Raw genomic sequence first — 57,105 nt, 5'->3', positions numbered from 1 at the left:
GCCGTGCCGAACAAGCCCGCCTGGACCTCGCCGACCTCGACACCGAAGTGCCGGCGGCGGTGCCGGGTGCATTGCACAACCCGAGCCTGGGCGAAGCAATGGGCTGGATCTTCGTCTCCGAAGGCTCCAAACTGGGCGCTGCGTTTCTGATCAAGCGTGCCGTGGCCCTGGAACTGTCCGACAGCTTTGGCGCTCGCCACCTGGGCGAACCGACCGGTGGTCGTGCCGAAGGCTGGAAGCAGTTCACCCGCATCCTCGATGGCCTCGAGCTGTCGGCCGAAGAGGAAGCCGCTGCCGAACGCGGCGCAGTTGCCGCCTTCGAGCGCTTCACCGAACTGCTCAAGCATGCCTATGCTGCGGATGCCGCGCTGGTTTGACACGCCGTACCCGGCCACCCTACCGGTGGCCGAACCGTTTTTTGCAGTGAGACCATGACCCGACCCGCCCGCTCGAAACTCGCCCGCCTTTTGTATGCGATCCTGGCTTACGTGAGCTTGGGCGTGGGGCTGATCGCGATCGTCATTCCCGGCCTGCCGACCACCGAATTCATCCTGCTGGCCGCCTGGGCCGCCACCCGCAGTTCACCGCGCCTGTCCGCCTGGCTGGAAAACCACCAGCTGTTCGGGCCGATCCTGTACAACTGGCGCAATGGCAAGGTGATCCAGCGCCGCGCCAAGGTAAGCGCGACCATCAGCATGCTGCTGTGCGCGGGCCTGATGCTGACGTTCCTGGAACACCACTGGCCGGTGTTTTTGGCGATCGCCGGCATGACCCTGGGCAACCTGTGGATCTGGTCACGCCCAGAGCATGCCTGCCCTGCCCCGTCACAAACTCAACAGCCCTGAATACAGGGCGTAGGCCGCCAGCGCAGCGCCTGCCAGTACAGCGGCGAAAATCAACTTTTCCCAGGTGGTGAACAAAGCCTGCCCTTGCTCGCGCTTGGCCCTGGCGAACAGGATGACTCCCGGCGCATACAGCAGCGCCGACAGCAACAGGTACTTGAGCCCACCGGCATACAGCAGCCATACCGCATACAGCAAGGCAACCAGCGCCACCAGCAGGTCCTTGCGGCGCAGGGCCGGCTGCCCGGCATAGGTTTCCGCGCGCACTGCCAGCAGCACGGCATAAGCCGCTGACCACAGGTAGGGCACCAGAATCATCGAAGAGGCCAGGTAGATCAGGCTGGTATAGGTACCGGCCGAAAACAGCGTGATCAGCAGGAAACCCTGGATCATGCAGTTGGTCAGCCACAGGGCGTTGGCCGGTACATGGTTGGCGTTTTCCTTGGCCAGGAAGCGCGGCATGGTCTTGTCCCGCGCCGTGGCGTAGAGGATCTCGGCACACAGCAGCGCCCACGAGAGCAAGGCGCCGAGCAATGAAACCGCCAGGCCGATACTGATCAGCAAGGCGCCCCAAGGCCCGACGATATGTTCCAGCACCGAGGCCAGTGATGGGTTCTGCAGCCCAGCCAGCTCGGGCTGGGTCATTACCCCCAGCGACAGCACGTTGACCAGCACCAGCAGCGCCAGTACCCCGAGAAAACCGATCACCGTGGCCTTGCCCACGTCCGAGCGGCGCTGGGCGCGCCCGGAATACACGCTGGCGCCCTCGATGCCGATGAACACGAACACAGTCACCAGCATCATGTTGCGCACCTGTTCCAGCACGCTGCCGAACTGCGGGTTGCTCAGGCCCCAGATGTCACGGGTGAAAATATCGGCGCGGAAGGCAAACGCCGCGATCACCACGAAAATCAGCAACGGCACCAGCTTGGCCACGGTGGTCACCTGGTTGATGAACGCCGCCTCCTTGATGCCGCGCAACACCAGGAAGTGCACCGCCCACAGCAGCAGCGAGGCACAGCCGATGGCAATCGGCGTGTTGCCTTCGCCGAACACCGGGAAATAGAACCCCAGCGTACTGAACAGCAGCACGAAGTAGCCGACGTTGCCCAGCCAGGCGCTGATCCAGTAGCCCCAGGCCGACGAAAACCCCATGTACTCGCCGAAACCCGCCTTGGCATAGGCGTACACCCCCGAGTCCAGCTCCGGCTTGCGGTTGGCCAGGGTCTGGAACACGAACGCCAGGGCCAGCATGCCGACCGCGGTGATGGCCCAGCCGATCAGCACGGCCCCCACATCGGCACGCGCCGCCATGTTCTGCGGCAGCGAGAAGATCCCGCCACCAATCATCGAGCCGACCACCAGCGCGATCAGCGCGCCCAAGCGCAGCTTCTGTCCCGGTTCGCTCATGAGCCTCCTTTTTTCATGCACTGTCACGCGTTTGAAACAGCCATTCAGGCCATATAAATGCTGTTACTTATAATGGACCAATCCACTGAAGGCATAGCACTCATAACTGCTTTGTCTATGCGCCCTCTCTGTCAAAACTAGCAGCTGCCCGGCAACTAGAAAAGAAACTGATAAAACTCGAAATTCTTGTGGAAAATTTGCGAAAGTGGCAAAAGCGGCTAGCTTCAAGCATCGCAGGCTGATCAGAGCGTTTGCTCTATCTAGACGGACATGGAGGTGCCAGCGCGCAAGGCCTGCAGCAGAAGCTGTCGGCACTCTCCAGGAGCCCCGTGAAGGAATTTTCCTACTTCACGTCGCTATGAACTGACCCAAGTCAGCGAATGGCAGAGGCGTCGGATTTATTCTGTCGTCAACTTTCTCCTGGCAGGAGTTGTTAAATGTCTGATTCTTCCGGAAAACTAAAACTCGGCGCGTTAGTTGCACTTGTCGTCGGCTCGATGATTGGCGGCGGGATCTTCTCGCTGCCGCAAAACATGGCCGCCAGCGCGGGGGTTGGCGCTGTGCTGATCGGCTGGGCCATCACCGCGGTCGGCATGCTGACCCTGGCGTTCGTGTTCCAGACCCTGGCCAACCGCAAACCTGACCTGGACGGCGGGGTGTATGCCTACGCCAAGGCGGGTTTCGGCGACTACATGGGCTTCTCGTCGGCCTGGGGCTACTGGATCAGCGCTTGGCTGGGCAACGTCGGCTACTTCGTGCTGCTGTTCAGCACATTGGGCTACTTTTTCCCGATCTTCGGCGAAGGCAACACGCTAGCCGCAATCATTGGTGCATCGGTACTGCTGTGGGCGGTGCACTTCCTGGTGCTGCGCGGCATCAAGGAAGCGGCGTTCATCAACCAGGTGACCACCGTGGCCAAGGTAGTGCCGCTGCTGCTGTTCGCCCTGATCTGCCTGTTCGCCTTCAAGCTCGACATCTTCACCGCCGACATCTGGGCCATGGGCACACCGGAGCTTGGCAGTGTGATGAACCAGGTGCGCAATATGATGCTGGTCACCGTGTGGGTGTTCATCGGCATCGAGGGCGCGAGCATCTTCTCGGCGCGGGCGGAAAAACGCTCCGACGTGGGCAAGGCCACGGTCATCGGTTTCGTCATCGTGCTGCTGTTCCTGGTACTGGTCAACGTGCTGTCGCTGGGCATCATGACCCAACCGGAACTGGCCAAGCTGCAGAACCCGTCGATGGCCGCCGTGCTTGAGCATGTGGTCGGCCACTGGGGTGCGGTGCTGATCAGCGTCGGCCTGATCATCTCGCTGCTGGGGGCCCTGCTGTCGTGGGTGCTGCTGTGCGCCGAAATCATGTTCGCCGCCGCCAAGGACCACACCATGCCGGAGTTCCTGCGCCGCGAAAACGCCAACCAGGTACCGGCCAACGCCCTGTGGCTGACCAACGTCATGGTGCAGATCTTCCTGGTGATCACGCTGTTCTCCAGCAGTACCTACCTGTCGCTGATCTACCTGGCCACCTCGATGATCCTGGTGCCTTACCTGTGGTCGGCGGCGTATGCCTTCCTGCTGGCACTGCGCAGCGAAACCTACGAGCAAGCCTTGGCCGAACGCAAGAAGGACCTGTTCATCGGGGCCATTGCCTTGCTGTACGCCATCTGGCTGCTGTACGCCGGCGGCGTGAAGTACCTGTTGCTCTCGGCCCTGCTGTATGCGCCTGGGGCCATCCTGTTCGCCAAGGCCAAGCGCGAGGTTGGCCAACCCATCTTCACCAACGTGGAAAAGCTGATCTTCGCAGCCGTGGTCATCGGTGCCCTGGTGGCAGCCTTTGGCCTGTACGACGGCTTCCTGACCCTTTGACCCACGTCTTCGTTCAATTGGAGGAATGAAACCATGTCCGCTGAAAAACAGAAGTACGGTGTCCACTCCGAAGCCGGCAAACTGCGCAAAGTGATGGTTTGCTCGCCGGGCCTGGCGCACAAGCGCCTGACGCCGAGCAACTGTGACGAGCTGCTGTTCGACGACGTGATCTGGGTCGACCAGGCCAAGCGTGACCATTTCGACTTCGTCACCAAGATGCGTGAGCGTGGCGTGGATGTGCTGGAGATGCACAACCTGCTGACCGACATCGTCCAGCAGCCCGAAGCGCTGAAGTGGATCCTGGACCGCAAGATCACCGCCGACACCGTCGGTGTGGGCCTGACCAACGAAGTGCGCAGCTGGCTCGAAGGACTCGAACCGCGCCACCTGGCTGAATTCCTGATCGGCGGCGTAGCAGGCCAGGACCTGCCGCAAAGTGAAGGCGCCGACGTGGTCAAGATGTACAACGACTACCTGGGTCACTCCAGCTTCATCCTGCCACCGCTGCCCAACACCCAGTTCACCCGTGACACTACCTGCTGGATCTACGGCGGCGTCACGCTCAACCCTATGTACTGGCCGGCGCGACGCCAGGAAACCCTGCTGACCACCGCCATCTACAAGTTCCACAAGGAATTCACCGGCGCCGACTTCCAGGTGTGGTACGGCGACCCGGACAAGGACCATGGCAACGCCACCCTCGAAGGCGGTGATGTAATGCCGATCGGCAAGGGCATCGTGCTGATCGGCATGGGCGAGCGTACCTCGCGCCAGGCCATCGGCCAGCTGGCGCAGAACCTGTTCGCCAAGGGCGCCGTCAAGGAAGTGATAGTCGCTGGCCTGCCGAAGTCTCGCGCCGCCATGCACCTGGACACCGTGTTCAGCTTCTGCGACCGCGACCTGGTCACGGTCTTCCCGGAAGTGGTGAAAGAGATCGTGCCATTCATCATCCGCCCGGACGAAAGCAAGCCCTACGGCATGGACGTGCGCCGCATCAACAAGTCGTTCATCGAGGTGGTGGGCGAGCAGCTTGGGGTCACCTTGCGCGTGGTCGAGACCGGCGGCAACAGCTTTGCCGCCGAGCGCGAACAGTGGGATGACGGCAACAACGTGGTGGCTATCGAGCCGGGCGTGGTCATCGGCTATGACCGCAACACCTACACCAATACCCTGCTGCGCAAGGCCGGGGTGGAGGTCATCACCATCAGCGCAGGCGAACTGGGCCGAGGCCGTGGCGGCGGCCATTGCATGACCTGCCCGATCGTGCGCGACCCGATCGACTACTAACGACCATTGCACCCGGCCGCGCCCACAAGGTGCCGGCCGGGCCCTACCGAACTCAAGGAGAAACTGTCATGGCGTTCAACATCCACAACCGCAACCTGCTCAGCCTGGAGCACCACACCACCCGCGAGCTGCGCTACCTGCTGGACCTGTCCCGCGACCTCAAGCGCGCCAAGTACACCGGCACCGAGCAGCAGCACCTGAAGGGCAACAACATCGCCCTGATCTTCGAGAAAACCTCCACCCGTACCCGCTGCGCCTTCGAAGTGGCCGCCTATGACCAGGGCGCCAACGTCACCTACATCGACCCCAACTCCTCGCAAATCGGCCACAAAGAGAGCATGAAGGACACCGCCCGCGTGCTCGGGCGCATGTACGACGCCATCGAGTACCGTGGCTTCAAGCAGGAAATCGTCGAAGAACTGGCCAAGTTCGCAGGCGTGCCGGTGTTCAACGGCCTGACCGACGAGTATCACCCGACCCAGATGATCGCCGACGTGCTGACCATGCGCGAACACAGCGACAAGCCGCTGCACGACATCAGCTACGCCTACCTGGGCGACGCGCGCAACAACATGGGCAACTCGCTGCTGCTGATCGGCGCCAAGCTCGGCATGGACGTGCGCATCGCCGCACCCAAGGCGCTGTGGCCGCATGACGACCTGGTCGAGCGCTGCAAGAAATACGCAGAGGAAAGCGGCGCCCGCATCACCCTCACCGAAGACCCGGTTGCCGCGGTCAAGGGTGTGGACTTCGTGCATACCGATGTGTGGGTATCGATGGGCGAGCCGATCGAAGCCTGGGGTGAGCGCATCAAGCAGCTCAAGCCGTATCAGGTGAATGCGCAACTGATGAAGGCCACCGGCAACCCGCGGACCAAGTTCATGCACTGCCTGCCGGCGTTCCACAACTCCGAAACCAAGGTAGGCAAGCAGATCGCCGAACAGTACCCAGACCTGGCCAATGGCATCGAAGTAACCGACGACGTGTTCGAGTCGCCGGCCTGCATCGCCTTCGAGCAGGCGGAAAACCGCATGCACACGATCAAGGCGATCCTGGTTTCGACCCTGGCTGATCTCTGACAACCACCTCGATCCTGTGGGAGCTGGCTTGCCGGCGATGCAGGCGACACGATGCATGGCACCGGCTTCGCCGGTGATCGCCGGCAAGCCAGCTCCCACAGAAGGATCGAGGCGTTCACCCTCTATCCGCAAAGGACATTCCCCATGCGTATCGTTGTTGCATTGGGCGGCAACGCCCTGCTGCGTCGCGGCGAGCCCATGACCGCTGACAACCAGCGCGCCAATATTCGCACCGCTACCGAACAGATCGCCAAGATCCACCCTGGCAACGAGCTGGTCATCGCCCACGGCAACGGCCCGCAAGTCGGCCTGCTGTCGCTTCAGGGCCTGTCCTACAAGCCCGACGAGGCCTATCCGCTGGACGTGCTGGGCGCCGAAACCGAGGGCATGATCGGCTACATGATCGAACAGGAGCTGGGCAACCTGCTGGCCTTCGAAGTGCCGTTCGCCACCCTGCTGACCCAGGTGGAAGTGGACGCCAACGACCCCGCCTTCAAGGACCCGAGCAAGTTCATCGGCCCGGTCTACAGCAAGGAAGAGGCCGAGCGCCTGGCCAAGGAAAAGGGCTGGGTGGTCAAGGCCGACGGTGACAAGTACCGCCGCGTGGTGGCCAGCCCGAAACCCAAGCGCATCTTCGAGATCCGCCCGATCAAATGGCTGCTGGAAAAGAGCAGCATCGTGATTTGCGCCGGCGGTGGCGGCATCCCCACCATGTACGATGAAAACCGCAAGCTCAAAGGCATCGAGGCGGTCATCGACAAGGACCTGTGCTCGGCCTTGCTGGCAGAGCAGTTGGACGCCGACCTTCTGGTAATCGCCACCGACGTCGATGCGGCGTACATTGATTTTGGCAAGCCGACGCAGAAGGCCATCGCCCAGGCCCACCCCGACGAGTTGGAAAAACTCGGCTTCGCCGCCGGCTCCATGGGGCCGAAGGTACAAGCCGCCTGCGACTTTGCCCGTAATACCGGCAAGGTGGCGGTGATCAGCTCGCTGGAAAACATCGAGGACATCGTCAAAGGCACTGCCGGCACCCGGGTTTCCACCGCGAAACCGGGGATCAGCTACCGTTGAATGCAGTGGGCGGGCGCCTGGCGCCCGCCGTTTTCGACCTTCCAAAGGAGCTTGCCATGGCCCAGTACAACCCCGGTCATGTACACATCGAGCGCACCGCGCTGAACAATAACGACCACAGCTATGACCTGAACATCGAATACGAGGCAACGTCGGATCCCAAGGAAGGTAGAGGCATTCAGTTCCGCATGCATGGCAGCATCGAAGGCAAGACAGTGGAAGAAAAGTTCTTCCTGGCCAAGGACCAGGTGTTGCCCAGCTTCCTCATGCTACTGACCCGCAAGGCCCAGTCGTACCTGGCGCCGCCGAAGAAATTCGAAAGCCTGGGTTCGCCGCACAAGCTTTATGACTATATGTTCGCGGACATTCGCGAAAAGCTAGATGTGAAATCGGGCGACCCGATCAAGCCTGAACATCTCGAGTGATGCCGGAATTTTGGGGCTGCTTTGCAGCCCATCGCGACGCAAGGCCGCTCCTACAGGGGGTATACGTTCCCTTGTAGGAGCGGCCTTGCGTCGCGATGGGCCGCAAAGCGGCCCCGACGATGTTAAGGCATACTACCGCCCTCCCCAGCCACCACTTCACCCTCCCCATGCGCATCCACGTCAGCTTCATCGACCGCGTCGGCATCACCCAGGAAGTCCTCGCCCTGCTCGGTGCCCGCAACCTTAACCTGGACGCCGTGGAGATGGTCCCGCCGAACGTCTACATCGACGCCCCCACCCTCAGCCCCGCCGTGCTCGAAGAACTGCACGACGCGCTGTTCGAAGTACATGGCGTGCAATCGGTGGACGTGGTCGACATCCTCCCTGGCCAGCGCCGTCACCTGCAACTGGACGCCCTGCTGGCGGCCATGAGCGACCCGGTGCTGGCGGTGGACAGCGCCGGCAAGGTGCTGCTGGCCAACCCGGCGCTGATCGCCCTGTGCGGCCGCGAATCCGCCGGCCGCTCGGTGGGTGAGCTGTTCGGCGACCCGGCGCTGCTGCAAGCGCTGCTGGACAACAACTTCCACCTGCCCATGCGCGAAATGCAGCTCAACGGCCAGAGCCTGCTGCTGGACGCCATGCCCATTACCAACGCTGGCGGCCTGCTGACGCTGTACCCGCCGACCCGTATGGGCGAACGCCTGTCCGCCCTGCACCACGACCACGCCGAAGGCTTCGATGCCTTGCTCGGCGAGTCACCGGCCATCCGCACCCTCAAGGCCCGCGCCCTGCGCGTTGCAACGCTCGATGCACCGCTGCTGGTGCATGGCGAAACCGGCACAGGCAAAGAACTGGTGGCCCGCGCCTGCCATGCCATCAGCAGCCGCCACGCCGCACCGTTCCTGGCACTCAACTGCGCCGCGCTGCCGGAAAGCCTGGCCGAAAGCGAACTGTTCGGTTACGCCCCCGGCGCCTTCACTGGCGCGCAACGGGGTGGTAAACCCGGGCTGATGGAGCTGGCCAACCAGGGCACGGTGTTCCTCGATGAAATCGGCGAAATGTCGCCGTACCTGCAGGCCAAGCTGCTGCGGTTTCTCAGCGATGGCAGCTTCCGCCGGGTCGGCGGCGACCGCGAAGTGAAGGTGGATGTACGCATCATCAGCGCCACCCACCGCGACCTGGAGCGCATGGTCGCCGAAGGCAGCTTCCGCGAAGACCTGTTCTACCGCCTGAATGTGCTGAACCTGCAGGTACCGCCACTGCGCGACCGCGGCCAGGACATCCTGATGCTGGCGCACTTCTTCATGCAGCAGGCCTGCACGCAGATCCAGCGTCCACCCTGCCGGCTGGCCCCGGCCACCCACTCGGCACTGCTGGCCAACCCTTGGCCAGGTAACGTACGCCAGCTGCAGAACGTGATTTTCCGCGCGGCGGCTATCTGCGAGGGCAACCTGGTGGATATCGGTGACCTGGACATCGCCGGCACCTCGGTGGCCCGCGGTCAGGACGGCGAAGTGGCCAGCCTGGAACAGGCTGTAGGCGACTTCGAGCGTGAGTTGTTGCAACGGTTATATGCCAGCTACCCCTCGACCCGGCAACTGGCGGGGCGGCTGCAAACATCGCATACCGCGATTGCCCAGCGTCTGCGTAAATATGGAATACCGGGTAAAGCCTAATGCCTGTCAGATAGCGTTAACGGGGCTGCTACGCAGCCCATCGCAGGCAAGCCACACAGGGATTGCACATGGCTTGCGGCTAGTGCTGTCATTGTGGGAGCGGCCTTGTGTCGCGAAAGGGCCGCAAAGCGGCCCCAGCAATCTGTGCACCTGCGCTGAAACCCTGGGGCTGCTCCGCAGCCCTTTCGCGACACAAGGCCGCTCCCACATGGACCGCATCAGCCTCAAGGCCTGTGCAGTGTCTGTGTGTGGCTTGCCGGCGATGAGGCCAGTCCAGGCAATACAAGACAGTTGCTCCCACAGGTATCGCGCAAGTCCTGGATTCTGCGCGATACCTGTGGGAGCTGGCTTGTCGTGGCGACGAACCGCTGCGATGGGCCGCAAAGCGGCCCCTAATTGCTTAACTGACAGACCTTAGGGTTAAAGCCTGATAGCTGTTGTAATAATCCAGTTGTTATCCAGACTTTTCCTACGCCACTGAAAGATACTCTCCCACGTATGCCTCGTAGAATGGTGACAGTGTAATCCCACCTGTCACCCCACTTAATCCGCCGCAGAACGGGGAGTGGTTCGCTACTGGATATAACGAGAGCACCTGATGTTTGAACTCGATTTTTACGGGACACTTGTAGCCGCCTCATTAGTGCTGTTATTGGGACGCAGCCTGGTCGCACGCATTGGTTTCCTGCGCACTTACAACATTCCTGAACCGGTTGCCGGCGGCCTGGTAGTCGCCTTGGCATTGCTGGCGTTGCGCAGTTTCGATGTGCACGTGCAGTTCGATACCTCGCTGCAAACCCCTTTGATGTTGGCATTCTTCGCCACCATCGGTTTGAGCGCAGACTTTGCCAGCCTGAAAAAGGGCGGGCGCGTGGTGGTGGTGTTCCTGCTGGTAGTGACCGGCTTGCTGCTGGTTCAGAACGCCATGGGTATCGGCTTGGCAAGCGCACTGGGGCTGGACCCGCTGATGGGCCTGCTGGCCGGCTCGATCAGCCTGTCGGGTGGCCACGGCACAGGCGCCGCGTGGGGGGCCACCTTCACTGAAAAGTTCGGCCTGGCTTCGGCCGCGGAACTGGCAATGGCCTCTGCTACCTTCGGCCTGGTGCTGGGTGGCCTGATTGGCGGCCCGGTCGCCCGGCTACTGATCAAGCGCGTACGCACGCCTGGCGGCGAAGAACAACTACCGCAACTGCCAAAGGGCTTCGAACAACCAGACAAAGAGCGTCTGATTACATCATTCTCATTTATCGAAACCCTGGCACTGATTGCCGTCAGTCTGCTCACAGGCTCGTTACTTGGTGCGCTGTTGAAAGGCACTGCATTTGAACTGCCCACGTTCGTTTGTGTGTTGTTCGTAGGCGTGTTGTTGCGCAACGGTTTGTCGGCGTTCGACTTTTATCATGTATTCGAGCGGGAAGTCTCGGTACTGGGCAATGTCAGTTTGTCGTTGTTCCTGGCCATTGCCTTGATGTCGCTCAAACTGTGGGACCTGGCAGCCCTGGCATTACCGTTCTTTGCCCTGCTGGCCACGCAAACGCTGGTCATGGCACTGTTTGCGGTATTCGTGACGTTCCGGGTCATGGGCCGTAACTATGATGCCGCGGTACTGGCTGCCGGGCATTGCGGGTTCGGCCTGGGTGCGACACCAACGGCCATCGCCAACATGCAAGCGGTAACCCAGCGCTACGGGGCCTCGCACATTGCCTTCCTGGTGGTGCCGATGGTCGGGGCATTCTTCATCGACATCATCAATGTCATCGTCATCAAGCTGTACCTGGCATTGCCCTTGTTTGCCTAAATCGAGATCAGGCCATGCTCCAGGGCGTATTTCACCAGTGCCGCCGGCGTATCGATGTTGAGCTTGCGTCTGATGCTCAGGCGATAGGTTTCAACTGTTCGTACACTGATATCCAGCTCACGAGCCATTTTCTTGTTGTTGTGACCCTTGGCGATCATCGCAAGCACTTGCAGTTCACGCGGTGTCAAATCGTGCTCGCCCCGGTTACTCCCAACGAGCTTGCGAGTGATTTCCGAGCTGTAGAAGCTTCCTCCTGCGGCGATGGCCTCGATGGCAGCGATGAGCTCTGCGGAAGGCGCGTTCTTCAGCACGTAACCCAGTGCACCTGAACTGATGGAGGTGCGTACATACTCCTGATTGTCGTACATGCTCAGTATCAGGATCTTGATATCCGGGTAGAGCTCGCGCAGCTGGCGCGTGAGTTCCAGCCCATTCATGTCCTGCAGCCCGACATCGACCAGGAGGATGTCCAGTTCGGTGCGAGCTACCAACGCTAGCGCCTGGGCCCCTGACTCGGCCTGGCCGACTACCTCGAAATGCGGAATCGCGCAGAGCAGGGCCTTGACCCCATCACGCACCAGGACGTGGTCGTCGACCAGGGCAATTCTGACCGGATGGGTTACGCTCATGGAGCCCTCAAGAGTTGGAATAACGGAGCGGCTCAGGTGAGCGCAACCGGTATCTGCACCTGAAGTTCGGTGCGGCCGTAAGAAGAGCTGATATTAACGCTACCCAAGTGGTGATCCACTCGTTCGCGAATATTTCTCAGGCCGATACCGTGGCTTTCGTCTGCTGCACGGGTGTCGAAGCCTACTCCGTTGTCCTCGACCCGCAGCACGACCATGCCCTGCTGGAGGGTAACGGAGACGATCGCTGCGTCGGCTTTCGCATGACGCTCTACGTTCGCCAGGGCCTCTTGAATGATGCGGAACAGGGTTAACCTGAGGCTGGTATCGATGTCCGCGGCATCTATCCCACATTCATACTGGGTGTTAATCAAGGTGCGCTGCTCGAACTCACGCAGATGTTGCTCGATGGCCGGTGACAACCCCAAGGTGTCCAGTAGCGAGGGGCGCAAATCATGGGAAATGCGGCGTACCTCGCCGATGGCTGCGCCAAGTCGCGAAGTTCCCTTGCGCAGGTTTTCCAATCCTTCACTTCGACCATTGGCCAGTTCGATAGCGGCCAGTTCGTACTGGAACTTGATCGACACCAGCTCCTGGCTGATTCCGTCATGCAGTTCACGCGACACCCGCGAGCGCTCCTCCTCTTGCAGGTTCACGATCCGTTGGTTGAGCGTGGAAAGCTTTCGGTCGGCCAGGCGATGCTCACTGACGTTCAGCATCAGGCCACCAGCGAAGATCACCAGTACGGCAATCAACGAGAACGAGGCGATCGCCAACACCGTGGTCAGTACCCCCGAAGCTACTTCTTGTCGTGACTTGCGGGTCGCCACCTCCACATCGTCGATGTAGATGCCGGTGCCAAGCATCCAGCCCCAACGGTCCAGCATCACGACATATGACAGTTTCCCGGTAATCTGCCCGGAAGAAGGCTTCTGCCAGTCGTACAACTGGTAACCATCGCCCTCCCGGGCGCTCTTGAGCAGCGCCTGGATGACCGGTAACCCGTTTTTGTCGGTCAACTCAATGAGTTGCTTGCCAACCAGCTCGGCCTGCCGCGGGTGCATCAGGTTCTTGCCATGCTGGTCGTACACGAAGAAGTAGCCGTCGAGGCCGAAGTTGGCTTGGGACAGTATCTCCAATGCACGCTGCCGAGTGGCGTCATCATCGGTGCTGCCTTCATACAACGGCGCGATGAGGCTCATCGCCAGGCTCAGGTAGTTTTTCAACTCTGCCTTCTTTGCGGCCATGATGCTGCTTTCGACCAGGCGTGCCTGTTCTTCCTCCAGCTTGCGGCTCTGAGCAAACACCAGGACACAGATGAACAGAACCGAGAGGATGAGTGGAAGCACACTGAGGGTGACGATCTTGTGCTTGAGTTGCATGGTCATTTCCAATGCAGGAGCGGGCCGGCAACGGCACTATGCCTGCTGCCAGCCCTGCAATGCGAGAGCACCACGATGAACGTTGCGCCTGGATAGACTGCTTAGCGTTCAGCAGCAACGAACGGGGCGTCCTTTCCCACCACCGTAGCGAGCCTCCTGCCGCTCCCGGAAAAACGCCTCATAGGACATCAGCGGTTTTTCCGGGTGTTTATGCTGCATGTGCTCCACATAGGCGTCGTAGTCTGGCATGCCGACGAGCATCCGGGCGGCTTGCCCCAGGTACTTGCCCATCTTGCTCAGGTCATTGAACATTCCGGGCTGCCCCTCAGGCGTGCGGCTGTGGCTGGAACGGTGATTCTTTGTCGGTGCGTTCAGGCATGACCCAGGCACGGTGACCAACCTTCACGGCAAAACAGAGGATGCTCAAGACCACCAGCAGGAACAATGCTGTCAGCGTCGCGTTGGTATAGGCATTGAACACGACGTGCTGCATTTGCAGCAGATCCTTCGCCGGCGCCAGGACCTGGCCTGCGGCGGCAGCATCACTGTACTTCTTCGCAAGAGCCAGGAAGCCCATCGACGGGTCTTTGTCCAACAGCTTGATGAAACCGGCCGTCGTGGTGCAGATCAGCAGCCAGACTGCCGGAACCAAGGTAACCCAGACGTATCGCTGACGTTTCATGCGGATAAGCACGACGCAGCCAAGCATGAGCGCGATCCCTGCCAGCATCTGGTTGGAGATGCCGAACAGCGGCCACAGGGTGTTGATGCCACCCAGCGGGTCGATCACCCCTTGATACAACAGCCAGCCCCACATGGCCACGCAACCTGCGGTGGCGATCAGGTTCGCCGGCCAGGAGTCGGTCTTTTTCAGTGCCGGCACGAAATTACCCAGCAGGTCCTGCAGCATGAAGCGGCCTGCCCGCGTGCCCGCATCGACGGCAGTGAGGATGAACAGTGCCTCGAAGAGAATTGCAAAGTGGTACCAGAACGCCATGGTGTTCTCGCCTGGCAGCGCCTGGTGGAGGATCTGCGCAATCCCCACGGCCAAGGTCGGCGCCCCGCCGGCTCGCGCCAGGATGGTGTGCTCGCCAATGTCGGCGGCAGTCTGCTGCAGAATCTCTGGCGTTATGGTGAAGCCCCAGCTACTCACGGTAGCCGCCACGCTCGCGACATCGCCGCCCACCACTGCGGCCGGGCTATTCATGGCGAAGTAGACCCCAGGTTCGATGACCGATGCGGCGACCATGGCCATGATCGCGACAAACGACTCCATCAGCATCGCGCCGTAGCCGATGTAGCGCGCATGGCTTTCATTGGCCAACAGCTTGGGTGTGGTACCCGAGCTGATCAACGCGTGGAAGCCAGACACCGCGCCGCAAGCGACAGTGATGAACAGGAAGGGGAACAGCGAGCCCTTCCAGACAGGGCCCGTACCATCGATGAAGTGGGTGACGGCCGGCATTTTCAGGTCGGGGGCAATGACCAGGATGCCGATGGCCAGGGCGACAATGGTGCCGATCTTGAGGAAAGTCGAAAGGTAGTCCCGCGGTGCCAGGATCAGCCACACCGGTAGTACTGCGGCAACGAACCCATAGCCGATGAGCATCCAGGTGATCTGCAGCCCTGTGAAGGTGAACGCAGGCCCCCAGACCGGGTCGGCAGCGACGAGGCCACCAAACCAGATGGACGCCAGCAGCAGGACCACGCCGATCACGGAAATCTCACCGATGCGTCCCGGGCGCAGGTAGCGCATGTAGACGCCCATGAACACCGCAATCGGCAATGTGGCCATGACCGTGAACATGCCCCATGGGCTTTCCGCCAGTGCTTTGACCACGATCAGCGACAACACCGCGAGGATGATGATCATGATCAGGAAGGCACCGAACAATGCGATGGTACCGGGGATCGAGCCCATCTCTTCGCGCACCAGTTCGCCCAGGGAACGACCATTGCGACGGGTGGAGATGAACAGCACCATGAAGTCCTGGACAGCACCCGCCAAGACCACACCAGCGATCAGCCAGAGAGTGCCGGGAAGGTAGCCCATCTGCGCGGCAAGCACCGGGCCAACCAAAGGGCCCGCGCCAGCAATGGCCGCGAAGTGGTGGCCAAAGAGGATGTGTTTGTTGGTCGGCACGTAGTCCAGGCCATCGTTGTTGAGCACTGCGGGGGTGGCGCGTGTGGCGTCCAGCTGCATCACCTTGTTGGCGATGAACAGGCTGTAGTAACGGTAGGCAATGAGGTAGATGGCGACTGCGGCAGTCACGATCCAGAGGGCGTTGATGGCTTCGCCCCTGCGTAGGGCAAGAGTGCCCAGCGCAAACGCACCAAGCAAGGCAACGGCAAACCAGGCAATTCGGGTAGCCAGTGTGGTCATCGAATTTTCTCCTGTCGCGGGTGGTAACCCTGCGACGGCTTTTGTTGTTGTATGTGTCCGGATAAGGACGGCGACACTTTCGCCATCCTGAGTCCACAAGAAAATTCGCAGTACTACGGGCGCGATCTACGTAGAACTACGTAGACCGCGCAGCGGAAAAGGAGCTGCCTGGAAGTCCAGTGGGGGGTGACGCGTGTTGGGCTGATTCAGCCCTTCAATCACGACAATAGCTGAAATATATTTTGCGCACTAAATATTATTGCGCAATATACATCTCAGGCACCTGCCAACCGCTCCCCTTCCAGATACCGGAGAACGATCATGACTCTTAGCAAAGCATTCGCCATCGCCACCTTGACCTTCGGCACCAGCATTGCTGCCTTCGCCCAGCCCGCCACCCCTTACCAATACGGAATGGACCTGGACATTACCCAGGTAATCGCCCTGGATGCACCGGCCAGTGAAGACGCCAACATCGCCATCCTGACCTACCGCGACAGCGCCGGAAACGTGCAGAAGATCAGCTACATTCGCCCGAACATCACCGCCAACCAGAACTGATTACTGGCCCATCGCCCAGGAGCTTGAACCATGAAACTCTCCCGCCCCCTCACTGCCGGCCTGTTGGCCCTCGCTGTCAACAGTGCCTTTGCTGCTGGTAGCCCCGGTGTCGAAACCACCACCCAAGGTTTCCTGCAGGCCTTGGCCGACGGTGGCGGCAAGCCGCTGGAGACACTTGCGCCGAAAGACGCCCGCGCCGTGCTCACCGGCGCCCAAGCCAGTATCAAGGTGGATGTCTCCGGCATCCAGGTCGAGCGCCGCAGCATTCAGATCGACGGCCAGGCCCTGGAGATCCGCGTCGTACGCCCACAAGGCGCCAAGGGCGAACTGCCGGCGTTCATGTTCTTCCACGGCGGTGGCTGGGTGCTGGGTGACTACCCGACCCACGAACGCCTGATCCACGACCTGGTGGTCGGTTCCGGTGCCGCAGCGGTCTACGTCGACTACACCCCGTCACCGGAAGCCAAATTCCCCACCGCTATCAACCAGGCTTATGCCGCCACCCGTTGGGTCGCCGAAAACGGCCAGCAAATTGGCGTCGATGGCAGCCGCCTGGCGGTGGTAGGCAACAGCGTAGGTGGCAACATGGCTGCAGTGGTTGCAATCAAGGCCAAAGAGGCAGGCACGCCGAAGCTGCGGTTCCAGGCACTGTTGTGGCCGGTGACCGATGCCAACTTCAACAACAGCTCGTATAACCAGTTCGCCGAAGGTCACTTCCTGACCCGCAATATGATGCAGTGGTTCTGGGACAACTACACGACAGACCCGAAGCAGCGCAATGACATCCATGCCTCGCCACTGCGCGCAAGCCTTGACCAGTTGAAAGGCCTGCCACCAGCGCTGGTGCAGACCGCCGAAATGGACGTGCTGCGCGACGAAGGTGAAGCTTACGCCCGCAAGCTGGGCGCCGCAGGTGTGCCGGTTACCGCCGTGCGCTACAACGGCATGATCCACGACTTCGGCCTGCTCAACGTGCTCGGCCAAGTACCCGGCACCCGAAGTGCCATGGACCAGGCCGCCCAGGCGATCAAGCAGCACTTGGAGTAACAGACGCAACGCCCACTAGCGCAGTTTTGGCTCAATCCCTGGTCGTCATTTGCCCAAAAATGCATAGGCAATACGAACTATATCTTCATCCTCTCCATACCAGCCCAGAAATGAAATACCTACAGGCAAATTACCCTTTACGATTCCAGCTGGAACCGATATCTCAGGGAATCCAGTAGCTGACGCGATATAAGCGGATGCGTAGGTATCTGCCGTTTCACAGACGTAATCCGGGTCACTTTGTCCGTTTACAACCGAGGCCGGGCAGTTGATCGTCGGAAATACCAAGGCGTCTACACCCGCTTGGCGCATCACCGCCGCGAGCTCTGTACGCAGTGCAGGAATGGTGTTGCTGAGGATGGAGATATAGAGAGGAGAATCCGTCTCGGATTTCTCGCTAAGTTCCTTTAACGCAGCCAACCGTTTGGGATTCATGAGGTGGCCTTGCTGCTCTTGCTGATGCTGCTCCGATAGCTTGACGAACTCAGCCAATGTCTTGGGCTGCCGGGCGTTCAATGTGCTCAAGTAGCGCTCGAATTGAGATGAGAATTCGGCGTCCCCAACAGGCCCCAGAACACCGGCCCAGAGCTCTTCATAGCGTTTGGGCAGGACAACTCTGACCAGCTTGGCGCCTTTCTCAGCCACACGCTGCTGAGCCGCTTCGAATACTGCATCCACCTGAGCATTGGCACCGATGAAATTGGTAACAACGCCCAATGTGCGGCCTTTTAGACTCGATTGCTCCAGCCCTTCGACAAAATTCATTGCTGTCGAATCAACATTGGCGGTGGCGGCATCCGCTTTGTCACTGCCCTTAATGACATCCAGCACGATGGCTTGATCGAGAACGGTGCGGGTAATGACTCCAGCGGTGTCAAATGTCAGCGACAGCGGGATGACTCCACTGCGGCTGATCAAGCCCAACGATGGACGCATGCCCACCGTCCCGGTAACACTTGCCGGAGCGCGAATCGAACCACTGGTATCCGAGCCCAGTGCAAAAGGTGCAAAGCCTGCAGCGACAGCGGCAGCGGAGCCGCTACTGGAACCGGATGCATCGTGTTTGAGGTTATGCGGATTAAGTGTTTGCCCACCGAGCGAGCTATACCCAAGCCAACCATAGGAGGCCGCAAGCTCCGAGAGATTCGTCTTGCCTAGCAAAATGGCACCGCCGCTTTGCAGGCGCTCGATCACGAAAGCGTCACGAGACGGCGTAGAGTCACGCAGTACCCATGAGCCTCCGCTGGTAGGAATCATTTGAGTATCGATATTGTCTTTGGCCAGGTATGGAATGCCGGCTAGTGCCCCGTGTTTCACACCAGGCTCCTTCGCACGCTGTGCATCCCAGTTCCTGGCTTGCTCCAGCGCATCCTCGTTAAGGCTGATCACCGCATTTAGGTGGTCACCCTGACGATTGTTGCGTTGAATCTTGTCTTGGTAAAACTTCACGAGTTGCTCGGAGGTGATCTGCCCTTCATCCAATGCCTGGCGCAGCTGACGAAGGTTCAGCGTGTCCGGCGTTTGAGCGAACGCAGATGCGGATATGAAAAGAGACAAGGCGCAGCCAGTGAAGAAGTTTTGGGTCGTGAGCATATCGGGCCCCTGCACTTGGACGAGTTTGCCCACGGCGCTGCACGGCCTGCCAGGAAGCCATACAGCCTATGGGCGGTAACGAGCTACTGGGTGATCAGCTTGTTGCGAACAAGAAACTCGTTGGCGACCTTCTCGATGGACTCCCGACCAACGTCCACCCGAGCGTTGAGAGCGGCAATGCTGTCGCTGTCGATGCTGGCGGAAAGTCGGTTGAGCAGAGGCGCAACCTTTGGGTTCTGGTCGAGAAAGGCGGTCCGCGCGACCGGGGTCAGTGCGTAACTAGGGAAGAACCCCTTGTCATCCTCGAGAATGACGAAGCCGAAAGCCGAAACCCGACCATCCGTTGACAGTACCAGCGATACGTCGGCCTGGCCCTGTCGCAACGCCAGATAGGTCAGTCCCCCATCCATGCGCATCACATCGTTGCGCTCGAATTTGAAACCGTATCGCTCCTGCAGGGGTTGAAGGCCGTCGTGCCGCGAATAGAATTCGGCGTTGCAAGCGAACTTTAGATGCTCGCCGTCGTTGACCTTCGAAGCCAAGTCAGAAATCGAGACGATGCCCTTGGCTTCTGCCTCTGTCTTCCTCATGGCGAATGCATAGGTGTTGTTCGCCTTCGAGGGCTCCAACCAGGTGAGCCCCTTAGCGGCGTCCAGCCGTTTGACCCGCTCATAGGTCTGCTGAGCATCCAGCTTCTCCTTGATCTTGTTGTAGATGATCAGCGAGGTCCCGGTGTACTCCCAGTAGATGTCCACTTGTCCGTTTTCCTGAGCAGCTCGCAGCACCGTCGAGCCTAGGTCGGAACGCTTATCTACCGTCATTCCATTGCTTCTCAACAGTTGAGTAGTCATCTCTGATATCAACTGCTGTTCGGTGAATTTCTTGCCGCCTACCACCACGGGCTCAGCAGCAAGACTTGCCCCTGCCAGGAAGGTCATGAAGGCGAAGACGATTGCTCGTGCGGTCATGGAACACCTGTTCTTGTCGTTGTGGGTCATGGCCTAACGTGCCGCCAGACGCAGGCCACGGGAAACCGAGACGTGCTGCACCAGCCCGCAGAGCATATCGACCAGCATGGCCAGGCCAGCGGTTGCGATGGCGCCTGCCAGCATCATCCCGTAGTCATTGAGATCGATACCGGTGAAGATCAACTCACCCAAGCCACCGCCACCTACAAGGAAGGCAAGGGGCGCGGTACCGACGTTGATTGCCAGAGCCGTGCGCAGGCCGGCGAAGATCACGACCATGGCGTTCGGGATTTCGACCTTGAAAAGAATCTGCCTCGGCGTCATACCCACGGCTTCTGCTGCTTCCAGCAAATGCCGCGGAACAGCGCGAAGGCCTTCATAGGTGTTTACCGTGATCGGCAGGATCGTAGCGACCCAAAGTGCAAAAATCGCCGCAGGCGCGCCGACACCTACCCATGTCATCGCCAGCGCCAGCAACGCCAGCTTGGGAACCGCCTGGCCAATGTTGAGCACCTGCATGGCGGCTAGTGCGTGACGCTGGTTATGAGGCCGGCTCATCCATATGCCTACCGGTACAGCGATGATGATCGCCAGAACGCTACTCACTGCCACGATGTGAAGATGCTGAACGGACAGATAAATGATCTCGCCCCAGTAGGCCTGAAGCCATTCCATCATTTTGTCGAGGCTGTTCATCGAGTCACCGCCGTCGTGTTGTCAACCAGGCGCGCAAGAATGTCGCGCTGATGGATGAAGCCCAGGAACTGACCTTGGCGATCCTTGCATACAGCCCACTCGCGACCTTGGCCGAGCAGTTGGCACAGCACCTGGCGCAGATCATCGCTTGGTAGAACGGTGATTGGGGTATAGGAAGATGTCCCTACGGAATCGCCGACGACCTGGATGTGTTCTTGAGGCGGCGTCTGGGTTGCGATATCCGACGCTTGCAACAGGCGCAGCCGTTTCATGATCCGGTCGCCACCCATGAAGTTGGCGACGAAATCGCTGACAGGCCGGGCGAGCAGGTCGTCAGGAGTACCGAACTGCTCTACCCTTCCGGCGTTGAAAAGGGCGACACAGTCAGCCATTTTTACCGCTTCGTCGATGTCATGGCTGACGAACAGTACCGTCTTGCCCACTTGGCGCTGAATGCGCATGAACTCGTCCTGGATCGTGTCGCGGTTGATCGGGTCAATCGCGCCGAAAGGCTCGTCCATCAGCATCACGGGCGGATCTGCAGCCAGTGCGCGAGCCACACCGATGCGCTGTTGTTGCCCACCGGAAAGCTCGCAGGGGAAACGCTTGGCGAACTTGGAAGGCTCCAGAGCGACGACCTCCAAAAGCTCGGCAGCACGCTTCCGGCTCTTGGTCTTGTCCCACCCGAGCAGGTCAGGTACGACGCAGATGTTGTCCTCGACCGTCATGTTGGGAAACAGACCTACCTGCTGGATCACGTAGCCGATCGAGCGGCGCAACGTTACTGTGTCCAACTCAGCGGTGTCCCGGCCACCAATCAACACTTTGCCGGAAGTCGGCGGAATCAAGCGGTTGATCATTTTCAGTGTCGTGGTCTTGCCACAGCCGGATGGGCCAAGCAGCACGCAGATCTGGCCTTCCGGAACGGTGAAGGAGACATCTTCTACTGCCGTGATATTCCCGAACTTCTTATTCAAATTATCGATCTGGATCACAATGTCGTTTCCTTCAGGCGGAGGTTGTTGAGCTTGATGACACCCTTGGGGGTCAGCGCACGCTGGAGAAGGGACAGCGCGTAGTCGGCAGCGACGGCGATGACGCTGATCAGGATCGCCCCCGCGATAAGCTGGCGAGTGTCGGACTGGGCAATGCCCCGTACGATCAGGCTTCCCAGCCCTCCAGCGCCGATGTAGGCCGCAATCGCCGCGATGCCAATGTTGATCACCGTGGCTACCCGTACGCCTGCCATGATCAATGGCGTGGCCAGCGGCAATTCGACCTTCCACAACCGCTGCCACGACGACATGCCCATCCCCCGCGCAGCCTCACGCAGGGATGGTTCGACATTGGAAATAGCGGTATGTGTGTTACGGATGATCGGCAGTTGCGAGTAGAGGAACAGCGCGATGATCGCAGGGACCATACCGATGCCCTGCCCCCATATCGACAGCACCGGGATCATCAGGCCGAACAGCGCGGCGGAGGGAATGGTCATCAGCATCGCGGCAAAGGTCAGGATCCAGCGACCGGAGCGAGGATGCTGGGAGACGAAGATCCCTAGTGGTACGCCTGTCAGGATGGCAAGGCCAACGGCCATGAAGACGATGTAGAGGTGCTGCCCAAGCAGGTGAGCAATCAACTCCAGATTTGATGTAATGAAACTTAACGTTTCCATTGTTCTTGTGCCTTTCTCCGCAGGATTGTTATTCGCCGGTTCATCTGGGAGTGGATGCCGGTATTGCAGAAAACAGTAACGCCCACAGGCCGTGATCCTGAGATCAAGGTTCGACGATCTCTGTCATAAGTTCGACATTTCGCTGCTCTATGGAGAAGCATGGGTAGCTGCGGCAACGCCGGGTGGGTCATACCTTCCCGGCCTCATATCAAGGACGGTAGACAGGCGCATAGCTTCGCCACCACTGAGCACCAGAACCAGCGTCCCTACTGGGCTTGTGGCACATAGGCGGGGCTTGACCCAGGACGCTGCGTGAGTTTTCCGGAATATCAGGACAAGCTTTTATGATTAAAGCGCAAGCGCCTGGTCAGATCGTTGTATCACTATCAAACTTTCGACGCTCTTCGCCAGGGCTGCAACCCCACGCTTTACGATAGGCGCTGCCCAGGTGCGAAGCGGAAACAAAGCCGCATGAGTAGGCGACCGAGGCAATCGACTTGCTGCTTTCACGCAACAACCGGCGGGCTTCGGACAGCCGAAGTTCCAGATAGAAGCGCTGCGGCGTCATACCGAAATGCTGATGCCAAAGACGTTCGAGCTGCCGCTGGGAAACATTACACCGCTCAGCGACTGCTTCGATGCTGATGACATGCTCGAAATTGTCTTCCATGTGGCCAATGGCAGCGGTGATACGCCGATCATGGACGCCGAAACGCCACTGAATCGACATGCGCTGATGTTCCTCTGGCCCCCGTATGCGGGCATGCAAAAACTGCTCGGCAACAGCTGCAGCCAGCTTTCCCCCGTAATCCACAGAGATTTGTGCCAGCATCAGGTCAATCGCAGCAGTCCCTCCAGCGCATGTCCAGCGATTGTCATGGTTCACATACAATTCGCGGGTTACCTCGATGCCAGGGAATTCCTCGGCAAATTCGTGGATGGACTCCCAATGCAGTGTGCATTTTCGGCCCTCCAGCAGCCCGGCCCGAGCGAGAATGAAGGTCCCCGTGCTAAAGGCGCCCACCGTCTTGCCCTGGGCGGCGGCACGCTGCAGAAAACGGAGCATTTTCGGTGGCCGCAGGTGTTCGATGTCGAGACTGGCGAGCACGAACACCCGGTCCAGCGTATCGACCTCATCCAGCGCATAGGTGTTGATCTCGAAACCACTGCTGGAGCTGACTGTCCCGCCTGTTTCGGAGAGTAGCTGCCACTGATAAAGCGATTTGCCAGCCAGCCGATTGGCGGCTCGCAGAGGTTCACTCGCACCCGCCAACGCCATCATCGAAAACTGCGGAAGGATCAGCAGGCCGATCCGTTTGCACTCTTCGGTGGGTTTGGCGATTTGAACCATTACGGTACTCCAGGCAGATAGGCATCAGGACCACGGCCGGACCCGGCATGTCGTCAGGATACTGGAGTGGCTTGAGTTTGGCGTAGTGAAGCAGGTGAATGAGGGAGTGGCGAGGACCCCGAGCAGGCCCTCGCCAGGGGGCAGGCTTACAGATGCTGGCGGACAGCTTCATCGATGTTCTGGATGATGGCCTGGAACACGGGGTGGCTTGCCTCGTTCTGCTGACCGTGTTGCATATCGGAAATCACCAACACACCATCACCGGCATCGCCTGGGTAACGTTTGTACAGACGCTCGGACTCTGCTGGCATGTGCAGCGAGTTTTTCGCACCGTGGATGATCAGTGCAGGCGGGAAGCCACTTGCGCCTTCAATGGACTGCTCAGGATCGAAGGCAACGTACGAGGTGTAGGATTTGGCGCTTACCCAGGCGCAACCCGGCCAGCGATCGGCCCCGCCCGCTTCGGTATAGGCACCCAATTGCTCGTCTACGTATTGTTGGGTGGCTGGATCCAGCGGGTAGTAACCAAGGCGCGTAGCCTCGGTACCGGTGTCGAACGGCGCAATCGCAGCGTCCGGGCTCAGTGCCTTGATGCCCGCGTCAGCAGACTTGGCGTCGGCACGCAGGGCTTGCAAGGTACGGATGCTGGTGTAACTCATCGGTACCCAGAATTTCACTTGCTCACCGTTGCCACGTGCCAGTTCGGCGATCGCTGCCAGGCTTGCCACCGAACCCATCGCCCACGACGCGACTACCGGCATCTGACCAAACTCATTGCGCACCCAGGCGACCGCGCCAAGCACTTCGTCTTTCTGATCTTCGAGGCTGACATTAGTCACGATTTTGCCGTCGACCTGCGCGGTATTACGTACCGCTTTGTTGTTGAAGAAGCCTGCCACATCGTAGGTCATCACACGGTAGCCGCGAGCGGCCAGGGCACGGCCAAACAGCTGACCGTACATGGACACCCCCCCGGTGAAGCCGGAGTTGAATACCACGGGCGGCAGATTGGAGTCAGGGTTCGCCGGCTCGAAAACCGTACCGTTGAGGCTGAGCTTTTCGCCGCCAAAATTAACGTCGAACTTGATTTCGCGAGTGCAGATAGAGCTCATTTTTTCACCTGGTGGCCTGATGGCTTATTGGTTGGGAAAACAATGGAAGCCGCGCCGTGAAGCAGATCATCAGCGGTAGCGGTGCAGTATTCGGAGGCGGCATGTGCCAGTCGGCGGACGAAATCGAACGCGCCTACCGGGTCGAAAAGATCGCTGTAAGCATTACCCTGCTGGTCAGCGCCCACATGCGGGGCATCGCTGGCCTGCAGCAACAGTTTGTCTGCCCCCAGAGCATCGAGGATGCGCGTCACGAATGGCGCCACTTGGGCAATGTCAGCGGATGTGCGGTATCCCGGCCCCTTGAACCAGACGTTGCCGCGCTCGCGCGCAGCCTCGAGAAGCGCCAGGAAGGCGGCGTCTTGTGCACCTTTTTCCACATGGCAGGTGCCCAGATGGTCGATGACGACGCGGACCTGTGGCGGAATCTGGCGGAGTACGCGCAGGTTGGTCTCGGCTGAACGGGCGTAGACATGCACATGCTGGTGCGCGGCCAGGCGTTCGTAGAGGGCCGTCCAAGGCGGAGTGCAGTAGGCAGCCGGCGCCACACTCTGCGGCGGCGCATCATGCAGAACGATGCGAACCCCAATGACCTGTGGATGACCAAGCCGATGTTCATTGGCGTAATCAGGGTCGGCCTTGATCGTACCCACCAGACGGATATGGTCATACTTGCCGGGGTGCGCGATTTGCAACTGAGCGAGTTCATCAAATGACGAAAACACATTCGCGGAGTCTGGAAGAATGCTCAAATGAACATTATTCAGAAGTACAGGTTTCAGCCCGCTGGACTCCAGCATGGCGAGATAATCAACCAGCGGATTAGCATCAGGCAGTGCGTAAGGAAGATCACTCCCGAGAACAGTGAGATCTTCTTCTGTGAAGAAGTGCACATGGCTGTCTATCAATGCGTTGTTATTGTTCATGGGCAGGTTTCCCGTTGGCGTGCAGACACGATATGGGCAAACCCTGCCTGACACCTCTCGCCAACCCGACGACTGCTATCAAAAGTTCGACATCGCGCTTTCCTCCTTGTGAACCCCTGCACGTGAAAGATGGCCGGCTGTTCGTGCCTGCGCACCCCGCCCTCGGCACTCGGCGAAAAAATGACAGAGGATGTCGATTCCTTGATTCAGGCTCGGGCAGCGCTGATTCGACTATTCAAGCGAGGCTCTGACACCCCAATGCAGGGTATCTCGCCGTTGCCAACCACCAACGCCGCCTGACCTTTCAGGTCGTGCGTCATAACTTCAATAAAATGCAGGTATGGCCAATGCTCGATAAACCTTCAATTTGCAGCCAAACTGGCTCGCAAAAGAATGGACTTGTTCACGCCAGTGAAACTGCCACAGTAAAAATCTCCAGTGCTGCCGCGATAGCATTCTTGCTGAGCGGCCCTGCTTGGGCGGGGCAATCCGAGACCGCGGGCTTTATAAAGGACAGCAGCCTTTCCATCCTCGCCAAAAACTATTATTTCAATACCGACAGAGCCGGTGGCCGAAGTAACCAGAAAGATTGGACCCAGGCCTTCATTGCCACTTATGAGTCAGGCTTTACCCAAGGCTTTATCGGGGTGGGCGTGGATGCATTCGCTTACTGGGGCATCAAACTGGATGCCGGAAGCGGTCGCACCGGCACCGGGAACCTCCCGGTCGGCGATGACGGTGATCCGGACGATGAATATGCACGCGCCGGAGGGGCGGTGAAGGCGCGCATTTCCAACACAGTCTTGCGCTATGGCCAGATGTCGCCGAGCGCACCGGTGTTCGCGCAAAGTGTCAGCCGGCTGATGCCGCAAACTGCTACGGGCTTCCATCTATCGAGCAATGAAATCGACCACCTCGCATTGGAGGCCGGGCACTTCACGTCTGGCACTGACCAGGTCAACACCAACCGGGATGGCGAGCTTTGGGCAACCTACGCCCTGGTGACCACGCCTGCCGTCGATTATGCCGGTGCACGTTACAAGGCGACCGACAATCTAAGCCTCGCCGCCTATGGCAGCCGATTCGAGGACATCTGGAACCAGTACTACATCAATGCAAATTACATAGTGCCTCTGTCAAGCGCTCAGGCTTTGACATTTGACTTCAACTTGTACCGCACCACGGACAACGGCAATGCCAAGGCCGGCACGATCGACACCACCGCGGCAGGCATCCAGGCAGCCTACAAATTTGCGGCACATACGCTGTCCCTGGCCTATCAGCAAGTAGCCGGAGACCAGCCATTCGATTATGTGGGCTTTGGCGATACAGGCCGGAGCGGAGGCTCGATTTTCTTGCCTAACTCCGTGCAGTACTCCGATTTCAATGGGCCTGGGGAAAAGTCCTGGCAGCTTCGCTACGACCTCAATATGACTGGGTATGGCATACCCGGGCTGACGCTCATGATCCGACACCTGCGTGGCCAGGACATCGACGGTACTCATGTCATTCAAGGCGCCTACGCCAACAAGTACGGAGATGACGACAAGGAATTCGAGACCGATGCCGAAGCACGCTATGTCGTGCAGAGCGGTCCTGCCAAAGACCTGTCAATGCGGCTGCGCCTGGCCTGGCATCGTGGAGACGCCAGCACCGGTGGGGATCAGGACCAGGTGCGGGTGATCACTGAATATCCATTTGACATCTTCTAGCCGACCTCAGAGGCAGGACGGACTCTCCATTCCAATACCGCTGGCTACCTAACCAGAGGCAAACAGCCATGTATTGATTTAAATACACCGTATCGAAATCAATACATGGCTCTGCGAACGCGCCTGCACAAGGGTTTGATCCTCAAACCCTTTTTTATACCCAGCCTGCTGTAGCGTTTTCATTCCACAAAAAACATCAAATAATCGCAAAAAACACATAACTAACTGATTTTTATAGATTTTTAATTACTGGCCACATTTTTGCTAGGGGAATCCCAACCCCAAGAGCGCGGAGCCACCGCGTCCAACGCCCTGCTTCCCGAGGATTCCCCATGAGCGAGTTGCGTTTCACTGAAGATCACGAATGGCTGCGTGTCGAAGCCGATGGCAGCGTCACCGTGGGCATCACTGCCTACGCCCAGAACGCCCTTGGCGATGTGGTCTATGTGCAACTGCCAGAGCTGCAGCAGTACGACAAAGGCGCCGAAGCCTCCACCGTGGAATCGGTGAAAGCCGCCAGCGGCGTGTACATGCCCCTGGCCGGTGAAGTGGTCGCCGTCAACGAAGCCCTCAACGACAGCCCCGAGCTGGTCAACGAAGACCCGCTGGGCGAAGGCTGGTTCTTCCGCTTCAACCCGGCCGACATGAGCGAAGTCACTGCCCTGCTCGACCAGGACGCCTATGACCGCCTGCTCAAAGCCAACGACGACGCCTGAGGAACCCCGCCATGACCATCAACCTCGGCACCGCCAACGAATTCATCGCCCGCCACATCGGCCCGCGCGCCGCTGACGAGCAGGCCATGCTCGCCGCTCTCGGCTTCGACTCGCTGGAAGCCATGACCGCCGCGGTCATTCCCGACAGCATCAAGGGCACCAGCGTGCTCGGTTCGCACGACGGCCAGAGCGAAGCCGATGCGCTCGCCGCGCTCAAGGCCATCGCCGGCAAGAACCAACTGTTCAAAAGCTACATCGGCCAGGGCTACTACAACACCCACACTCCGGCACCGATCCTGCGCAACCTGCTGGAAAACCCGGCCTGGTACACCGCCTACACCCCGTACCAGCCAGAAATTTCCCAGGGCCGCCTGGAAGCGCTGCTCAACTTCCAGACCCTGATCAGCGACCTGACCGGCTTGCCGATCGCCAACGCATCCTTGCTCGACGAAGCCACCGCTGCAGCCGAGGCCATGACCTTCTGCAAGCGCCTGTCGAAGAACAAGGCCAGCCACACCTTCTTCGCCTCGGTGCACTGCCACCCGCAAACCCTCGACGTGCTGCGCACCCGTGCCGAGCCGCTGGGTATCGAAGTGGTGGTCGGCGACGAGCGCGAGCTGGGCGATGTCAGTGCCTTCTTCGGCGCCCTGCTGCAATACCCGGCCAGCAATGGCGAAGTGTTCGATTACCGCGAAGTGGTGCAACGCTTCCACGCCGCCAACGCCCTGGTCGCCGTGGCCGCCGACCTGCTGGCCCTGACCCTGCTGACCCCGCCGGGTGAGTTCGACGCCGACGTGGCCATCGGCAGCGCCCAGCGCTTCGGCGTGCCACTGGGCTTCGGTGGCCCGCACGCCGCCTACTTCGCAACCCGTGACGCGTTCAAGCGCGACATGCCGGGCCGCCTGGTCGGCGTGTCGATCGACCGCTTCGGCAAGACCGCCCTGCGCCTGGCCATGCAAACCCGCGAGCAGCACATCCGCCGCGAAAAGGCCACCAGCAACATCTGCACCGCCCAGGTGCTGCTGGCCAACATCGCCAGCATGTTCGCCGTGTACCACGGCCCGGCCGGCCTCAAGCGCATCGCCGAGCGCACCCATGCGCTGACCGCGATCCTGGCCGCCGGCCTGAAGGCGCTGGGTGTACAGGTAGTCGGCGCCAGCGCCTTCGACACCCTGACCCTGGCCACCGGCACTGCCACCGCCAGCCTGCATGACAAGGCCCGCGCCCAAGGCATCAACCTGCGCCAGGTCGACGCCGCCCACCTGGGCCTGTCGCTGGACGAAACCAGCAGCCAGGCTGACGTCGAGTCGCTGTGGCAGCTATTCGCTGGCGACCAGGCACAACCTGACTTCGCCGCCCTGGCCGCCAGCAGCGGTTCGTTGCTGCCGGCCACCCTGCTGCGCCAGTCGGCCATCCTCGAACACCCGGTGTTCAACCGCTACCACAGCGAAACCGAGCTGATGCGCTACCTGCGCCGCCTGGCCGACAAGGACCTGGCGCTGGACCGCAGCATGATCCCGCTGGGCTCGTGCACCATGAAGCTGAACGCCGCCAGCGAAATGATCCCGGTCACCTGGGCCGAGTTCGGCAACCTGCACCCGTTCGCCCCGGCCGAGCAGAGCCAGGGCTACCTGCAGATGACCAGCGAGCTGGAAGCCATGCTGTGCGCCGCCACCGGCTACGACGCCGTGTCGCTGCAGCCCAACGCCGGCTCCCAGGGCGAATACGCCGGCCTCCTGGCCATCCGCGCCTACCACCGCAGCCGTGGCGAAGGCCACCGCGACATCTGCCTGATCCCGTCTTCGGCGCATGGCACCAACCCGGCGACCGCGCACATGGCCGGCATGCGCGTGGTGGTCACCGCCTGTGACGCCCGTGGCAACGTCGATGTCGAGGACCTGCGCGCCAAGGCCATCGAGCACCGCGAGCGCCTGGCCGCGATCATGATCACCTACCCGTCGACCCACGGCGTGTTCGAGGAAGCGATCGGCGAAATCTGCGCGATCATCCATGACAACGGTGGCCAGGTGTACATCGACGGCGCCAACATGAACGCCATGGTCGGCCTGTGCGCCCCGGGCAAGTTCGGCGGCGACGTTTCCCACCTGAACCTGCACAAGACCTTCTGCATCCCGCACGGCGGTGGCGGCCCGGGCGTCGGCCCGATCGGCGTCAAGTCGCACCTGGCACCGTTCCTGCCGGGCCATGCCCAGCTGGAAAACACCGAGGGTGCGGTGTGCGCCGCGCCGTTCGGCAGCGCCAGCATCCTGCCGATCACCTGGATGTACATCCGCATGATGGGCGGTGCCGGCCTCAAGCGTGCCTCGCAGATGGCGATCCTCAACGCCAACTACATCGCCCGTCGCCTGGAAGAGCACTATCCTGTTCTGTATACCGGCGGCAATGGCCTGGTGGCCCACGAGTGCATCCTCGACCTGCGCCCGCTGAAGGACACCAGTGGCATCAGTGTCGACGACGTGGCCAAGCGCCTGATCGACTTCGGCTTCCACGCCCCGACCATGTCCTTCCCGGTGGCCGGCACGCTGATGATCGAACCGACCGAAAGCGAGTCCAAGGAAGAACTGGACCGCTTCTGCGACGCGATGATCCAGATCCGCGAAGAAATTCGCGCGGTCGAGAACGGTAGCCTGGACAAGGACGACAACCCGCTGAAGAACGCCCCGCACACCGCGGCCGAGCTGGTTGGCGAATGGGCCCATGGCTACAGCCGCGAGCAAGCGGTGTACCCGCTGCCGAGCCTGGTGGAAGGCAAGTACTGGCCGCCGGTCGGCCGGGTCGACAACGTGTTCGGCGACCGCAACCTGGTGTGCGCCTGCCCGTCGATCGAGAGCTATCAGGACGCCTGATAGCCCTCGGGCCCGCTACCTGACTTGAGGTGTGGACCTCTGTAGGAGCGGGTTTACCCGCGAATGCGATATTGGCTTCACCGTCGCATTCGCGGGTAAACCCGCTCCTACACAGGCCCTCGCCAACCTGAAGAGCCGGTTTGGAGGTCACCATGTCACTGAGCGTCTTCGACCTGTTCAAGATCGGCATCGGCCCCTCCAGTTCCCACACGGTCGGCCCGATGCGCGCCGCCGCGCGTTTCGCCGAAGGGCTGCGCCGTGATGGCCTGCTTGCCCGCACCGCCAGCGTCAAGGCCGAGCTGTATGGCTCGCTGGGCGCCACCGGCAAGGGCCATGGCAGTGACAAGGCCGTGCTGCTGGGCCTTGAAGGCGAACACCCCGACCTTATCGATACCAACAGCATCCCCGACCGCCTGCAGGCGATCCGCGACAGCGGCCGCATCAACCTGCTGGGCGAGCACAGCATTGCGTTCAGTGAAAAGCAGCATCTGGCGATGATCCGCAAGCCACTGGACTACCACCCCAACGGCATGATCTTCCGCGCCTTCGACGACGCCGGCCTGCAAATCCGCAGCCGCGAGTACTACTCGGTGGGCGGCGGTTTCGTGGTCGACGAAGACGCCGCCGGCCACGACCGCATCGTCGAGGACAGCACAGCACTGGCCTACCCGTTCAAGACCGCCAAGGAACTGCTCGGCCACTGCACCACGCAAAACCTTACGGTCAGCCAGGTAATGCTGGCCAACGAGGCGGCCTGGCGCCCAGAGGCAGAAACCCGCGCAGGGCTGCTGCGCATCTGGCAAGTGATGCAGGATTGCGTCGAAGCCGGCTGCCAGCATGAAGGCATCCTGCCGGGCGGGCTCAAGGTCAAACGCCGTGCGCCCGCGCTGTACCGCCAGTTGAGCCGCCACCCGGAGGCCAGCCTGCGCGATGCCCTTTCGGTACTCGACTGGGTCAACCTCTACGCCCTGGCGGTGAACGAAGAAAATGCCTACGGCGGCCGTGTGGTCACCGCGCCCACCAACGGCGCGGCGGGCATCGTCCCGGCGGTGCTGCACTACTACATGCGCTTCGTACCGGGTGCCAGCGAGGACGGGGTGGTGCGTTTTCTTCTCACCGCCGCGGCGATCGGCATCCTGTACAAGGAAAACGCCTCCATCTCCGGTGCCGAAGTAGGCTGCCAGGGCGAGGTTGGCGTGGCCTGCTCAATGGCCGCCGGGGCGCTGTGCGAAGTGATGGGCGGCACCGTGCAGCAGGTGGAAAACGCCGCCGAAATCGGCATGGAACACAACCTGGGCCTGACCTGCGACCCGATCGGCGGGCTGGTCCAGGTGCCTTGCATCGAGCGCAACGCCATGGGCTCGGTGAAGGCGATCAACGCGGTGCGCATGGCCTTGCGCGGCGACGGGCAGCACTACGTGTCGCTCGACAAGGTCATCCGCACCATGCGCCAGACCGGCGCCGACATGAAAAGCAAGTACAAAGAGACCGCCCGTGGCGGCCTGGCCGTCAACATCATCGAATGTTGACCCGACAACAACAGCAAGGAGTCACCGATGTCCGAAACACTGCTCAAGACCCCACTGCACGCCCTGCACCTGGAACTGGGTGCGCGCATGGTGCCGTTCGCCGGCTACGACATGCCGGTGCAGTACCCGCTGGGCGTGCTCAAGGAACACCTGCACACCCGCGAGCAGGCCGGCCTGTTCGATGTCTCGCACATGGGCCAGATCATCCTGCGCGGCAGCGACGCCGCCAAGGCCCTGGAAAGCCTGGTGCCGGTGGATATCATCGACCTGCCAGTAGGTATGCAGCGCTATGCCATGTTCACCAATGAGCAAGGCGGCATCCTCGACGACCTGATGGTTGCCAACCTGGGCGACGATACCCTGTTCCTGGTGGTCAACGCCGCCTGCAAGGACCAGGACCTGGCCCACCTGCAAGCGCACATCGGCAGCCGTTGCGATGTGCAGCCGCTGTTCGAGCAACGCGCCCTGCTGGCCCTGCAAGGCCCGGCGGCAGTCAAGGTGCTGGAGCGCCTGGCCCCGGAAGTGGCCGGCATGACCTTCATGCAGTTCCGCCCGGTGAAACTGCTGGGTGAAGACTGCTATGTCAGCCGCTCGGGTTATACCGGCGAAGACGGCTACGAGATCTCGGTACCGGTCGACGCTGCCGAAGCCCTGGCCCGCCGCCTGCTGGCCGAGCCTGAAGTACAGCCGATCGGCCTGGGTGCGCGCGACTCACTGCGCCTGGAAGCCGGCCTGTGCCTGTATGGCCACGACATGAACACCGAAACCACCCCGGTCGAAGCCAGCCTGCTGTGGGCCATTTCCAAGGTACGCCGCGCCGATGGCGCGCGTGCCGCTGGTTTCCCTGGCGCCGAGGCCATCTTCGCCCACCAGCGTGATGGCGTGGCGCGTAAACGCGTCGGCCTGTTGCCGCAGGAGCGTACGCCGGTACGTGAAGGCGCGGATATTGTCGATGCTGCTGATAAACCGGTAGGCAAAGTCTGCAGCGGTGGCTTTGGCCCCACACTCGGCGCACCTGTTGCAATGGGTTATATCGATAGCGAACATGCCGCACTCGACACCCCATTGTTTGCCGTGGTGCGTGGCAAGAAGGTTGCCTTGAAGGTCAGCAAAATGCCTTTCGTGGCGCAACGTTACTACCGTGGCTGAAACTGCTTTGTGAAGGTTGTGGGCAGGTTCGACATATTCGTTTTCGAACCTGCCCAATAACTTTTGAACATGGCGCCAGGCCAGGCGCCATGCCGTTTCCGACAAATCGGTCGGTTATCGGCAAACGGCCGATTTTCCATACGACCAAGGGCTTGTTTTTCTCTCGGGAGTTGGCGTAGAGTCACTGCACTGTGTTTGCATGGGTCGCAACAGTTCGTGACCTGGGCCAGTAGCCGCAATTTGCTACAACCCGTTTGGCGTCTCTTACTTTCCTGCAACCCAGCCCAGTAATCTTTTGCTTACTAATAAATGCAAAAGAAACTGTCATCAAAATTCAAGCTTCATAGGAAATAAGACAATGGCTGAGCGTCAGAACGGTACCGTCAAGTGGTTCAATGACGAAAAAGGTTACGGCTTCATCACCCCAGAAAGCGGTCCGGATCTGTTCGTGCACTTCCGCGCTATCGAAGGCAACGGCTTCAAGAGCCTGAAAGAAGGCCAGAAGGTCACCTTCGAAGCGGTCCAGGGCCAGAAAGGCATGCAGGCTGACAAAGTTCAGGTCGCTGGCTAAGCCGAACCCGACTTCGAGAAAAGCCCCTGCCAAGTGCAGGGGCTTTTTTTTGCCCGTAGAATAGCGGCTTCGTCTTTTGGAGCCGTCCTGCATGTCCAAGCCTCTGCTCACACCCCAGGGTGATTTTCCGCCGGTCGGCCTGGGCCGGCGCCTGGCGGCGATGTTCTATGACTTCTTGCTGTGCACGGCGCTGCTGATCGTCACCGCTGGTGCCTACAAGATGATCCAGATGGCGATCATCGGCGAAGCACGCATGCGCGAGCTGACCGAGGCCGGAGCACTGGATGGCGACCCGCTGCTGTCGACGGTGTTGCTGTTCGCCCTGTTCGGCTTCTTTGCCAAGTTCTGGACCCATGGCGGGCAGACCCTGGGCATGCAGGTGTGGGGCGTACGGGTGCAGAATGCCGATGGCTCGGCGATCAGCCTGTGGCAGGCGCTGTTGCGCTTTGTGGTGTCGATTGCTTCGTGGTTGTGCCTGGGGCTGGGTTTTTTCTGGACGTTGATCGACAAGCGCAAGCGGAGCTGGCATGACATCTACTCGGAAAGCCAACTGGTGCGGGTGCCGAAGCAGAAGAAATGAGCCAAGGATTTTTGTTGCCTGTGCCGGCCTCTTCGCGGGCTCGCCCGCTCCCACAGGGATCGCACCAGTCTTGATGCCTGGGATAAGACACATTGGGGCTGCTTTGCAGCCCATCGCAGGCAAGCCAGCTCCCACAGGGACTGCGCAAAGCTTGAGATCTGCGCGGTACCTGTGGGAGCCCGGCTTGCCGGCGATGGGCCGCAAAGCGGCCCCAATCGCTTAACTGACCGACATTAACCCTGAGGTCGGCTTTTTTGTGCAGCTCAGGCCACTAGCCCGCCCGGCGCAACAACCAAACCCCCGCCAGCGCACAGATGCCAGCCGGAATCACCACCGCCAGCAGCGGCGGGAAGCCGAACACCTGGCTCGATGGCCCCAGCAGGTCCTGGGCGATGCGGAACACGAAGCCCACCAGCACACCGGTGAACACGCGCTGGCCAAGGGTCACCGAACGCAGCGGGCCGAAGATGAAGGAAATCGCCATCAGTACCAGTGCCGCGGTTACCATCGGCTGCAGCACCTTGGTCCAGAACGCCAGCCAGTAACGGGCATTGTTCAGGCCCTGGTCGGACAGGTAGTGGATGTAGTCCCACAGCCCGGTGATGGACAGCGACTCCGGTGCCAGGATCACGGTATTGAGCAGTTGCGGGGTGAGCGAAACGTCCCAGCGCTGCTGCGGCGCGCTCACCACTTCGGTATGGTCGCCACGGAAGAAGGTGGTGCGCACGTCGCTGAGCATCCAGTGGTCGTCCTGGTATTGCGCGCGGCGGGCGAAGCTCGAGGTGACGATCTTGCGCTCGCTGTCGAAGCTGTAGCGGGTCACGCCCAGCAGCAGGCCGTTGGGCTGCACGGCGTTGATGTGCACGAACTCCTCGCCCTGGCGGTGCCACATGCCACGCTTGGAGCTCTGCGCCTCACCACCGCCCTGGGCCAGGGAACGGTCGGCCTGGGCCTTGTTCTCGGTCACCGGCGCCACGTACTCGCCGATCAACAGGCCGACCAGCATCAGCACCAGCATCGGCTTCATCACCGCCCAGACGATGCGGCCGATGGAAACCCCGGCGGCACGCATGATGGTCAGCTCGCTGCTGCTGGCCAGGCTGCCCAGGCCGATCAGGCAGCCGATCAACGCCGCCATCGGCAGCATTTCGTACAGGCGCCGTGGCGCGGTCAGCAGGACGAAGTTACCCGCCTCCATCACCGTGTAGGTGTCGCTCAGGTCGCTCATCTCATCGATGAAGGCGAACAGCGAGGCCAGGCCGAGGATGATCCCCAGCACGGCCAGGATGGCCAGCAGCACGCTCTGGCCAATGTAGCGGTCGAGCTTACCCATGGGCCACCTCCGCACGGCGGGCGGCACGCTTGAGGCGCAGCGGCTCCCAGTACATCAGGCCCAGGCCGATCAGCAGGAACAGGCCGTGGACCCACCACATGCCCAGGGCGATCGGCAGTTTGCCCTTCTCGAGGGCGCCGCGTACGGAAATCAGCATTGTCAGGTAGGCCATGTACAGGAGAATTGCCGGCAGCAGCTTGAGGAAGCGGCCTTGGCGCGGGTTGACCCGTGACAGCGGCACCGCCAGCAGGGTGACGACGAACACCAGGATCGGCAGCGACAGCCGCCATTGCAGCTCGGCGCGCTCACGCAGGCCCTTCTGGCCGATCAGTTGCGAGGTGGGGATGGCTTCGCGCTCGGTCACTTCCTCGCTGACTTCCGGCTTGGGCAGCAGCACACCGTAGGTGTCGTACTTGATGGCGCGGTAATCGGCCTGGCCCGGGTTGCCGTCGTAACGGTAGCCGTTTTCCAGCACCAGGTAGCGGTTGCCGTCGGCCTGGATTTCCTGGTGGCCTTTTTCCGCGACCAGCACCGAGGGGGCACGGTCCTTGGTCTTGTCCTGGTTGAAGCGCTTCTCGGAGATGAACACCCCGGCCAGGTTGATGCGGTCGTCGGACAGCTCTTCGGTGTAGGTCACCCGCGAACCGTCACGCAGGGTCTGGAAGCGGCCCGGCACCAGGGTGTCGAACTCGGTCAGGGCGTCCTGTTGGGCGATGATCTGCTGCACCTGGGCAACGCCCAGCGGCGCCAGGCTCAGGCTCAGCCAGGCCACCAGCAAGGCGACCAGGGCAGCCGGCGCCATGGTCAGGCCCAGCAGGCGCTGCTGGCTCATGCCGGTGGCCGACAGTACGGTCATCTCGCTTTCCAGGTACAGACGCCCGTAAGCCAGGAGAATGCCGAGGAACAGCCCCAGGGGCAGGATCAGTTGCAGGAAGCCCGGCAGGCGGAAGCCCATGATCAGGAACAGCACGCTCGGGTCGAGCACGCCCTGGGCAGCCTGGGCCAGGTACTTGATGAAACGCCCGCTCATGATGATCACCAGCAGCACGGCGCTGACGGCGCTCAAGGTCACCAGGACCTCGCGGGACAGATAACGAAAGACGATCAAACCAGACACTCCTGGGTTGTCAGGGCGGACTGCCAATCAATGGCGCCAAACAATGACTTAGTACATCCAAGACCAATGCCGGTTCGCCAAAGGCGAACCTCCATGTAAAGTGCGCGCATTATCCTGTGATTGACCGCCCCTGTCACTTGGCCGCGCATGAAGGCGCACAACGGGGTTGTCAGCACGCTTGCCGCAGGCTCAAACTGGCAGCTTTTCCGCTGGCGCGCGACGACGCGGCCAGGCCCGTCCAGAGCGCTGGAACACACAGCGCCATACGTATCGATCATTCGGGGATCCTGACATGGAACTGGTTGTAAAAAGCGTAGCTGCTGCATCCGTAAAAACCGCCACCCTGGTCATCCCGGTAGGTGAAGGCCGCAAGCTCGGCGCCGTTGCCAAGGCCGTCGACCAGGCCAGCGAGGGCGCCATCAGCGCCGTGCTCAAGCGCGGCGACCTGGCCGGCAAGCCAGGCCAGACCCTGCTGCTGCAGAACCTCCAGGGCCTGAAGGCCGAGCGCGTACTGCTGGTGGGCAGCGGCAAGGACGAAGCCCTGGGCGACCGCGCCTGGCGCAAGTTGGTCGCCAGCGTCGCCGGCGTGCTCAAGGGCCTGAACGGCGCTGACGCGGTGCTGGCCCTGGACGATATCGCGGTCAGCAACCGCGACGCCCACTACGGCAAGTACCGCCTGCTGGCCGAAACCCTGCTCGACGGCGAGTACGTGTTCGACCGTTTCAAGAGCCAGAAAGCCGAGCCGCGCGCCCTGAAAAAGGTCACCCTGCTGGCCGACAAGGCCGGCCAGGCCGAGGTCGAGCGCGCCGTCAAGCACGCCAGCGCCATCGCCACCGGCATGGCCTTCACCCGCGACCTCGGCAACCTGCCGCCTAACCTGTGCCACCCAAGCTTCCTGGCCGAACAGGCCAAGGACCTGAGCAAGGCACACAAGGCCCTGAAGGTGGAAGTGCTGGACGAGAAGAAGATCAAGGACCTGGGCATGGGCGCGTTCTACGCCGTGGGCCAGGGCAGCGACCAGCCGCCACGCCTGATCGTGCTCAACTACCAGGGCGGCAAGAAGGCGGACAAGCCGTTCGTGCTGGTCGGCAAGGGCATCACCTTCGACACCGGCGGCATCAGCCTCAAGCCAGGCGCCGGCATGGACGAAATGAAATACGACATGTGCGGTGCCGCCAGCGTGCTCGGCACCCTGCGCGCAGTGCTCGAACTGCAGCTGCCGGTCAACCTGGTGTGCCTGCTGGCCTGCGCCGAGAACATGCCAAGCGGCGGCGCTACCCGCCCAGGCGACATCGTCACCACCATGAGCGGGCAAACCGTCGAAATCCTCAACACCGACGCCGAAGGCCGCCTGGTGCTGTGCGACACCCTGACCTACGCCGAGCGCTTCAAGCCACAGGCGGTGATCGACATCGCCACCCTGACCGGCGCCTGTATCGTCGCCCTGGGCAGCCACACCACCGGCCTGATGGGCAACGACGACGACCTGGTCGGCCAGTTGCTCGACGCCGGCAAGCGGGCCGACGACCGTGCCTGGCAGTTGCCGCTGTTCGACGAGTACCAGGAGCAGCTGGACAGCCCGTTCGCCGACATGGGCAACATCGGCGGGCCGAAGGCCGGCACCATCACCGCTGGCTGCTTCCTGTCGCGCTTCGCCAAGGCCTACAACTGGGCACACATGGACATCGCCGGCACCGCCTGGGTCAGCGGTGGCAAGGACAAGGGCGCCACTGGCCGCCCGGTGCCCCTGCTGACCCAGTACCTTCTGGACCGCGCTGGCGCCTGACGCCATGAGGCCGGTGGCGCCCAGCGCGCCACTGGCCGGCGATACCCTCCATGAGCAAAGTCGACTTCTACATTCTGCCCACCGACTCGCTGTCGGCGCGGCTCGATTTCGCCTGCAAGCTGTGCGAAAAAGCCTGGCGCCTCGGCCACCGGGTCTACCTGCATTGCCAGGATGCCGAGCAGCGCAGCGAGCTGGACCAACGTTTGTGGCGCTTCAAGGGCGAGGCTTTCGTGCCCCACGACTTGGCCGAAGCGCACGCCGATGCCTGCGTGGTTCTGGGCCTGGCCGACGACGCCGGCGCACACCGCGACCTGTTGATCAACCTGGGCGCCAGCGTGCCAGGCTTCGCCAGCCAGTTCGAGCGGGTGGCCGAGATCGTGGTCGAAGAGCCTGGCATTCGCCAATCGGCCCGTGAGCGATTCCGTTTCTACCGTGAACAGGGCTATGCTCTGCAAGACCACCGCTTACAGCGACTTTGACGACGATGGACAAGCCCTCCCCCCTGCCCGACTCCGCCCATCTGCTCGATGACCTCGAGTCGATCCGCCAATTGCTTGGCGACGCCGACCTGCAACCACCGCTGCTGACCGAGACGGTGGAGCAGATCCCGTTGCTGCTGGAAGAAACCGCCGGCCACCCGGCGCCTGCCGCCGAACCGGTAGCTGCCGAACCTGAGGAAGACCCGCAGACCCGCCGCCAGGACACCCTGCTGCACCTGGAAAGCGAGCTGCGCGCGGCGGCGCAGATGATCATGCAGGACGTGATCAACGACTTTACCCCGCATATCGAGAACGAGATCAAACGCCGGCTGGATGCGCGGATCGAGCGGTTGATCAAGCGTTCCGAGTAAAGCCGGACATCGGTGTCGCCTGCTTCGCGGGCGCGCCCGCTCCCACAGGGACCTCACTGCCCTCAAGACCTGTGGTGGACTTGTGGGAGCGGGCGTGCCCGCGAAGCAGGCGACACTGTTCCGACAGTTGTCAGCAGCTTGTCGCCTGCGGCCCCCAGCTTGGTTATACTTCCCGGCTTTCCCGAATAAATGCACAGGGTCCCGCCGCGCATGGATAAGACCTACCAGCCGCACGCCATCGAAACTTCCTGGTACAACACCTGGGAGTCCGAGAACTATTTCGCTCCACAAGGTGCAGGCGAGTCCTACACCATCATGATCCCGCCGCCGAACGTGACCGGCAGCCTGCACATGGGCCACGGGTTCAACAACGCGATCATGGACGCCCTGATCCGTTTCCGCCGCATGCAAGGCCGCGACACCCTGTGGCAGCCAGGCACCGACCACGCCGGTATCGCCACGCAGATGCTGGTCGAGCGTCAACTCGAGGCCAAGGGCCAGAACCGGCATGACCTGGGCCGCGAAAAGTTCCTGGAAAAGGTCTGGGAGTGGAAGGACCAGTCCGGCGGCAACATCAGCCGCCAGATCCGTCGCCTGGGCTCGTCGGTAGACTGGAGCCGCGAGCGCTTCACCATGGACGACGGCCTGTCCGAAGCCGTTAAAGAAGCGTTCGTGCGCCTGCATGAAGACGGCCTGATCTACCGCGGCAAGCGCCTGGTCAACTGGGACACCAAACTGCACACGGCCATCTCCGACCTCGAAGTGGAAAACCACGACGAGAAAGGCCACCTGTGGAACCTGCGCTACCCGCTGGCCGACGGCGCCAAGACCGCCGAAGGCCAGGACTACCTGGTAGTCGCCACCACCCGCCCGGAAACCCTGCTGGGTGACGCGGCCGTGGCGGTCAACCCGAACGACGAGCGCTACCAGGCACTGATCGGCAAGTTCGTCGAACTGCCGCTGGTCGGCCGCCGCATCCCGATCATCGCCGACGACTACTGCGACCCCGAGTTCGGCACCGGCTGCGTGAAGATCACCCCGGCCCACGACTTCAACGACTACGAAGTTGGCAAGCGCCACAACCTGCCGCTGCTGAACATTTTCGACAAGAACGCCTTCGTGCTGGCCAGCGCCCAGGCCTTCAACCTCGACGGCAGCGTCAACGAGCAGGTCGACACCCGCCTGCCGGCCCAGTACGCCAACCTCGACCGCTTCGTCGCGCGCAAGCAGATCGTCGCCGACCTGGACGCCCAGGGCCTGCTGGTAAGCATCGACGACCACGCCCTGAAAGTGCCGAAGGGCGACCGTTCGGGCACCGTCATCGAGCCGTGGCTGACCGACCAGTGGTACGTCTCCACCAAGCCGCTGGCAGAGCCTGCCATCGCCGCCGTGGAAGATGGCCGCATCCAGTTCGTGCCCAAGCAGTACGAGAACATGTACTTCTCCTGGATGCGTGACATCCAGGACTGGTGCATCAGCCGCCAGCTGTGGTGGGGCCACCGCATTCCAGCCTGGTACGACGAGGCCGGCCAGGTCTATGTCGGCCGCAACGAGGCAGAGGTGCGCGCCAAGCACGAGCTGGGCGCCGACGTGGTTCTGCGCCAGGACGACGACGTGCTCGACACCTGGTTCAGCTCGGGCCTGTGGACCTTCTCCACCCTGGGCTGGCCGGAGCAGACCGAATTCCTCAAGAAGTTCCACTCCACCGACGTATTGGTGACTGGCTTCGACATCATCTTCTTCTGGGTTGCGCGCATGATCATGCTGACCATGCACCTGATCAAGAACGAGGACGGCACCCCGCAAGTACCGTTCAAGACCGTCTACGTACACGGCCTGGTGCGCGACGGCCAGGGCCAGAAGATGTCCAAGTCCAAGGGCAACGTCCTCGACCCGCTGGACATCGTTGACGGCATCACCCTCGACGCCCTGCTGGAAAAACGCACCAGCGGCATGATGCAGCCCAAGCTGGCCGAGAAGATCGCCAAGCAGACCAAGGCCGAGTTCCCCGAAGGTATCGCCAGCTACGGCACCGACGCCCTGCGCTTCACCTTCTGCTCGCTGGCTTCCACCGGCCGCGACATCAAGTTCGACATGGGCCGCGTCGAAGGCTACCGCAACTTCTGCAACAAGATCTGGAACGCCGCCCGCTACGTGCTGGACAAGGGCGAGGACTGCGGCCAGAACGGCGAAGCCTACGAGCTGTCGCTGGCCGACCGCTGGATCATCTCGCAGCTGCAGCGCACCGAAGCTGAAGTGACCCGCCAGCTGGAGCAGTTCCGCTTCGACCTGGCCAGCCAGGCGCTGTACGAGTTCATCTGGAACCAGTACTGCGACTGGTACCTGGAGCTGTCCAAGCCGGTACTGTGGGACGAGAATGCCCCGGTCGAGCGCGCCCGTGGCACCCGCCGCACCCTGGTGCGCGTGCTGGAAGTGGCGCTGCGCCTGGCACACCCGTTCATGCCGTTCATCACCGAAGAAATCTGGCAGCGCATCGCGCCGCTGGCCGGCATCGAAGGCAAGACCATCATGCTGCAGCCGTGGCCGGTGGCTAACGAAGCGCGCATCGATGCTGCCGCCGAAGGCGATATCGAGTGGCTCAAGGAGCTGATGGTCGGCCTGCGCAACATCCGCGCCGAGATGAACATCGGCCCAGGCAAGCCGCTGCCGCTGTTCCTGAAGAACGCCAACGCCGACGACCAGCGTCGCCTGCAGGAAAACGAAGCGCTGCTGAAGAAGCTGGCCAAGGTCGAGTCGTTCACTGTACTGGGCGATGCCGACGAAGCGCCGCTGTCGGCTACTGCCCTGGTCGGTGACCTGCAGGTGCTGGTGCCCATGGCCGGGCTGATCGACAAGGATGCCGAGCTGGCGCGCCTGAACAAGGAAATCCAGCGCCTGCAAGGCGAAGTGGCGCGCGTGGGTGGCAAGCTGGCCAACGCCGCCTTCGTCGACAAGGCACCGCCTGCGGTGATCGAGAAGGAACGCGCCAAGCTGGCCGAGTCCGAACAGGCCCTGGCCAACTTCACCGAGCAGCACGCGCGGATTGCAGCGCTTTAATCATTAGAGAAACCGCTGGGGCCGCTATGCGGCCCTTTCGCGACACAAGGCCGCTCCCACAGGCCGGCGCCGGGTTTGCAGGCGCCACCATCCTGTGGGAGCGGCCTTGTGTCGCGAAAGGGCTGCAAAGCAGCCCCAGGCTCTATCAGCCACCGCTCGTATAGGGCTGGACACTGCCATGACCCCGAACAAACCCACCCTGCACCCGCGCAACCGCCACCAGGGCCGCTACGACTTCCCCAGCCTGATCAAGGCCCACCCAGACCTGGCCCGCTTCACCATCACCAACCCCCACGGCAAACCCAGCATCGACTTCGCCAACCCCGAAGCCGTGCGGGTGTTCAACCGTGCCCTGCTCAAGGCCCAGTACGGCATCCAGCACTGGGACATCCCCGCCGACTACCTGTGCCCGCCCATTCCCGGCCGCGCCGACTACATACACGTGGCCGCCGACCTGCTGGCCGAAGACAATGCCGGAGAGATCCCCAAGGGGGCCCAGGTGCACGCGCTGGACATTGGCGTGGGCGCCAACTGCATCTACCCGCTGCTGGGGCACAGCGACTACCGCTGGCGCTTTCTTGGCTCGGACATCGACCCCGTGGCCCTGGCCTCGGCCAAGGCCATCGTCCAGGCCAATCGCCTGGACAAGGCCATCTCCCTGCGCCAGCAGGCTAACCGTGCGCATATCCTCAGCGGCCTGCTACAGGATGACGAACGCTTCGACCTGACCCTGTGCAACCCGCCCTTCCATGCCTCACGCGACGAAGCAACCCGTGGCAGCCAGCGCAAATGGAAGAATCTCGGCAAGCAGGACCCCAAGCGCAAGCTGCCGGTGCTGAACTTTGGTGGCCAGAACAACGAATTGTGGTGCGAGGGCGGCGAAATCCGCTTCGTCACCCAACTGGTTGGCGAAAGCGTGCAATACGCCGAGCGGGTGCTGTGGTTCACCAGCCTGGTGTCCAAGGCCAGCAACCTGCCGGGGATCGAGGCAGCGCTGAAGAAGGCCGGCGCCAAGGCCGTGCATATTGTCGAAATGGGCCAAGGGCAGAAGCACAGCCGCATGGTCGCCTGGAGCTTCCACGACGATGCCGCGCGCCGGGCCTGGTACGCCCAGGGTAAATCACAAGCATGAAAAAACCGCGCCCGGGCAAGCCGGGCGCGGTTTCGTCAAAGCGCCAACAATTACTTGTTGATGGCGTCGGTCAGCACTTTGGCTGGTACGAACTTGACGACTTTCTTGGCAGCGATTTCGATGGCAGCGCCAGTCGAAGGGTTGCGGCCGGTACGGGCAGGACGCTCGGAGACTTTCAGCTTGCCGATGCCTGGCAGGGTGATTTCAGCGCCGTTTTCCAGTTGGTCGGCAACGATCTGGCCCAGTTGCTCCAGAGCGTTCTTGGCGGTGGCTTTTGGCGCGGCGATCGATTCGGCGATGTCGGCAATCAGTTGGTCTTTGGTCAATGCCATGGTGGTGTTCCTTCCCTATCAAATTCGATGGTTATGCAGCGAACGACGACGTTATCGGGCCAGCCCCTGAAAAATGGAGGGCCGCACCAATCGCGTATGTAGATACGCAAATCGGCGTTTGGTTCGACACGACGACAGCAAGCTGCCAGCAATGCGCCACACGAGGGGCACAAGACCGCGCAAAGCTACCACAGGAACGGATAAATATCCGCTGCGCACTTCGATTTAATGCAGGTTTTTCGGGGGTTTTAGCCTAAAACGCACAAAACTGAACAAAAAACGAACAACCGGCATTTCTGCCAACATCCGGCCACTGCATCACCTTGTGTCTAGGGTAAACTTGACGACTTTTGCAGCTCGCCGAGAATCCCATGCCAATCCGTCATTGCATCGTTCACCTGATCGACAAAAAGCCCGATGGCAGCCCCGCCGTGCTGCATGCCCGAGACTCCGAACTGGCCGCCTCCGACGCCATCGAAAACCTCCTGGCCGATCTCAATGACAGCTACAACGCCAAGCAAGGCAAGGCCTGGGGCTTTTTCCACGGCGAGTCGGGTGCCTACCCACTGAGTGGCTGGCTGAAACAGTACCTGGACGCGGAAAAGGACTTCACCGCCTTCAGCCGTGTGGCCGTGGAGCACCTGCAAAAGCTGATGGAAGAGTCCAACCTGTCCACGGGCGGGCACATCCTGTTCGCCCATTACCAGCAGGGCATGACCGAATACCTGGCGATCGCCCTGCTGCACCACAGCGAAGGCGTGGCAGTGAACGCCGAACTCGACGTGACGCCGTCGCGCCACCTCGACCTTGGCCAATTGCACCTGGCGGCGCGCATCAACCTGTCGGAGTGGAAGAACAACCAGAACTCCAAGCAGTACATTTCGTTCATCAAGGGCAAGAACGGCAAGAAGGTCTCGGACTACTTCCGCGACTTCATCGGCTGCCAGGAAGGCGTCGACGGTCCAGGCGAAACCCGCACCCTGCTCAAGGCCTTCAGCGACTTCGTCGAGAGCGAGGACCTGCCGGAAGAATCTGCCCGCGAAAAGACACAGACCCTGGTCGAATACGCCACCACCCAGACCAAGCTGGGCGAGCCGGTGACGCTGGAAGAGCTGTCCAGCCTGATCGACGAGGACCGGCCCAAGGCGTTCTACGACCACATCCGCAACAAGGACTACGGGCTGTCGCCGGAAATCCCCGCGGACAAGCGCACCCTCAACCAGTTCCGCCGTTTCACCGGGCGTGCCGAGGGGCTGTCGATCAGCTTCGAGGCGCATTTGCTGGGGGATAAGGTGGAGTACGACGAGGCAGCGGGGACCTTGATCATCAAGGGGCTGCCGACCACCCTGGTGGACCAGTTGAAGCGGCGTAAGGACTGAAGGCCCTGGGGGCTGCTGCGCAGCCTAGGTCACCGAAGACAAGGCTCCATAGGAAGCCACCAACGCCTCCTTGGCCGACTTGCGCAGCCGCTTCACCAAGCGTTCCTGGCGCAACGCCTCGCCCTTGTCCGGCCATTGCTCCACGTACACCAGCGCCTGGGCCGGGCTGGTCTTGAAGTACCGTGCGCCCTGCCCTTTCTGGTGCGCGGCAAAGCGCCGCTGTGGGTCATCGCTGATGCCGCAATACAACGAGCCGTTGGCCGCCCGTACCAGGTACACATACCAGGGCTTGCCAACCGCGGTTTCGACGACCTCACTCACCCTGGGCCTGCTGGAATGCGCGTAATCCCTTGAACGCCTGCAGGCGTACCTTGTTCTGCACCATCGGCGACCAGCCCAGCAGCACACCGGGCACGCCCAACGCTTGCCGCGACCAGCGCCACAAGTCGAAGGTATCGTCATGCTGGCAGATCAGCCCGTCGCGGATGACAAAGCGCGCCTGGATGTCATTGACCACGGTACGACCGGTCTGGCTGAACAGGTAGGTGGCCTGCCAATGCGCAGCGCCACTGCGCTCATCGGCGCGGACGTTGTCGAACGTCAGGGTGAAGTTCTTGGCCCGGCTGGTGAGCATCCGCCACATGTCGCCTGCGTCCTTGCCGCGCAGGGTGCCGAAGACCGGGTCGCTGAAGACGATATCGTCGCTGTAGCAGGCCACCATGGCTTCGGCGTCCAGGCGCTGGAAGGCCTGGTAGAAGCGGGTGATCAGGTCGCGGTTGGCGTCGGTCATGAGGGCTGGTCCGTCCTGGGTGTAGAAAGCTGCACGATAATCTGACCCGGTTGCTTATGCCAGTACCGGCCCTTTCGCGGGTAAACCCGCTCCCACAGGAAAGCGACAGGTCCGAAGCTTGTACAAATCCTGTGGGAGCTGGCTTGCCGGCGATAGGGCCGGTACTGCCAACAGCAGCTTCAGACTTTCTCGCTGGTCACCTGCACATGCAAAGCCCGCCCGGCACCTAACCCGAACACGATAGCCCCCACCCCGAGCGCGGCAAAAATCCAGCCGACTGCCGCCCAGCCGCCGGTCAGGTCATGCACCAACCCCACCGCGAACGGCCCCATCGACGCCAGGGTATAACCCACCCCCTGGGCCATGCTCGACAGGTTCGCCGCCACATGGGCATCCTTCGAGCGCAGCACGATCAAGGTCAGCGCCAGGGCAAAGGTCCCGCCCTGCCCCAGGCCGAGCACCACGGCCCAGCCCCACAGCCCGGAAACCGGTGCATATAGGCAGCCGAACAGGCCGGCCAAGGTGACCAGCATGACCAACACGATCGCCAAGCGCTGGTCCTTGCCGCGGGTGGCCAGCCAAGGCGCACTGAGCGAGCTGAGCAACTGCACGATCACCGACCCCGACAGCACCAGCCCCGCCTCGGTCGGGCTCAGGCCACGGCCAATCAGGATCGACGGCAACCAGCCGAAGACGATATAGGCCAACGACGACTGCAGGCCCATGTACAAGGTCACCTGCCAGGCCAGCGGGTCACGCCACAGGCCCCGCACGCGATAGGCCACCTTGTGCAGGCCATGCCCCTGGCGGGCCTGCGGCAACCACACCAGCATCGCCAGCACGGCCGGCAGCACCCAGAAGCCCAGCCCCAGTGCCCAGCTGCCATCGAAATGCTGGGCCAGGGGTACGGTGGCCCCCGCCGCCATGGCGGCGCCCAGGCACAGCGCCATGGTGTACACGCCGGTCAGGGTGCCCGCGTGCTGCGGGAAGTCGCGCTTGACGATACCCGGCAACAGCACGCCGATAATGCCAATACTGGCCCCCGCCACCAGGCTGCCAAGGAACACCCCGGTGGCCCCCAGGGTACTGCGCAGCAAGATCCCCAGCGCCAGGGTGACGAGAATGCCGAGGATTACCCGTTCGCTACCGAACCGCCGCGCCAGCACCGGTGCCAGCGGGGCGAACAGGCCCAGGCACAGCACCGGCAAGGTGGTCAGCAAGCCGGCCTGCGAGGCATTCAGCCCCAGGCCTGCGGATACCTGGCCCAGCACTGGCGCCATGCTCGACAACGCCGGGCGCAGGTTCAATGCCACCAGCACCAGGCCGAGCAATAGCAACCAGGGCCGCTGCAGCACCACCGGCTGCTGCTGGAGCTGCTCATCGTCAGCCTCGGCGTCGATCAGTAGTTCGTCGAGGTCTCGACCGCTCGGCGGGGTGTTACGGGTGATGGATTCAGCCATGGCCTTCTCTGGGTCAGGATTCGATGAGGGTACGGCTCAGGCCCTTGGCCCGCTCCGCGTCACGTTGTTCGATGGCATCGAGGATCTGCCCGTGCAGGTCGAACGTGGCCTGGCAGCGCGGCATGGTCGCCATGTTGTGCTGCAACGCAGCAGCCACCACCCCGGAAAAGTACCGATACAGCTCGCTTAACGCCGGGTTGTGGGCCGCATCGACCAGGCGCTGGTGAAATGCCAAGTCGCAGGCCACATAGGCATCGACATCACCGTGAAAATGCCTGGCACTGGCGGCCAGGGCATCACGCAGCGCTTGCAAGTCGGCATCGGTACGGCGCAGCGCGGCCAGGCCGATGGCCTCGGCTTCGAGGATGTGGCGGGTTTCACGGGCCTGTTCGGCGGTACAGCGGGACATTGCCTGCACCGCCTGCAGCGGGTCTTGGGCCGTGCGCAGGTAACTGCCGTCGCCTTGGCGAATTTCCACCAGGCCGCTGAAGGCCAGTACCCGCATGGCTTCGCGCACGGTGTTGCGGCTGATGCCCAGTTGCAGGGCCAGTTCCGGCTCAGTCGGCAAGCGCTGGCCGACCTGCCACTCGCCCAGCACGATGCACTCACGCATCCGCTCAACAGCCAGTTCGACCAAGGAGCGTTTGGTCAATTCGCTACGCATGCCACTCACCCAATCATCCGATGAATTGACCCAGCTTACTGGATGCCGGGCCACACCGTAAACCGCAGTTGAGCAAAACGCAGGCGCGCTTTTTTTGTGGGAGCGGCCTTGTGTCGCGAAAGGGCCGCAAAGCGGCCCCAGGATTTCAGCGTCGAAGCAAGAATTGCCGGGGCCGCTGCGCGACCCTATCGCGACACAAGGCCGCTCCCACAAGGGCCGCGCAGGGCAGCGGATGGCGTCAGTTCAACGCATCGAGCAGCGCCTGGTTCATCTCCGGCGTACCGATGGTAATACGCAGGAACTGGGCAATGCGTGGTTGCTTGAAGTGGCGCACGATCACGCCCTGCTCGCGCAGGCGTGCCGCCAGCTCACCGGCATCCTGCTGCGGGTGGCGGGCAAAGATGAAGTTGGCGGCCGAGGGCAGTACCTCGAAACCCTTGGCCTGCAGTTGCCCGACCAACACCTCGCGGCTGTCGATCACCTTGCGGCAGGTTTCCTCGAAATACTCGCGGTCCTCGAACGCCACCGCCGCGCCCACGATCGCTGCACGGTCCAGTGGGTAGGAGTTGAAGCTGTTCTTGATCCGCTCCAGCGCCTCGATCAGGTCCGGGTGCCCCACGGCCAGGCCAACTCGCAGGCCAGCCAGCGAGCGCGACTTCGACAGGGTCTGGGTGACCAGCAGGTTGTCGTAGCGGTCCACCAGGCTGATGGCCGTCTCGCCACCGAAGTCGATGTAGGCTTCATCGACCACCACCACCGAATCACGGTTGGCCTGCAGCAACTGCTCCACCGCCTGCAGCGGCATCAGGCAGCCGGTGGGCGCGTTGGGGTTGGGGAAGATGATGCCGGCGTTGGGCTTGTTGTAGTCCTCGATGCGGATCTGGAACTGCTCGTCCAGCGCCACCTGCTCGAAAGCGATACCGTACAGGCCGCAATAGACCGGATAGAAGCTGTAGCTGATGTCCGGGAACAGCAGCGGTGCATCGTGCTGGAACAGGCCATGGAAGATATGCGCCAGCACTTCGTCCGAGCCGTTGCCGACAAACACCTGCGCCGGGGTCACGCCGTAATACTCGGCCACCGCCTGTTTCAGCCGGTCACCGTTCGGGTCCGGGTACAGGCGCAGGTTGTCGTTCAGCTCGCCACGCATGGCCTCCAGCGCCTTGGGCGACGGGCCATAGGGGTTCTCGTTGGTGTTGAGCTTGACCAGGCGGGCCAGCTTGGGCTGCTCGCCCGGCACGTAAGGCACCAGGTCCTTGACGAAGGGGCTCCAGAATCGACTCATGCTCAGTTCCCCTTCTGTTGGGTCAGGATACGGTATTCAGCGCTACGGGCGTGGGCGGTCAGCGACTCGCCACGGGCCAGGACCGAGGCGGTGTGGCCCAGCTCGGACGCACCCTGCTCGGAGCAGAAGATGATCGACGAACGCTTCTGGAAGTCGTACACCCCCAGCGGCGACGAGAAACGCGCAGTGCCGGAGGTGGGCAGCACGTGGTTGGGCCCGGCGCAGTAATCGCCCAGCGCTTCGCTGGTGTGGCGGCCCATGAAAATCGCACCCGCGTGGCGGATGTGCGGCAGCCAGGCCTGCGGGTCGGCGACCGACAGCTCCAGGTGCTCCGGGGCGATGCGGTTGGCCACTTCCATGGCCTGCTGCATGTCGCGCACCTGGATCAGCGCACCACGGCCATTGACCGACTTCTCGATGATCTCGGCACGCTCCATGGTCGGCAGCAACTTGTCGATGCTGGCAGCCACACGGTCGAGGAACGCGGCATCCGGGCTGACCAGGATGGCCTGGGCGTCTTCGTCGTGCTCGGCCTGGGAGAACAGGTCCATGGCGATCCAGTCCGGGTCGGTCTGGCCATCGCACACCACAAGGATTTCCGAGGGACCTGCGATCATATCGATGCCGACCTGGCCGAACACGTGGCGCTTGGCAGTGGCGACGTAGATGTTGCCCGGGCCGACGATCTTGTCCACCTGCGGCACGCTCTCGGTGCCGTAGGCCAGCGCAGCGACGGCCTGGGCCCCACCGACGGTGAACACGCGATCGACACCGGCGATGCAGGCAGCCGCCAGCACCAGCTCATTGACCTCGCCACGCGGGGTCGGCACCACCATCACCACTTCGGCCACACCGGCAACCTTGGCCGGAATGGCGTTCATCAATACCGACGATGGGTACGACGCCTTGCCGCCCGGTACATACAAACCGGCACGGTCCAGCGGGGTGACCTTCTGGCCCAGCACGGTACCGTCGGCCTCGGTGTACTGCCAGGAATCCTGCTTCTGCCGCTCGTGGTACATGCGCACACGGTCGGCGGCCTTTTCCAAGGCTTCGCGCTGGGCCGGGGTAATGCGGGTCAGGGCCAGCTCCAGGCGCTCGCGGCCAAGGATCAGGTCATCAATGCTGGTGGCGGCAACGCCGTCGAAGCGCTGGGTGAACTCCACCAGCGCTGCATCGCCGCGCTCGCGCACGGCCTTGATGATGTCGAGCACGCGCTGGTTGACCGCGTCATCGGACACACTTTCCCAGCTCAGCAGATGATCCAGATGTCGCGCGAAATCCGGATCAGCAGCGTTGAGACGGGCAATTGCAGTGGACACGGTCATGGCGAGGGCCTCGATTATTAGCGAATGCTCAGGCGCCCTAGGCTACCAGTCCATCCGCGCGGGCACCCGAGAAAAATGGCTATGACGCGGATAGACGGGCGCGACAGCGAAGGTCGCGCGCAGGACTCAACCGCGGTGTCGCGATTCGACGGCTTGGCGCAGCGTGTCGATAAGGCTCTGGATACGGGCGTGCTGCATTTTCATGGAGGCCTTGTTGACCACCAGGCGCGAGCTGATCGTGGCGATCAGTTCCTGGGGCTCCAGGCCGTTGGCACGCAGGGTGTTGCCGGTGTCGACCACGTCGATGATCTTGTCGGCAAGGTTGATCAGCGGTGCCAGCTCCATCGAACCGTACAGCTTGATGATGTCGACCTGGCGGCCTTGTTCGGCATAGTAGCGCTTGGCCACGTTGACGAACTTGGTGGCCACACGCAGACGGCCCTTGGGCTCGGCTGCGCCGACCACGCCAGCGGTCATCAGCTTGCAACGGGCAATCTGCAGGTCCAGGGGCTCGTACAGGCCCTGGCCGCCGTACTCCATCAGCACGTCCTTGCCGGCCACACCCAGGTCGGCGGCACCATGCTCGACATAGGTCGGCACGTCGGTGGCACGCACGATCAGCAGGCGCACATCATCCTGCGTGGTAGGGATGATCAGTTTGCGGCTCTTGTCCGGGTTCTCGGTCGGCACGATACCGGCCTCGGCCAGCAACGGCAGGGTATCGTCGAGAATACGGCCTTTGGAAAGCGCGATGGTCAACATTGGAACGTCGGTCCTTAAGCGGCTACTGCCGGCCGGGCTGCTATAGCCCGACCGCATTCAATTCGAATGGCACATCCTTGTGCCAGTGGGCTACTAGCCCGGTACGCGGCGGATTTTCGCGCCAAGCATCTGCAGTTTCTCTTCGATGCACTCGTAACCACGGTCGATGTGGTAGATGCGATCGATCAGGGTATCGCCTTCGGCAACCAGCGCCGACAGCACCAGGCTGGCGGAAGCACGCAGGTCGGTGGCCATTACCGGGGCGCCCTTGAGCGCCTTTACTCCAGTGACGATGGCGGTATTGCCTTCGACCTGGATATGCGCGCCCATGCGGTGCATTTCGTAGACGTGCATGAAGCGGTTCTCGAAGATCGTCTCGATCACCGCGCCAGTGCCTTCGGCAATGGCGTTGAGCGAGATGAACTGCGCCTGCATGTCGGTCGGGAACGCCGGGTACGGAGCGGTACGCAGGTTGACGGCTTTCGGCCGCTTGCCGTGCATGTCCAGCTCGATCCAGTCTTCGCCGGTGTTGATGTCGGCACCGGCTTCCTTGAGCTTTTCCAGTACCGCTTCGAGGATGGTCGGGTCGGTGTCCTTGACCTTGACGCGGCCACCAGTCACGGCAGCGGCGACCAGATAGGTACCGGTCTCGATACGGTCCGGCATCACCCGGTAGTTGGCCGAACCCAGGCGTTCGACGCCATCGATGGTGATGGTGTCGGTGCCGGCGCCTTGGATGTTGCCGCCCATGGCGTTGATGAAGTTGGCCAGGTCGACCACTTCAGGCTCACGCGCGGCGTTCTGCAGCACGCTGCGGCCTTTGGCCAGGGCCGCGGCCATCATGATGTTCTCGGTACCGGTCACGCTGACGGTGTCGAAGAAGAAGTGCGCACCGCGCAGGCCACCTTCAGGCGCCTTGGCCTTGATGTAGCCACCTTCGACTTCGATCTTCGCGCCCATGGCCTCGAGGCCACGGATGTGCAGGTCGACCGGCCGCGAACCGATGGCGCAACCGCCCGGCAGGGCCACTTCGGCCTCGCCGAAACGGGCGACCATCGGGCCCAGTACCAGGATCGAGGCGCGCATGGTCTTGACCAGCTCGTAGGGCGCGACCAGGGTCTTGATGGTGCGTGGGTCGATCTCCACCGCCAGCTTTTCGTCGATCACAGGTTCGATGCCCATGCGGCCGAACAGCTCGATCATGGTGGTGATGTCGTGCAGGTGCGGCAGGTTGCCCACGGTGACCGGGCCATCGGCCAGCAGGGTCGCCGCCAGGATCGGCAAGGCTGCGTTCTTCGCGCCGGAAATGCGGATCTCGCCATCAAGGCGAGCGCCGCCAGTAATAATCAGTTTGTCCATTTGGAATCTCGCCGCCAAGTTGGCTCAGGTGCGCTCAGCCCAGGCTGCGCTGCTGAAAAATTTCATGGTTACCGCATGGATGCTGCCATTGGCGATCCACGGATTCAGGTGAGCATAGATCGCCTGCTGGCGTTTGACCGGGCTCAGGCCAGCCAACTCGTCGCTGATCACGTTCAACTGGAAGTTGCAGCCTTCGCCTTCAACTTCGACCCGGGAACCCGGCAATTTCTCTTCAAGGAAGCTTTTAACTTCTACGGCCTGCATGCTCAACCTCAATCGGCGCCCGATGCGCACGGGTCGGCCATCATACAAAAAAGCCCCTCGCCTGCGAAGCCCAACGAGGGCTTCGCTAACCGAGGGGCCATCATCCGTGCCGGGCCATCAGCTCGCCAGCACTTCGTCGAGGTCATAGACCTCGGCAATTTCCCGCATGTCGTCGGGCATGCCGCGCACCTCACAGGCCTTGCCGGCCGCCTGGGCGTCACGGATGAACGCCAGCAGCAGCGACAGGCCGACGCTGGACGATTTCGCGACAGCCGAGCAATCCAGCACCATCTGCGGCTCACGCGAGGCGTCGATCAGCGCCTTGCCCTGCTTGCGCAAGGCCGGGCCGCTGCGATAGTCCAGCACACCGGCCAGGCGCAACACACCCGGCTCGGCCATGCTTACAGCGGCCTCACTCATTTGACGGTCTTCTCTGGCGAGTTGTCGGCAGCTTCCTTGGCCTTGGCCACTTCGCCGGCCCAGCCGTCGATGGTCTTGTCCAGGTTGTTGCCGTTGCGTTGCATGGCGTCGGCGAACTGGTCGCGGAACAGCTTGCCGATATTGATGCCGTTGACGATGACGTTACGCACCTTCCACTCGCCACCCAGGTTTTCCAGGGTGTACTGCACCGGGTACACGGCGCCATTGTTGCCGGTGACCTTCATGCCTACAGAGGCACGCTTGCCGTCATCGGCCTTGGCCGGATCCACGACGATACCCTGGTTGTTGTACTCCAGCAGCGCGTTACCGTAGAACTGGAACAGACTGCGCTTGAAGTTTTCCTGGAAGCGCTGCATCTGCTCGGGCGTGGCCTTGCGCGAGTACTTGACGGTCATGATGCTCCTGGAAATACCGTCCGCATCGACCACCGGCGCGAGGATCCGGTCAAGGGTGTCGTAGAAAGCTTGTGGGTTGGACTTGTACTGCTCCTTGTTGGCCTTGAGCTCACCCAGCAGCTCGGTGGTGGTGCTCTGCACCACGTCGTGGGGCGTCTGCGCAGCCACGGTCAGCAGGGGGAAGGCCGCCAGCAGGACCAGCAGGCCGCGTCGCAGGATGGAAATCATGGATACTCCTTAATTAGCCGGTTGCGCTTCTTTCGGTTCCTTGCCAACGGAGTTGAGCAGGAACTTGCCAATCAGATCTTCCAGCACCAGGGCCGACTGAGTGTCATGGATGGTCGCGCCATCCTTGAGCACTTCGTCTTCACCGCCCACGCTGATGCCGATGTACTTCTCGCCAAGCAACCCGGCGGTGAGGATCGAGGCAGTGGAGTCGGTCGGCAGGTTGTCCACCGACTTGTCCAGTTGCAGCGTCACCCGACCCGTATAGGAGTCACGGTCCAGATCGATGGCGGTGACCTTGCCGATGGTCACCCCGGCCATGGTCACTTTAGCTCTGACCGTCAAACCGGCGATATTGTCGAAGTAGGCATAAACTTTATAGGTATCGCTGCTCGGGCTGGCCGACAGCCCGCTGACACGCAGGGCCAGCAGCAGCAGCGCCAGGATCCCGGCCAGGAGGAACAGGCCGACACCGATTTCCAGGGTGCGGTTTTGCATCAGAAATCTCCAAACATCAAGGCGGTCAGAATAAAGTCCAGACCCAGCACTGCCAACGAGGCATAGACCACGGTCTTGGTGGTGGCACGGCTGATCCCTTCTGATGTGGGCTCACAGTCGTACCCCTGGAATACGGCGATCCAGGTCGTGACGAAGGCGAATACCAGGCTCTTGATCAGCCCGTTGAGCACGTCGTCGGTGAAAGAAACACTGTTCTGCATGTTGGCCCAGAACGAGCCCTCGTAGACGCCCAGCCAGTCCACCGCCACCCACGAGCCACCCCAGATGCCGACCACGCTGAAGATCAGCGCCAGCAGCGGCAACGAGATGAAACCGGCCCACAAGCGTGGCGCGACGATGTACTTGAGCGGGTCGACGCCGATCATCTCCAGGCTCGACAACTGCTCGGTGGACTTCATGTTGCCGATTTCGGCGGTCAGTGCCGAGCCCGCGCGGCCAGCGAACAGCAACGCAGTCACCACCGGGCCGAGCTCACGCAGCAGGGTCAGGGCGACCATCTGCCCCACCGCCTGCTCCGAGCCGTACTTGGTCAGGATGCTGTAGCCCTGCAGTGCCAGCACCATGCCGATGAACACCCCGGACACGACGACGATCGCCAGCGACAGCACGCCCACCGAGTACAGCTGCTTGGTCAGCAGCTGGAAGCCGCCGCCGATGCCGCCGCGCCCGACCAGCGCATGGAACAGGAACAGGCAGGAACGCCCCAGTACCGCCAGCACGTCGATCGCCGAGCGACCCAGCAGGCGGACACGTTCGAGTAAGGATTTTCTGCGCATCAACGCGCCCCCAACAGGTCGGCGCGGTAGTCAGGCGCAGGAAAGTGGAAGGGTACCGGGCCGTCCGGGTCGCCCTTCATGAATTGGCGAATCCGTGGGTTGTCCGAGCCCATCAGCTCGTCAGGAGTGCCCTGGCCCAGCACCTGGCCGTCACCCACCACGTAGATGTAGTCGGCGATGCTGGCGGTTTCTGCCAGGTCATGGGAGACGACGATGCTGGTGATGCCCAAGGCATCGTTCAGCAGACGGATCAGCCGCACCAACACGCCCATGGCAATCGGGTCCTGGCCGACGAACGGTTCGTCGTACATGAGGATCTGCGGGTCCAGGGCGATCGCCCGGGCCAGTGCCACGCGGCGCTTCATGCCACCGGACAGCTCGTCGGGCATCAGGTCGATGGCACCGCGTAGGCCCACGGCCTGCAACTTCATCAACACGATGTCGCGGATCATTTCATCCGACAGCTGGGTGTGCACACGTAGCGGAAAAGCGACGTTCTCGAACACATCGAGGTCGGTGAACAGCGCACCGCTCTGAAACAGCACACCCATCTGCTTGCGGGCGTCGAACAGGTCGCTGCGCGACAGCGTCGGCAGGTTCTGCCCGGCAACCCATACCTCGCCACTGGAGGGGCGCAACTGCGCGCCCATCAGGCGAAGCAACGTGGTCTTGCCGCAACCCGATGGCCCCATGATGCCGGTGACCTTGCCGCGCGGGATGCGAATGTCGACGTTGCTGAAAATGCTGCGCGAACCGCGTTTGAAGGTAACCCCCTTCAACTCGACCGCGTAGGCGCTATCCACACTCATCTAGACTCCTTGCTAGTGCAGCCTCGTCCTAGTGGACGCTGGCCTTCATCTGGAAGGCACACGCGCCCCTGGCAGGCCGAATAGCGGCGAACTATAGCACCGCTGGCAGCGCCGCCCCAAGGCCGGGAAGCGAGTCGTTCAGCCC

54 protein-coding genes (1 of these 54 only partly in view) are annotated in these 57,105 nt (G+C 61.8%); 24 read left to right on the top strand and 30 right to left on the bottom strand.

Annotated elements, in window-relative coordinates; genetic code table 11:
- Both TZ03_RS07190 and TZ03_RS07185 read left to right on the top strand, forming a co-directional pair.
- A protein-coding gene (locus TZ03_RS07190; RefSeq protein ID WP_051096651.1) for a biliverdin-producing heme oxygenase crosses the window boundary here: on the top strand, positions 1–377 show its 3' portion. The gene continues 217 nt to the left of window position 1, outside the view; 377 of the gene's 594 nt are visible here — the last part of the coding sequence; its start codon lies beyond the left edge, outside the window; its stop codon occupies positions 375–377.
- A gap of 54 nt (positions 378–431) precedes the next feature.
- Complete coding sequence (locus tag TZ03_RS07185) at positions 432–845, top strand: YbaN family protein (RefSeq protein ID WP_051096650.1); 414 nt, start codon at positions 432–434, stop codon at positions 843–845.
- Here the strand turns inward: TZ03_RS07185 and arcD (TZ03_RS07180) are convergent.
- Positions 825–2,252: an arginine-ornithine antiporter gene (gene arcD, locus TZ03_RS07180; RefSeq protein ID WP_051096649.1), complete on the bottom strand. Its 1,428-nt coding sequence runs from the start codon at positions 2,250–2,252 to the stop codon at positions 825–827. The genes TZ03_RS07185 and arcD (TZ03_RS07180) overlap by 21 nt on opposite strands.
- 437 nt (positions 2,253–2,689) lie before the next feature.
- Between arcD (TZ03_RS07180) and arcD (TZ03_RS07175) the strand changes: the two genes are divergently transcribed.
- The 7 genes from arcD (TZ03_RS07175) to gltS all read left to right on the top strand — a co-directional run bounded on the left by arcD (TZ03_RS07175) (position 2,690) and on the right by gltS (position 11,456).
- Positions 2,690–4,117, top strand: coding sequence for an arginine-ornithine antiporter (arcD, locus tag TZ03_RS07175; RefSeq protein WP_051096648.1), 1,428 nt, complete (start codon positions 2,690–2,692; stop codon positions 4,115–4,117).
- A 33-nt stretch (positions 4,118–4,150) separates the two neighbouring features.
- Positions 4,151–5,404: an arginine deiminase gene (gene arcA / locus TZ03_RS07170; protein WP_051096647.1), complete on the top strand. Its 1,254-nt coding sequence runs from the start codon at positions 4,151–4,153 to the stop codon at positions 5,402–5,404.
- Positions 5,405–5,472: 68 nt separating this feature from the next.
- Positions 5,473–6,483 carry an ornithine carbamoyltransferase gene (locus TZ03_RS07165; RefSeq protein WP_051096646.1) on the top strand — a complete coding sequence of 337 codons (1,011 nt, stop codon included), beginning with the start codon at positions 5,473–5,475 and terminating at the stop codon, positions 6,481–6,483.
- A gap of 144 nt (positions 6,484–6,627) precedes the next feature.
- Entirely contained in the window at positions 6,628–7,557 is a 930-nt protein-coding gene (gene arcC, locus TZ03_RS07160) for a carbamate kinase (RefSeq protein ID WP_051096645.1), read from the top strand.
- Positions 7,558–7,613: 56 nt separating this feature from the next.
- Positions 7,614–7,982 (top strand): DUF5064 family protein, encoded by a 369-nt coding sequence (locus TZ03_RS07155; protein ID WP_051096644.1) that lies wholly within the window; start codon positions 7,614–7,616, stop codon positions 7,980–7,982.
- Positions 7,983–8,149: 167 nt separating this feature from the next.
- Positions 8,150–9,658: a sigma-54-dependent transcriptional regulator gene (locus TZ03_RS07150; RefSeq protein WP_051096643.1), complete on the top strand. Its 1,509-nt coding sequence runs from the start codon at positions 8,150–8,152 to the stop codon at positions 9,656–9,658.
- Between the two features lie 598 nt (positions 9,659–10,256).
- Positions 10,257–11,456: a sodium/glutamate symporter gene (gene gltS, locus TZ03_RS07145; RefSeq protein WP_051096642.1), complete on the top strand. Its 1,200-nt coding sequence runs from the start codon at positions 10,257–10,259 to the stop codon at positions 11,454–11,456.
- Here gltS and TZ03_RS07140 read toward each other — a convergent pair.
- The 4 genes from TZ03_RS07140 to TZ03_RS07125 form a co-directional block, all read right to left on the bottom strand.
- Positions 11,453–12,085 (bottom strand): response regulator, encoded by a 633-nt coding sequence (locus TZ03_RS07140; protein ID WP_051096641.1) that lies wholly within the window; start codon positions 12,083–12,085, stop codon positions 11,453–11,455. The two genes, gltS and TZ03_RS07140, sit on opposite strands and share 4 nt — an antisense overlap.
- Before the next feature lie 32 nt (positions 12,086–12,117).
- Positions 12,118–13,464, bottom strand: a complete 1,347-nt coding sequence (locus TZ03_RS07135; protein ID WP_051096713.1) for a cache domain-containing protein — start codon at positions 13,462–13,464, stop codon at positions 12,118–12,120.
- A gap of 108 nt (positions 13,465–13,572) precedes the next feature.
- Positions 13,573–13,776: a YbdD/YjiX family protein gene (locus TZ03_RS07130; RefSeq protein WP_051096640.1), complete on the bottom strand. Its 204-nt coding sequence runs from the start codon at positions 13,774–13,776 to the stop codon at positions 13,573–13,575.
- Positions 13,777–13,789: 13 nt separating this feature from the next.
- Positions 13,790–15,847: a carbon starvation CstA family protein gene (locus TZ03_RS07125; RefSeq protein ID WP_051096639.1), complete on the bottom strand. Its 2,058-nt coding sequence runs from the start codon at positions 15,845–15,847 to the stop codon at positions 13,790–13,792.
- A gap of 321 nt (positions 15,848–16,168) precedes the next feature.
- On the opposite strand from TZ03_RS07125, the gene TZ03_RS07120 reads away from it, so the two are divergent.
- Together TZ03_RS07120 and TZ03_RS07115 are read left to right on the top strand one after the other, a co-directional pair.
- On the top strand, positions 16,169–16,408 hold the full coding sequence (locus tag TZ03_RS07120) for a DUF2790 domain-containing protein (RefSeq protein WP_051096638.1): 240 nt from the start codon (positions 16,169–16,171) through the stop codon (positions 16,406–16,408).
- A gap of 30 nt (positions 16,409–16,438) precedes the next feature.
- Positions 16,439–17,455 carry an alpha/beta hydrolase gene (locus TZ03_RS07115; RefSeq protein WP_051096637.1) on the top strand — a complete coding sequence of 339 codons (1,017 nt, stop codon included), beginning with the start codon at positions 16,439–16,441 and terminating at the stop codon, positions 17,453–17,455.
- 45 nt (positions 17,456–17,500) lie between these two features.
- Here TZ03_RS07115 and TZ03_RS07110 read toward each other — a convergent pair whose 3' ends face one another.
- The 8 genes from TZ03_RS07110 to TZ03_RS07075 all read right to left on the bottom strand — a co-directional run bounded on the left by TZ03_RS07110 (position 17,501) and on the right by TZ03_RS07075 (position 25,773).
- On the bottom strand, positions 17,501–19,048 hold the full coding sequence (locus tag TZ03_RS07110) for an amidase family protein (protein ID WP_053388407.1): 1,548 nt from the start codon (positions 19,046–19,048) through the stop codon (positions 17,501–17,503).
- An 83-nt stretch (positions 19,049–19,131) separates the two neighbouring features.
- Positions 19,132–20,046, bottom strand: a complete 915-nt coding sequence (locus tag TZ03_RS07105; protein ID WP_236692779.1) for a glycine betaine ABC transporter substrate-binding protein — start codon at positions 20,044–20,046, stop codon at positions 19,132–19,134.
- Between the two features lie 3 nt (positions 20,047–20,049).
- A complete protein-coding gene (locus TZ03_RS07100; RefSeq protein WP_051096635.1) occupies positions 20,050–20,712 on the bottom strand; it encodes an ABC transporter permease in 663 nt (220 codons plus the stop codon).
- Entirely contained in the window at positions 20,709–21,707 is a 999-nt protein-coding gene (locus tag TZ03_RS07095; protein ID WP_051096634.1) for an ABC transporter ATP-binding protein, read from the bottom strand. Before TZ03_RS07095 ends, TZ03_RS07100 begins: the two co-directional genes overlap by 4 nt.
- Positions 21,704–22,387 (bottom strand): ABC transporter permease, encoded by a 684-nt coding sequence (locus TZ03_RS07090; RefSeq protein ID WP_051096633.1) that lies wholly within the window; start codon positions 22,385–22,387, stop codon positions 21,704–21,706. The genes TZ03_RS07095 and TZ03_RS07090 overlap by 4 nt, the downstream gene beginning before the upstream one ends.
- Before the next feature lie 367 nt (positions 22,388–22,754).
- Positions 22,755–23,738 (bottom strand): GlxA family transcriptional regulator, encoded by a 984-nt coding sequence (locus tag TZ03_RS07085; protein WP_051096632.1) that lies wholly within the window; start codon positions 23,736–23,738, stop codon positions 22,755–22,757.
- A 146-nt stretch (positions 23,739–23,884) separates the two neighbouring features.
- The gene (locus TZ03_RS07080) at positions 23,885–24,850 is read right to left on the bottom strand and encodes an alpha/beta fold hydrolase (protein ID WP_051096631.1); all 966 of its coding nucleotides are present in this window, start codon (positions 24,848–24,850) and stop codon (positions 23,885–23,887) included.
- A complete protein-coding gene (locus tag TZ03_RS07075; RefSeq protein ID WP_082056559.1) occupies positions 24,847–25,773 on the bottom strand; it encodes an amidohydrolase family protein in 927 nt (308 codons plus the stop codon). Before TZ03_RS07075 ends, TZ03_RS07080 begins: the two co-directional genes overlap by 4 nt.
- 347 nt (positions 25,774–26,120) lie before the next feature.
- On the opposite strand from TZ03_RS07075, the gene TZ03_RS07070 reads away from it, so the two are divergent.
- The 7 genes from TZ03_RS07070 to TZ03_RS07040 all read left to right on the top strand — a co-directional run bounded on the left by TZ03_RS07070 (position 26,121) and on the right by TZ03_RS07040 (position 34,897).
- Positions 26,121–27,485, top strand: coding sequence for an OprD family porin (locus TZ03_RS07070; protein ID WP_082056558.1), 1,365 nt, complete (start codon positions 26,121–26,123; stop codon positions 27,483–27,485).
- A 332-nt stretch (positions 27,486–27,817) separates the two neighbouring features.
- Positions 27,818–28,201, top strand: coding sequence for a glycine cleavage system protein GcvH (gene gcvH / locus TZ03_RS07065; protein ID WP_051096630.1), 384 nt, complete (start codon positions 27,818–27,820; stop codon positions 28,199–28,201).
- A gap of 11 nt (positions 28,202–28,212) precedes the next feature.
- Positions 28,213–31,068, top strand: coding sequence for an aminomethyl-transferring glycine dehydrogenase (gene gcvP, locus TZ03_RS07060; RefSeq protein ID WP_051096629.1), 2,856 nt, complete (start codon positions 28,213–28,215; stop codon positions 31,066–31,068).
- Positions 31,069–31,220: 152 nt separating this feature from the next.
- Positions 31,221–32,597, top strand: a complete 1,377-nt coding sequence (locus TZ03_RS07055) for an L-serine ammonia-lyase (protein WP_051096628.1) — start codon at positions 31,221–31,223, stop codon at positions 32,595–32,597.
- Positions 32,598–32,624: 27 nt separating this feature from the next.
- The gene (gene gcvT, locus TZ03_RS07050; RefSeq protein WP_051096627.1) at positions 32,625–33,746 is read left to right on the top strand and encodes a glycine cleavage system aminomethyltransferase GcvT; all 1,122 of its coding nucleotides are present in this window, start codon (positions 32,625–32,627) and stop codon (positions 33,744–33,746) included.
- Between the two features lie 358 nt (positions 33,747–34,104).
- Positions 34,105–34,317, top strand: a complete 213-nt coding sequence (locus TZ03_RS07045) for a cold-shock protein (RefSeq protein ID WP_003257941.1) — start codon at positions 34,105–34,107, stop codon at positions 34,315–34,317.
- Positions 34,318–34,408: 91 nt separating this feature from the next.
- Complete coding sequence (locus TZ03_RS07040; protein WP_051096626.1) at positions 34,409–34,897, top strand: RDD family protein; 489 nt, start codon at positions 34,409–34,411, stop codon at positions 34,895–34,897.
- 271 nt (positions 34,898–35,168) lie between these two features.
- On the opposite strand, the gene lptG is transcribed toward TZ03_RS07040, so the two are convergent.
- Together lptG and lptF are read right to left on the bottom strand one after the other, a co-directional pair.
- Positions 35,169–36,230: an LPS export ABC transporter permease LptG gene (gene lptG / locus TZ03_RS07035; RefSeq protein WP_051096625.1), complete on the bottom strand. Its 1,062-nt coding sequence runs from the start codon at positions 36,228–36,230 to the stop codon at positions 35,169–35,171.
- On the bottom strand, positions 36,223–37,338 hold the full coding sequence (lptF, locus tag TZ03_RS07030) for an LPS export ABC transporter permease LptF (RefSeq protein ID WP_051096624.1): 1,116 nt from the start codon (positions 37,336–37,338) through the stop codon (positions 36,223–36,225). The genes lptG and lptF overlap by 8 nt, the downstream gene beginning before the upstream one ends.
- A gap of 301 nt (positions 37,339–37,639) precedes the next feature.
- Between lptF and TZ03_RS07020 the strand changes: the two genes are divergently transcribed.
- The 5 genes from TZ03_RS07020 (at position 37,640) to rlmF (ending at position 44,172) form a co-directional block, all read left to right on the top strand.
- Entirely contained in the window at positions 37,640–39,133 is a 1,494-nt protein-coding gene (locus TZ03_RS07020; RefSeq protein WP_051096622.1) for a leucyl aminopeptidase, read from the top strand.
- Positions 39,134–39,183: 50 nt separating this feature from the next.
- On the top strand, positions 39,184–39,612 hold the full coding sequence (locus TZ03_RS07015) for a DNA polymerase III subunit chi (RefSeq protein WP_051096621.1): 429 nt from the start codon (positions 39,184–39,186) through the stop codon (positions 39,610–39,612).
- Positions 39,613–39,617: 5 nt separating this feature from the next.
- Entirely contained in the window at positions 39,618–39,983 is a 366-nt protein-coding gene (locus tag TZ03_RS07010) for a hypothetical protein (RefSeq protein ID WP_051096620.1), read from the top strand.
- A 210-nt stretch (positions 39,984–40,193) separates the two neighbouring features.
- A complete protein-coding gene (locus TZ03_RS07005; protein ID WP_051096619.1) occupies positions 40,194–43,040 on the top strand; it encodes a valine--tRNA ligase in 2,847 nt (948 codons plus the stop codon).
- Positions 43,041–43,218: 178 nt separating this feature from the next.
- Positions 43,219–44,172, top strand: a complete 954-nt coding sequence (rlmF, locus tag TZ03_RS07000; protein ID WP_051096618.1) for a 23S rRNA (adenine(1618)-N(6))-methyltransferase RlmF — start codon at positions 43,219–43,221, stop codon at positions 44,170–44,172.
- 50 nt (positions 44,173–44,222) lie between these two features.
- Here rlmF and TZ03_RS06995 read toward each other — a convergent pair whose 3' ends face one another.
- On the bottom strand, positions 44,223–44,504 hold the full coding sequence (locus TZ03_RS06995) for an HU family DNA-binding protein (protein ID WP_003255106.1): 282 nt from the start codon (positions 44,502–44,504) through the stop codon (positions 44,223–44,225).
- A gap of 371 nt (positions 44,505–44,875) precedes the next feature.
- On the opposite strand from TZ03_RS06995, the gene yejK reads away from it, so the two are divergent.
- Entirely contained in the window at positions 44,876–45,883 is a 1,008-nt protein-coding gene (yejK, locus tag TZ03_RS06990) for a nucleoid-associated protein YejK (protein WP_051096617.1), read from the top strand.
- 24 nt (positions 45,884–45,907) lie between these two features.
- On the opposite strand, the gene TZ03_RS06985 is transcribed toward yejK, so the two are convergent.
- From TZ03_RS06985 to TZ03_RS06920, 14 genes are all read right to left on the bottom strand, one after another.
- Positions 45,908–46,204: a GIY-YIG nuclease family protein gene (locus TZ03_RS06985; protein ID WP_051096616.1), complete on the bottom strand. Its 297-nt coding sequence runs from the start codon at positions 46,202–46,204 to the stop codon at positions 45,908–45,910.
- A complete protein-coding gene (locus TZ03_RS06980) occupies positions 46,197–46,673 on the bottom strand; it encodes a nuclear transport factor 2 family protein (protein ID WP_051096615.1) in 477 nt (158 codons plus the stop codon). Before TZ03_RS06980 ends, TZ03_RS06985 begins: the two co-directional genes overlap by 8 nt.
- 179 nt (positions 46,674–46,852) lie before the next feature.
- Positions 46,853–48,133: a CynX/NimT family MFS transporter gene (locus TZ03_RS06975; RefSeq protein WP_051096614.1), complete on the bottom strand. Its 1,281-nt coding sequence runs from the start codon at positions 48,131–48,133 to the stop codon at positions 46,853–46,855.
- Between the two features lie 13 nt (positions 48,134–48,146).
- Entirely contained in the window at positions 48,147–48,797 is a 651-nt protein-coding gene (locus tag TZ03_RS06970; RefSeq protein ID WP_051096613.1) for a FadR/GntR family transcriptional regulator, read from the bottom strand.
- Positions 48,798–49,035: 238 nt separating this feature from the next.
- Positions 49,036–50,082: a histidinol-phosphate transaminase gene (gene hisC / locus TZ03_RS06965; RefSeq protein ID WP_051096612.1), complete on the bottom strand. Its 1,047-nt coding sequence runs from the start codon at positions 50,080–50,082 to the stop codon at positions 49,036–49,038.
- A gap of 2 nt (positions 50,083–50,084) precedes the next feature.
- Entirely contained in the window at positions 50,085–51,410 is a 1,326-nt protein-coding gene (hisD, locus tag TZ03_RS06960) for a histidinol dehydrogenase (RefSeq protein ID WP_051096611.1), read from the bottom strand.
- Between the two features lie 126 nt (positions 51,411–51,536).
- Positions 51,537–52,172, bottom strand: coding sequence for an ATP phosphoribosyltransferase (gene hisG, locus TZ03_RS06955; RefSeq protein ID WP_051096610.1), 636 nt, complete (start codon positions 52,170–52,172; stop codon positions 51,537–51,539).
- A gap of 93 nt (positions 52,173–52,265) precedes the next feature.
- Entirely contained in the window at positions 52,266–53,531 is a 1,266-nt protein-coding gene (gene murA / locus TZ03_RS06950) for a UDP-N-acetylglucosamine 1-carboxyvinyltransferase (protein WP_051096609.1), read from the bottom strand.
- Positions 53,532–53,555: 24 nt separating this feature from the next.
- Positions 53,556–53,795 (bottom strand): BolA family protein, encoded by a 240-nt coding sequence (locus tag TZ03_RS06945; RefSeq protein ID WP_003255121.1) that lies wholly within the window; start codon positions 53,793–53,795, stop codon positions 53,556–53,558.
- Positions 53,796–53,912: 117 nt separating this feature from the next.
- Complete coding sequence (locus TZ03_RS06940) at positions 53,913–54,215, bottom strand: lipid asymmetry maintenance protein MlaB (RefSeq protein ID WP_051096608.1); 303 nt, start codon at positions 54,213–54,215, stop codon at positions 53,913–53,915.
- Entirely contained in the window at positions 54,212–54,859 is a 648-nt protein-coding gene (locus TZ03_RS06935; protein ID WP_051096607.1) for a phospholipid-binding protein MlaC, read from the bottom strand. The genes TZ03_RS06940 and TZ03_RS06935 overlap by 4 nt, the downstream gene beginning before the upstream one ends.
- 9 nt (positions 54,860–54,868) lie before the next feature.
- Positions 54,869–55,354 carry an outer membrane lipid asymmetry maintenance protein MlaD gene (gene mlaD / locus TZ03_RS06930; RefSeq protein ID WP_010952152.1) on the bottom strand — a complete coding sequence of 162 codons (486 nt, stop codon included), beginning with the start codon at positions 55,352–55,354 and terminating at the stop codon, positions 54,869–54,871.
- Entirely contained in the window at positions 55,354–56,151 is a 798-nt protein-coding gene (mlaE, locus tag TZ03_RS06925) for a lipid asymmetry maintenance ABC transporter permease subunit MlaE (protein ID WP_051096606.1), read from the bottom strand. Before mlaE ends, mlaD begins: the two co-directional genes overlap by 1 nt.
- Positions 56,151–56,960: an ATP-binding cassette domain-containing protein gene (locus TZ03_RS06920; RefSeq protein ID WP_012270662.1), complete on the bottom strand. Its 810-nt coding sequence runs from the start codon at positions 56,958–56,960 to the stop codon at positions 56,151–56,153. Before TZ03_RS06920 ends, mlaE begins: the two co-directional genes overlap by 1 nt.
- Between the last annotated feature and the right edge of the window lie 145 nt (positions 56,961–57,105).

The organism is Pseudomonas sp. 10-1B, from assembly GCF_000935045.1.
Classification (GTDB): Bacteria; Pseudomonadota; Gammaproteobacteria; order Pseudomonadales; family Pseudomonadaceae; genus Aquipseudomonas.
Note: the sequence above shows the minus strand (reverse complement) of the source record. Positions and strands in the feature narration are given on the sequence as shown.

Coding starts and splice junctions, on each gene's coding strand:
- TZ03_RS07185 (WP_051096650.1), top strand. CDS start 432: ATGACCCGACCCGCCCGCTCGAAACTCGCCCGCCTTTTGTATGCGATC.
- TZ03_RS07075 (WP_082056559.1), bottom strand. CDS start 25,773: ATGAACAATAACAACGCATTGATAGACAGCCATGTGCACTTCTTCACA.
- TZ03_RS07165 (WP_051096646.1), top strand. CDS start 5,473: ATGGCGTTCAACATCCACAACCGCAACCTGCTCAGCCTGGAGCACCAC.
- TZ03_RS07020 (WP_051096622.1), top strand. CDS start 37,640: ATGGAACTGGTTGTAAAAAGCGTAGCTGCTGCATCCGTAAAAACCGCC.
- hisD (WP_051096611.1), bottom strand. CDS start 51,410: ATGACCGTGTCCACTGCAATTGCCCGTCTCAACGCTGCTGATCCGGAT.
- arcA (WP_051096647.1), top strand. CDS start 4,151: ATGTCCGCTGAAAAACAGAAGTACGGTGTCCACTCCGAAGCCGGCAAA.
- mlaE (WP_051096606.1), bottom strand. CDS start 56,151: ATGCGCAGAAAATCCTTACTCGAACGTGTCCGCCTGCTGGGTCGCTCG.
- TZ03_RS07055 (WP_051096628.1), top strand. CDS start 31,221: ATGTCACTGAGCGTCTTCGACCTGTTCAAGATCGGCATCGGCCCCTCC.
- TZ03_RS06970 (WP_051096613.1), bottom strand. CDS start 48,797: ATGCGTAGCGAATTGACCAAACGCTCCTTGGTCGAACTGGCTGTTGAG.
- hisG (WP_051096610.1), bottom strand. CDS start 52,172: ATGTTGACCATCGCGCTTTCCAAAGGCCGTATTCTCGACGATACCCTG.
- TZ03_RS07100 (WP_051096635.1), bottom strand. CDS start 20,712: ATGAACAGCCTCGACAAAATGATGGAATGGCTTCAGGCCTACTGGGGC.
- TZ03_RS06935 (WP_051096607.1), bottom strand. CDS start 54,859: ATGATTTCCATCCTGCGACGCGGCCTGCTGGTCCTGCTGGCGGCCTTC.
- TZ03_RS07110 (WP_053388407.1), bottom strand. CDS start 19,048: ATGCTCACGACCCAAAACTTCTTCACTGGCTGCGCCTTGTCTCTTTTC.
- TZ03_RS06945 (WP_003255121.1), bottom strand. CDS start 53,795: ATGCAGGCCGTAGAAGTTAAAAGCTTCCTTGAAGAGAAATTGCCGGGT.
- TZ03_RS06975 (WP_051096614.1), bottom strand. CDS start 48,133: ATGGCTGAATCCATCACCCGTAACACCCCGCCGAGCGGTCGAGACCTC.
- mlaD (WP_010952152.1), bottom strand. CDS start 55,354: ATGCAAAACCGCACCCTGGAAATCGGTGTCGGCCTGTTCCTCCTGGCC.
- murA (WP_051096609.1), bottom strand. CDS start 53,531: ATGGACAAACTGATTATTACTGGCGGCGCTCGCCTTGATGGCGAGATC.
- TZ03_RS07005 (WP_051096619.1), top strand. CDS start 40,194: ATGGATAAGACCTACCAGCCGCACGCCATCGAAACTTCCTGGTACAAC.
- TZ03_RS07045 (WP_003257941.1), top strand. CDS start 34,105: ATGGCTGAGCGTCAGAACGGTACCGTCAAGTGGTTCAATGACGAAAAA.
- hisC (WP_051096612.1), bottom strand. CDS start 50,082: ATGAGTCGATTCTGGAGCCCCTTCGTCAAGGACCTGGTGCCTTACGTG.
- TZ03_RS07155 (WP_051096644.1), top strand. CDS start 7,614: ATGGCCCAGTACAACCCCGGTCATGTACACATCGAGCGCACCGCGCTG.
- rlmF (WP_051096618.1), top strand. CDS start 43,219: ATGACCCCGAACAAACCCACCCTGCACCCGCGCAACCGCCACCAGGGC.
- gltS (WP_051096642.1), top strand. CDS start 10,257: ATGTTTGAACTCGATTTTTACGGGACACTTGTAGCCGCCTCATTAGTG.
- TZ03_RS07085 (WP_051096632.1), bottom strand. CDS start 23,738: ATGGTTCAAATCGCCAAACCCACCGAAGAGTGCAAACGGATCGGCCTG.
- gcvT (WP_051096627.1), top strand. CDS start 32,625: ATGTCCGAAACACTGCTCAAGACCCCACTGCACGCCCTGCACCTGGAA.
- TZ03_RS07040 (WP_051096626.1), top strand. CDS start 34,409: ATGTCCAAGCCTCTGCTCACACCCCAGGGTGATTTTCCGCCGGTCGGC.
- TZ03_RS07105 (WP_236692779.1), bottom strand. CDS start 20,046: ATGACCCACAACGACAAGAACAGGTGTTCCATGACCGCACGAGCAATC.
- TZ03_RS07150 (WP_051096643.1), top strand. CDS start 8,150: ATGCGCATCCACGTCAGCTTCATCGACCGCGTCGGCATCACCCAGGAA.
- TZ03_RS07010 (WP_051096620.1), top strand. CDS start 39,618: ATGGACAAGCCCTCCCCCCTGCCCGACTCCGCCCATCTGCTCGATGAC.
- TZ03_RS07135 (WP_051096713.1), bottom strand. CDS start 13,464: ATGCAACTCAAGCACAAGATCGTCACCCTCAGTGTGCTTCCACTCATC.
- TZ03_RS07015 (WP_051096621.1), top strand. CDS start 39,184: ATGAGCAAAGTCGACTTCTACATTCTGCCCACCGACTCGCTGTCGGCG.
- arcC (WP_051096645.1), top strand. CDS start 6,628: ATGCGTATCGTTGTTGCATTGGGCGGCAACGCCCTGCTGCGTCGCGGC.
- TZ03_RS07080 (WP_051096631.1), bottom strand. CDS start 24,850: ATGAGCTCTATCTGCACTCGCGAAATCAAGTTCGACGTTAATTTTGGC.
- TZ03_RS06995 (WP_003255106.1), bottom strand. CDS start 44,504: ATGGCATTGACCAAAGACCAACTGATTGCCGACATCGCCGAATCGATC.
- TZ03_RS07120 (WP_051096638.1), top strand. CDS start 16,169: ATGACTCTTAGCAAAGCATTCGCCATCGCCACCTTGACCTTCGGCACC.
- lptG (WP_051096625.1), bottom strand. CDS start 36,230: ATGGGTAAGCTCGACCGCTACATTGGCCAGAGCGTGCTGCTGGCCATC.
- TZ03_RS07130 (WP_051096640.1), bottom strand. CDS start 13,776: ATGTTCAATGACCTGAGCAAGATGGGCAAGTACCTGGGGCAAGCCGCC.
- arcD (WP_051096649.1), bottom strand. CDS start 2,252: ATGAGCGAACCGGGACAGAAGCTGCGCTTGGGCGCGCTGATCGCGCTG.
- arcD (WP_051096648.1), top strand. CDS start 2,690: ATGTCTGATTCTTCCGGAAAACTAAAACTCGGCGCGTTAGTTGCACTT.
- gcvP (WP_051096629.1), top strand. CDS start 28,213: ATGACCATCAACCTCGGCACCGCCAACGAATTCATCGCCCGCCACATC.
- TZ03_RS07140 (WP_051096641.1), bottom strand. CDS start 12,085: ATGAGCGTAACCCATCCGGTCAGAATTGCCCTGGTCGACGACCACGTC.
- TZ03_RS07090 (WP_051096633.1), bottom strand. CDS start 22,387: ATGGAAACGTTAAGTTTCATTACATCAAATCTGGAGTTGATTGCTCAC.
- gcvH (WP_051096630.1), top strand. CDS start 27,818: ATGAGCGAGTTGCGTTTCACTGAAGATCACGAATGGCTGCGTGTCGAA.
- TZ03_RS06980 (WP_051096615.1), bottom strand. CDS start 46,673: ATGACCGACGCCAACCGCGACCTGATCACCCGCTTCTACCAGGCCTTC.
- TZ03_RS06920 (WP_012270662.1), bottom strand. CDS start 56,960: ATGAGTGTGGATAGCGCCTACGCGGTCGAGTTGAAGGGGGTTACCTTC.
- yejK (WP_051096617.1), top strand. CDS start 44,876: ATGCCAATCCGTCATTGCATCGTTCACCTGATCGACAAAAAGCCCGAT.
- TZ03_RS07070 (WP_082056558.1), top strand. CDS start 26,121: ATGCTCGATAAACCTTCAATTTGCAGCCAAACTGGCTCGCAAAAGAAT.
- TZ03_RS07125 (WP_051096639.1), bottom strand. CDS start 15,847: ATGACCACACTGGCTACCCGAATTGCCTGGTTTGCCGTTGCCTTGCTT.
- TZ03_RS07115 (WP_051096637.1), top strand. CDS start 16,439: ATGAAACTCTCCCGCCCCCTCACTGCCGGCCTGTTGGCCCTCGCTGTC.
- TZ03_RS06940 (WP_051096608.1), bottom strand. CDS start 54,215: ATGAGTGAGGCCGCTGTAAGCATGGCCGAGCCGGGTGTGTTGCGCCTG.